Source organism: Agrobacterium sp. RAC06, from assembly GCF_001713475.1.
GTDB lineage: Bacteria > Pseudomonadota > Alphaproteobacteria > Rhizobiales > Rhizobiaceae > Allorhizobium.
Window position 1 is genome coordinate 2882501 of record NZ_CP016499.1, and the last position, 57671, is coordinate 2940171.

General features: G+C 61.2%; 53 protein-coding genes (2 of these 53 running past the window's edge). 25 read left to right on the top strand and 28 right to left on the bottom strand.

What is annotated here, in order from left to right:
* The 3 genes from hrpB to BSY240_RS13930 all read left to right on the top strand — a co-directional run.
* Positions 1-1401 carry the 3' portion of an ATP-dependent helicase HrpB gene (hrpB, locus tag BSY240_RS13920; protein WP_069043983.1) on the top strand. Its footprint begins 1011 nt before the window's first position, so 1401 of the gene's 2412 nt are visible here — the last part of the coding sequence; its start codon lies beyond the left edge, outside the window; its stop codon occupies positions 1399-1401.
* Positions 1402-1426: 25 nt separating this feature from the next.
* Complete coding sequence (locus BSY240_RS13925) at positions 1427-2728, top strand: ActS/PrrB/RegB family redox-sensitive histidine kinase (protein ID WP_069042704.1); 1302 nt, start codon at positions 1427-1429, stop codon at positions 2726-2728.
* 71 nt (positions 2729-2799) lie between these two features.
* Positions 2800-3396: an ActR/PrrA/RegA family redox response regulator transcription factor gene (locus BSY240_RS13930; RefSeq protein WP_054149970.1), complete on the top strand. Its 597-nt coding sequence runs from the start codon at positions 2800-2802 to the stop codon at positions 3394-3396.
* Here the strand turns inward: BSY240_RS13930 and BSY240_RS13935 are convergent, their stop codons facing one another.
* Positions 3397-3879 (bottom strand): MmcB family DNA repair protein, encoded by a 483-nt coding sequence (locus tag BSY240_RS13935; protein WP_054149971.1) that lies wholly within the window; start codon positions 3877-3879, stop codon positions 3397-3399.
* A 177-nt stretch (positions 3880-4056) separates the two neighbouring features.
* Here BSY240_RS13935 and BSY240_RS13940 point away from each other — a divergent pair, with 177 nt between their 5' ends.
* Positions 4057-4722, top strand: a complete 666-nt coding sequence (locus BSY240_RS13940; protein ID WP_054149972.1) for a L,D-transpeptidase — start codon at positions 4057-4059, stop codon at positions 4720-4722.
* Positions 4723-4798: 76 nt separating this feature from the next.
* Here the strand turns inward: BSY240_RS13940 and BSY240_RS13945 are convergent, their stop codons facing one another.
* The 6 genes from BSY240_RS13945 to hslV form a co-directional block, all read right to left on the bottom strand.
* Positions 4799-6967 carry a malate synthase G gene (locus tag BSY240_RS13945; protein ID WP_069042705.1) on the bottom strand — a complete coding sequence of 723 codons (2169 nt, stop codon included), beginning with the start codon at positions 6965-6967 and terminating at the stop codon, positions 4799-4801.
* A 103-nt stretch (positions 6968-7070) separates the two neighbouring features.
* Positions 7071-9074 carry a hydantoinase/oxoprolinase N-terminal domain-containing protein gene (locus tag BSY240_RS13950; RefSeq protein WP_069042706.1) on the bottom strand — a complete coding sequence of 668 codons (2004 nt, stop codon included), beginning with the start codon at positions 9072-9074 and terminating at the stop codon, positions 7071-7073.
* Positions 9075-9172: 98 nt separating this feature from the next.
* Positions 9173-10576: a cytochrome P450 gene (locus tag BSY240_RS13955; protein WP_054149975.1), complete on the bottom strand. Its 1404-nt coding sequence runs from the start codon at positions 10574-10576 to the stop codon at positions 9173-9175.
* 39 nt (positions 10577-10615) lie between these two features.
* Complete coding sequence (locus BSY240_RS13960) at positions 10616-11542, bottom strand: DUF1402 family protein (protein WP_054150076.1); 927 nt, start codon at positions 11540-11542, stop codon at positions 10616-10618.
* A 189-nt stretch (positions 11543-11731) separates the two neighbouring features.
* On the bottom strand, positions 11732-13039 hold the full coding sequence (gene hslU / locus BSY240_RS13965) for an ATP-dependent protease ATPase subunit HslU (protein ID WP_054149976.1): 1308 nt from the start codon (positions 13037-13039) through the stop codon (positions 11732-11734).
* Between the two features lie 69 nt (positions 13040-13108).
* A complete protein-coding gene (gene hslV / locus BSY240_RS13970) occupies positions 13109-13636 on the bottom strand; it encodes an ATP-dependent protease subunit HslV (RefSeq protein ID WP_069042707.1) in 528 nt (175 codons plus the stop codon).
* A 200-nt stretch (positions 13637-13836) separates the two neighbouring features.
* On the opposite strand from hslV, the gene hisB reads away from it, so the two are divergent.
* From hisB to coaA, 6 genes are all read left to right on the top strand, one after another.
* The gene (gene hisB, locus BSY240_RS13975; RefSeq protein WP_069042708.1) at positions 13837-14433 is read left to right on the top strand and encodes an imidazoleglycerol-phosphate dehydratase HisB; all 597 of its coding nucleotides are present in this window, start codon (positions 13837-13839) and stop codon (positions 14431-14433) included.
* Positions 14434-14516: 83 nt separating this feature from the next.
* Positions 14517-15167, top strand: coding sequence for an imidazole glycerol phosphate synthase subunit HisH (hisH, locus tag BSY240_RS13980; RefSeq protein ID WP_069042709.1), 651 nt, complete (start codon positions 14517-14519; stop codon positions 15165-15167).
* 17 nt (positions 15168-15184) lie between these two features.
* The gene (gene hisA, locus BSY240_RS13985) at positions 15185-15919 is read left to right on the top strand and encodes a 1-(5-phosphoribosyl)-5-[(5-phosphoribosylamino)methylideneamino]imidazole-4-carboxamide isomerase (RefSeq protein WP_069042710.1); all 735 of its coding nucleotides are present in this window, start codon (positions 15185-15187) and stop codon (positions 15917-15919) included.
* Positions 15920-15929: 10 nt separating this feature from the next.
* On the top strand, positions 15930-16706 hold the full coding sequence (gene hisF / locus BSY240_RS13990; RefSeq protein WP_069042711.1) for an imidazole glycerol phosphate synthase subunit HisF: 777 nt from the start codon (positions 15930-15932) through the stop codon (positions 16704-16706).
* 16 nt (positions 16707-16722) lie between these two features.
* A complete protein-coding gene (locus BSY240_RS13995) occupies positions 16723-17046 on the top strand; it encodes a phosphoribosyl-ATP diphosphatase (RefSeq protein ID WP_069042712.1) in 324 nt (107 codons plus the stop codon).
* A complete protein-coding gene (coaA, locus tag BSY240_RS14000; protein ID WP_054149983.1) occupies positions 17043-18038 on the top strand; it encodes a type I pantothenate kinase in 996 nt (331 codons plus the stop codon). The genes BSY240_RS13995 and coaA overlap by 4 nt, the downstream gene beginning before the upstream one ends.
* Before the next feature lie 15 nt (positions 18039-18053).
* On the opposite strand, the gene BSY240_RS14005 is transcribed toward coaA, so the two are convergent.
* From BSY240_RS14005 to BSY240_RS14015, 3 genes are all read right to left on the bottom strand, one after another.
* Entirely contained in the window at positions 18054-18683 is a 630-nt protein-coding gene (locus BSY240_RS14005; RefSeq protein WP_069042713.1) for an alpha-ketoglutarate-dependent dioxygenase AlkB family protein, read from the bottom strand.
* Positions 18684-18685: 2 nt separating this feature from the next.
* Positions 18686-19120, bottom strand: coding sequence for an alternative ribosome rescue aminoacyl-tRNA hydrolase ArfB (gene arfB / locus BSY240_RS14010; RefSeq protein WP_069042714.1), 435 nt, complete (start codon positions 19118-19120; stop codon positions 18686-18688).
* Between the two features lie 120 nt (positions 19121-19240).
* Complete coding sequence (locus BSY240_RS14015) at positions 19241-20851, bottom strand: phosphoenolpyruvate carboxykinase (protein ID WP_069042715.1); 1611 nt, start codon at positions 20849-20851, stop codon at positions 19241-19243.
* A gap of 340 nt (positions 20852-21191) precedes the next feature.
* Here BSY240_RS14015 and BSY240_RS14020 point away from each other — a divergent pair, with 340 nt between their 5' ends.
* The 12 genes from BSY240_RS14020 (at position 21192) to trxA (ending at position 38749) form a co-directional block, all read left to right on the top strand.
* Complete coding sequence (locus tag BSY240_RS14020) at positions 21192-21917, top strand: response regulator transcription factor (RefSeq protein WP_006724182.1); 726 nt, start codon at positions 21192-21194, stop codon at positions 21915-21917.
* Positions 21918-21969: 52 nt separating this feature from the next.
* The gene (locus BSY240_RS14025) at positions 21970-23751 is read left to right on the top strand and encodes a sensor histidine kinase (RefSeq protein WP_054149987.1); all 1782 of its coding nucleotides are present in this window, start codon (positions 21970-21972) and stop codon (positions 23749-23751) included.
* Positions 23748-24218 carry an HPr kinase/phosphorylase gene (locus BSY240_RS14030; protein ID WP_054149988.1) on the top strand — a complete coding sequence of 157 codons (471 nt, stop codon included), beginning with the start codon at positions 23748-23750 and terminating at the stop codon, positions 24216-24218. The genes BSY240_RS14025 and BSY240_RS14030 overlap by 4 nt, the downstream gene beginning before the upstream one ends.
* A gap of 105 nt (positions 24219-24323) precedes the next feature.
* Positions 24324-24725, top strand: a complete 402-nt coding sequence (locus tag BSY240_RS14035; RefSeq protein ID WP_006724185.1) for a PTS sugar transporter subunit IIA — start codon at positions 24324-24326, stop codon at positions 24723-24725.
* Positions 24722-25009, top strand: coding sequence for an HPr family phosphocarrier protein (locus tag BSY240_RS14040; RefSeq protein WP_054149989.1), 288 nt, complete (start codon positions 24722-24724; stop codon positions 25007-25009). The genes BSY240_RS14035 and BSY240_RS14040 overlap by 4 nt, the downstream gene beginning before the upstream one ends.
* Before the next feature lie 160 nt (positions 25010-25169).
* Entirely contained in the window at positions 25170-26567 is a 1398-nt protein-coding gene (ahcY, locus tag BSY240_RS14045; protein WP_054149990.1) for an adenosylhomocysteinase, read from the top strand.
* Positions 26568-26807: 240 nt separating this feature from the next.
* Entirely contained in the window at positions 26808-29348 is a 2541-nt protein-coding gene (locus BSY240_RS14050; RefSeq protein WP_069042716.1) for a sensor histidine kinase, read from the top strand.
* Positions 29345-30874 (top strand): tRNA (adenosine(37)-N6)-threonylcarbamoyltransferase complex ATPase subunit type 1 TsaE, encoded by a 1530-nt coding sequence (gene tsaE / locus BSY240_RS14055; protein ID WP_069042717.1) that lies wholly within the window; start codon positions 29345-29347, stop codon positions 30872-30874. The genes BSY240_RS14050 and tsaE overlap by 4 nt, the downstream gene beginning before the upstream one ends.
* A 4-nt stretch (positions 30875-30878) precedes the next feature.
* Entirely contained in the window at positions 30879-31613 is a 735-nt protein-coding gene (locus BSY240_RS14060; protein WP_069042718.1) for a nucleotidyltransferase family protein, read from the top strand.
* A 1-nt stretch (position 31614) separates the two neighbouring features.
* Positions 31615-34803, top strand: coding sequence for a double-strand break repair protein AddB (gene addB, locus BSY240_RS14065; RefSeq protein ID WP_069042719.1), 3189 nt, complete (start codon positions 31615-31617; stop codon positions 34801-34803).
* On the top strand, positions 34796-38353 hold the full coding sequence (addA, locus tag BSY240_RS14070; protein ID WP_069042720.1) for a double-strand break repair helicase AddA: 3558 nt from the start codon (positions 34796-34798) through the stop codon (positions 38351-38353). Before addB ends, addA begins: the two co-directional genes overlap by 8 nt.
* 75 nt (positions 38354-38428) lie before the next feature.
* Positions 38429-38749, top strand: a complete 321-nt coding sequence (gene trxA, locus BSY240_RS14075; protein WP_069042721.1) for a thioredoxin — start codon at positions 38429-38431, stop codon at positions 38747-38749.
* A 52-nt stretch (positions 38750-38801) separates the two neighbouring features.
* Here trxA and BSY240_RS14080 read toward each other — a convergent pair whose 3' ends face one another.
* From BSY240_RS14080 to BSY240_RS14115, 8 genes are all read right to left on the bottom strand, one after another.
* Positions 38802-40142 (bottom strand): bifunctional folylpolyglutamate synthase/dihydrofolate synthase, encoded by a 1341-nt coding sequence (locus BSY240_RS14080; RefSeq protein WP_054149996.1) that lies wholly within the window; start codon positions 40140-40142, stop codon positions 38802-38804.
* Between the two features lie 40 nt (positions 40143-40182).
* Positions 40183-41091: an acetyl-CoA carboxylase, carboxyltransferase subunit beta gene (accD, locus tag BSY240_RS14085; protein ID WP_069042722.1), complete on the bottom strand. Its 909-nt coding sequence runs from the start codon at positions 41089-41091 to the stop codon at positions 40183-40185.
* Positions 41092-41129: 38 nt separating this feature from the next.
* Positions 41130-41969 (bottom strand): tryptophan synthase subunit alpha, encoded by an 840-nt coding sequence (gene trpA, locus BSY240_RS14090; protein ID WP_069042723.1) that lies wholly within the window; start codon positions 41967-41969, stop codon positions 41130-41132.
* A gap of 2 nt (positions 41970-41971) precedes the next feature.
* A complete protein-coding gene (trpB, locus tag BSY240_RS14095) occupies positions 41972-43192 on the bottom strand; it encodes a tryptophan synthase subunit beta (protein ID WP_054149999.1) in 1221 nt (406 codons plus the stop codon).
* A complete protein-coding gene (locus BSY240_RS14100; protein WP_054150000.1) occupies positions 43189-43863 on the bottom strand; it encodes a phosphoribosylanthranilate isomerase in 675 nt (224 codons plus the stop codon). The genes trpB and BSY240_RS14100 overlap by 4 nt, the downstream gene beginning before the upstream one ends.
* Positions 43864-43936: 73 nt before the next feature.
* The gene (locus BSY240_RS14105; protein WP_069042724.1) at positions 43937-44695 is read right to left on the bottom strand and encodes a M48 family metallopeptidase; all 759 of its coding nucleotides are present in this window, start codon (positions 44693-44695) and stop codon (positions 43937-43939) included.
* Positions 44696-44788: 93 nt separating this feature from the next.
* Positions 44789-45220 (bottom strand): DUF2852 domain-containing protein, encoded by a 432-nt coding sequence (locus tag BSY240_RS14110; protein WP_069043984.1) that lies wholly within the window; start codon positions 45218-45220, stop codon positions 44789-44791.
* Positions 45221-45364: 144 nt separating this feature from the next.
* The gene (locus BSY240_RS14115) at positions 45365-46648 is read right to left on the bottom strand and encodes a polyhydroxyalkanoate depolymerase (protein WP_069042725.1); all 1284 of its coding nucleotides are present in this window, start codon (positions 46646-46648) and stop codon (positions 45365-45367) included.
* 275 nt (positions 46649-46923) lie between these two features.
* On the opposite strand from BSY240_RS14115, the gene BSY240_RS14120 reads away from it, so the two are divergent.
* Entirely contained in the window at positions 46924-47514 is a 591-nt protein-coding gene (locus BSY240_RS14120; protein WP_069042726.1) for a nitroreductase family protein, read from the top strand.
* Between the two features lie 116 nt (positions 47515-47630).
* Here the strand turns inward: BSY240_RS14120 and gyrB are convergent, their stop codons facing one another.
* The 5 genes from gyrB to BSY240_RS14145 all read right to left on the bottom strand — a co-directional run bounded on the left by gyrB (position 47631) and on the right by BSY240_RS14145 (position 52941).
* Positions 47631-50066, bottom strand: a complete 2436-nt coding sequence (gyrB, locus tag BSY240_RS14125; RefSeq protein WP_054150004.1) for a DNA topoisomerase (ATP-hydrolyzing) subunit B — start codon at positions 50064-50066, stop codon at positions 47631-47633.
* Between the two features lie 141 nt (positions 50067-50207).
* On the bottom strand, positions 50208-50573 hold the full coding sequence (locus tag BSY240_RS14130) for a helix-turn-helix domain-containing protein (protein ID WP_054150005.1): 366 nt from the start codon (positions 50571-50573) through the stop codon (positions 50208-50210).
* Positions 50573-51130, bottom strand: a complete 558-nt coding sequence (locus BSY240_RS14135) for a Smr/MutS family protein (protein WP_054150006.1) — start codon at positions 51128-51130, stop codon at positions 50573-50575. Before BSY240_RS14135 ends, BSY240_RS14130 begins: the two co-directional genes overlap by 1 nt.
* Positions 51131-52246 (bottom strand): murein transglycosylase A, encoded by a 1116-nt coding sequence (gene mltA, locus BSY240_RS14140; RefSeq protein ID WP_054150007.1) that lies wholly within the window; start codon positions 52244-52246, stop codon positions 51131-51133. It abuts the gene before it with no gap.
* Complete coding sequence (locus BSY240_RS14145) at positions 52243-52941, bottom strand: Tim44/TimA family putative adaptor protein (RefSeq protein WP_054150008.1); 699 nt, start codon at positions 52939-52941, stop codon at positions 52243-52245. The genes mltA and BSY240_RS14145 overlap by 4 nt, the downstream gene beginning before the upstream one ends.
* A 148-nt stretch (positions 52942-53089) precedes the next feature.
* Here BSY240_RS14145 and BSY240_RS14150 point away from each other — a divergent pair, with 148 nt between their 5' ends.
* The gene (locus tag BSY240_RS14150; protein ID WP_069042727.1) at positions 53090-53578 is read left to right on the top strand and encodes an FxsA family protein; all 489 of its coding nucleotides are present in this window, start codon (positions 53090-53092) and stop codon (positions 53576-53578) included.
* Positions 53579-53664: 86 nt separating this feature from the next.
* Positions 53665-54141, top strand: a complete 477-nt coding sequence (gene secB, locus BSY240_RS14155) for a protein-export chaperone SecB (protein ID WP_054150010.1) — start codon at positions 53665-53667, stop codon at positions 54139-54141.
* Between the two features lie 48 nt (positions 54142-54189).
* Here secB and dnaQ read toward each other — a convergent pair whose 3' ends face one another.
* The 5 genes in view from dnaQ to BSY240_RS14180 are tightly spaced (at most 31 nt apart) and all read right to left on the bottom strand, a layout consistent with a single transcriptional unit that may run on beyond the window.
* Positions 54190-54891 (bottom strand): DNA polymerase III subunit epsilon, encoded by a 702-nt coding sequence (gene dnaQ / locus BSY240_RS14160; RefSeq protein ID WP_069042728.1) that lies wholly within the window; start codon positions 54889-54891, stop codon positions 54190-54192.
* Positions 54884-55489, bottom strand: coding sequence for a dephospho-CoA kinase (gene coaE, locus BSY240_RS14165; protein WP_069042729.1), 606 nt, complete (start codon positions 55487-55489; stop codon positions 54884-54886). Before coaE ends, dnaQ begins: the two co-directional genes overlap by 8 nt.
* On the bottom strand, positions 55486-56346 hold the full coding sequence (locus BSY240_RS14170) for a shikimate dehydrogenase (protein WP_069042730.1): 861 nt from the start codon (positions 56344-56346) through the stop codon (positions 55486-55488). Before BSY240_RS14170 ends, coaE begins: the two co-directional genes overlap by 4 nt.
* Entirely contained in the window at positions 56339-56938 is a 600-nt protein-coding gene (locus BSY240_RS14175) for a Maf family protein (RefSeq protein ID WP_069042731.1), read from the bottom strand. Before BSY240_RS14175 ends, BSY240_RS14170 begins: the two co-directional genes overlap by 8 nt.
* Before the next feature lie 31 nt (positions 56939-56969).
* A protein-coding gene (locus BSY240_RS14180) for a pyruvate, water dikinase regulatory protein (RefSeq protein WP_069042732.1) crosses the window boundary here: on the bottom strand, positions 56970-57671 show its 3' portion. The gene runs 120 nt beyond the window's last position; only the last 702 of its 822 coding nucleotides appear in the window; its start codon lies off the right edge, out of view; it ends in the stop codon at positions 56970-56972.

The window sequence follows — 57671 nt, forward strand, 5'->3', positions numbered from 1 at the left end:
GAAATCCTGTCGAGCGACCTTTCCGGCCTTGCGCTGGATCTTGCCCATTGGGGGGTTGCGGATCCAGGCCAGCTCCTTCTCATCGACATGCCGCCTGAGGCTGCCCTCAAGGAGGCGCGCCAGTTGCTGATCGGGCTCGGGGCGATCGACGAAAAGCTGCAGTTGACCGCCAAGGGGCGACGCATGCGGGATTTCGGACTGCCACCCCGGCTGTCTGCCATGGTGCTTGGCGCGTCCGAACATGGCGAAGCTCAAGCCGCCGCAGAGTTGGCGGTTCTCCTCACCGAACAGGGACTGGGCGGCAATGATCTCGATCTCGATGAGCGGCTGAGGCAGTTCCGCAGGGATCGCGGCGAGCGGGCCCGCAATGCCCGCAATCTCGCACAGAGGCTGTCGTCCGGCCTCAATCACCGTGAGGAAGGCAATATAGCGCCTGTTTCCGCCGGCGCCCTGCTCATCCACGCCTTCCCGGACAGGATCGCGCGCCAAAGGGGTGGGCGCGGCCGGTTCGTCATGGCCAATGGCCGGGGAGCAGAGATCCCCGCATCGGAACGCCTGGCGGGTGCCGAGCTGCTTGTCATCGCCGATCTGACCGGCAAGGCGGCGCAGGGGCGTGTGCTCGCAGCAGCCGAAACCTCACACGGCGACATCGAGACACTTCTCCCCAAGGCTATCACGACGTCGGAGGAAAGCGGCTTCGATACGGCGAGCCGCCAGGTGCGGGCGAGACGGGTGACACGGTTGGGGGCGATCATCTTCGACGAACAACCCCTGCCGAAGCCAAAGGGAGACAATGCTGCCAGAGCACTTGCCGAAGGGGTCCGCCTTCTGGGTGTCGCCGCCCTGCCCTTCTCGAAGGCGGCGGCTCAGTTGCGACAGAGGCTCGGCTTTCTTTACCGAAGCCTCGGCGAGCCATGGCCGGATACCAGCGATAACGGTCTCATCGCGAGGCTGGACGACTGGTTCGTGCCCTTCCAGTCGGGCGTGACGAGCTTTCAGGAGATCGGTGCCGGCAGCCTGCATGACGGACTGATGGCGCTGGTCCCTGGAGGATCGCAGCGGGAGCTCGACCGGCTCGTCCCGACGCATTTCACCGCGCCGACCGGACAATCCCATCCGATCCGCTACGAGGGCGATGAGCCTGTCCTGCAGATCCGGGTGCAGGAGCTTTTCGGGTTGAAGACGCACCCCACGATCGGCGGCGGCAAATTGCCACTGCTTCTGGAGTTGACCTCGCCCGCCCATCGACCCATTCAGACAACACGGGATCTTCCGGGGTTCTGGACCGGATCGTGGAAGGATGTGCGCGCCGACATGCGTGGTCGCTATCCGAAGCATCCCTGGCCAGAGGACCCTGCTGCGGCAGATCCCACGACACGAGCGAAACCCCGCGGAACCTGATGGCGCGGCAGAACAGGGAATAGTGATGACCATGGATCTGGCAGCCAAATTCGGTCCGAGCAGCCGGCGCCTGCGTCTCGAAACCCTGGTGAAGCTCCGCTGGGTGGCCGTGGCGGGGCAATTGCTGACCATTCTGGTCGTGGCGCTCTGGTTCGAATTTCCCCTGCCGCTCGTGACATGTCTGGGGCTGATCGCCGCACTGGCTGCGGCCAATTCGTTGATGTCGGTGGCCTTCCCGCCCACCTACCGCCTGGAGCCGGCGGCAGCCTTTGCGGTGCTTGCGCTCGATCTCTTCCAGATGGGTGCGCTGCTCTTCATCACCGGCGGGCTCAACAACCCGTTCGCGCCGCTGATCTGCATTCCCGTCATCATCTCCTTTGCGTCGCAGCCGAGCCGCCATTCGATCGCGCTTTTTGTAACCGCGCTCGCCTTCATCACCCTGCTTGCGTTCACACCCTATCCCCTGCCCTGGTTCGAGGGTCGCACGCTCGAGGTGCACCCGCTTCTGCAGCTCGGCATGTGGAGCTCTATTGTCTCGATGACGGCCTTTGCCGCCTTTTATGCCTATCGCGTCTCCCAGGAAGCGACCCTGCTTGCCGACGCCCTGACCGCGACCGAACTCATCCTGCAGCGGGAAAAGCATTTGCATCAGCTCGATGGTCTCGCAGCAGCGGCTGCGCATGAACTGGGTACACCGCTGGCAACGATCAGCGTGGTAGCCAAGGAGATGGAGCGGGACCTTGGTCAGGACGAGCGCTACCGGGAGGATGTGCAGCTGCTGCGTAGCCAGAGCGAGCGCTGCCGCGACATCCTGCGCCGCCTGACCTCGCTCGCCACGGAAGGCGAAGCCCACATGCGCGAGCTGCCGCTCTCCTCGATGATGGAGGAGGTCATTGCGCCGCATCGGGAATTCGGGGTGAAGGTTGAGCTGATCGAGCTGTCCGACCGGGCACTCGAGCCGGTCGGGACCCGCAATCCCGCCATTCTCTATGGTCTCGGCAACCTGCTCGAGAATGCGGTCGATTATGCCAGGTCCAAAGTCATGGTCAGCGTGGAGCATACAGCCGCCGATGTAACCGTCACGATCGAAGACGACGGAGCCGGTTTCTCCGCGGGGGTCTTGCAAAGAATTGGCGAGCCCTATGTTACAAGCAGGCAGAATGAAACGCGCGCCGGGGGTCTCGGCCTTGGGCTGTTTATCGCAAAGACACTGCTCGAACGGTCCGGAGCCAGCCTTCGCTTCGAAAATCGCAGCCCGGAAGGGTCCGGGGCGCGCGTCATGGTGATTTGGCCCCGTGAATACATGGAATTGGACACGTCGTTATGACTTTACCTGTAGGGTCTTGGCACGCATAAGGTCGGCAGCGAAGTTTTTGGAACAGTCGCAGGAACGAGAAGATGGCAGACGCAGCATCACAGGTCGCAAAACCAGCCGCCGGCACGCAAGCAGCGGGCAGTCACGATCTCGGCCCTGACCCTTCGCTGCTGATCGTCGATGACGATGCGCCGTTTCTGCGTCGTCTGGCGCGCGCCATGGAAAGCCGCGGCTTCACGGTGGAGCTCGCCGGCTCCGTCGCTGAGGGCATGGCGAAAGTCAAGGAAGCAGCACCTGCCTATGCCGTGGTCGATCTGCGGTTGGGTGACGGAACCGGGCTCGACGTCATCGAGGCGATCCGGGAGCGCCGTTCCGACACACGGATCATCGTGCTGACAGGTTATGGCAATATCGCCACGGCCGTTACCGCGGTCAAACTCGGGGCGCTCGACTATCTGGCGAAGCCCGCAGACGCCGACGATGTCTATCTGGCACTGACCCAACGACCAGGCGAGAAGGCCGAGATCCCCGAAAACCCGATGTCGGCCGACCGGATCCGCTGGGAGCATATCCAGCGCGTCTATGAGAGCTGCGAGAGGAATGTCTCCGAGACAGCTCGTCGCCTCAACATGCATCGCCGGACACTGCAGCGCATACTGGCCAAACGCGCCCCGAAGTAATCAGACAGACTTGAGCTGGGCCGCCCATTCCGCGGCCATGAGCCTCTGGGCGGCAGTCCTCGAAAAATCGAGGGTAACCGACTTCCGCGTTGCAGGCGGAAGGCGGTGCTCGGGAGCGTCCCGCAACAGGTGGCCCGAATACCCATCCGATAGAAAGAGGCCGCAGTCTTCCGGGAAGATCTCGAGAGGCACACCGGCGTGGGTGGCAAAAAACAATCGGTCGCAGTAGCGACGATAATCCGGCCATTTCCGGTCGACGCGAAAGTCCTCGACCGAGGATTTGATCTCGACGATCCAGATCTCGCCCTTGTCTGAAAGGGCGATCAGGTCAGCACGACGTCCATTGGAGAGCGTCAGTTCCGGCAGGATGGCAAAACGCATCTCCGCCAGAAGGATCTGGACACCACGCCGAATCATCATGGCGCGATCCGACTGCCGCCCGTCGATTAAGGGATTGTTTACTGCGACAGAGACTAAGGTCATGGACAACTCCGCTCCGCACGCTCAAGTCTGTTGCAAAAAAGCAATGCGGAGTCATTTTGCAGCGCCGAAGACATTCGGCGGAAGTACGGCACTTGCGTCGCCGAGATTAATTCAAAATAAACCATAATCAAAGATGGTCACAAGACCGTCTCTCAGCCATCACCCACGAGCTTTATCATGCGCTTCCGCAACATCTTGACCGCGCTTGGCCTGGTTATGTCCCTAGGCCTCGCGGGCTGCACAACGACGACCGGCGACAAGGCCGAAGTGGCCGAAACCACCAAGGTCGAGATCTTCAGCGACACCTATGGTTCGGTAACGGATGCAGGTTATGCCCTGCCGGCGATTCCGATCCAGAAAGTCGACAAGAAGTTTCACCGACAAATTGTCGATTATGCGACCAAGGAAAAACCCGGCACGGTCGTTGTCAACACGCGCGAGCGCTTCCTCTATTACGTGCTGCCGCGCGGCAAAGCGGTCCGTTATGGGATCGGCGTCGGCAAGCAGGGTTTTGCTTGGCAGGGTGAGGCCTATATCGCCTGGAAGCAGGCCTGGCCGACCTGGCATCCGCCGAAGGAAATGGCGGAACGGAAGCCCGAAGTCGCCAAGTATGTCGAAAAGGGCATGGAACCCGGCCTGCGCAACCCGCTCGGCGCCCGCGCCATGTATCTCTTCAACGAGAAGGGACAGGACACGCTGTTCCGCCTGCACGGCACGCCGGAATGGGCATCGATCGGAACGGCTGCTTCATCGGGCTGCATCCGCATGATGAACCAGGACGTGATCGACCTCTACAACCGCGTCAAGCCGGGCCGGAACTCCAAGGTCGTGGTTCAGCAGTAAGCTGCACCAACGCAGAATACGAAAAGCCCCGCCGGAGCGATCCGGCGGGGCTTTTCGTTTCGCCAAAGGCCGGCTGTCAGGCCGCAGACTGTGCCTTCAGTTCGATGCGACGACGATGGAGAACCGGCTCGGTGTAGCCGTTCGGTTGCTCCCTGCCCTTCAGCACGAGGTCAAGCGCCGCCTGGAAGGCAACCGAGCCGTCGTAATCCTTCGCCATCGGCACATAGACCGGGTCAGTGGCATTCTGGTCGTCGACGACCATCGCCATGCGCTTCAGCGTCTCGACGACCTGTTCTTCCGTCACCACGCCGTGATGCAGCCAGTTTGCCATGTGCTGGGCGGAGATGCGGAGCGTGGCGCGATCCTCCATCAAACCGACATTGTTGATGTCCGGCACCTTGGAGCAGCCGACGCCCTGGTCGATCCAGCGGACGACATAGCCGAGAATACCCTGGGCATTGTTGTCGAGTTCCCGCTGGATTTCTTCCGGGGTCCAGTTCGGACGCGTCGCGACCGGAACCGACAGAATATCCGACAGCTTGGCGCGCGAGCGGGACTTCAGGCTTTCCTGAACGCCCGCGACATTGACGCTGTGATAGTGTGTGGCGTGCAGTGTTGCTGCCGTCGGCGACGGAACCCAGGCCGTGTTGGCCCCGGCCTTCGGATGGGCAATCTTCTGCTCCAGCATGGCCGCCATCAGATCCGGCATGGCCCACATGCCCTTGCCAATCTGGGCATGGCCGGACAGGCCGCATTCAAGGCCAATATCGACGTTCCAGTTTTCATAGGCTGCGATCCAGGCGGCCTGCTTCATGTCGCCCTTGCGGATCATCGGGCCCGCTTCCATCGAAGTGTGAATTTCGTCGCCCGTGCGATCGAGGAAGCCGGTGTTGATGAAGACGACGCGGTCTCGGGCCGCGCGAATGCACTCCTTGAGATTGACAGTGGTGCGGCGCTCCTCGTCCATGATCCCCATCTTGATCGTGTTGGGAGCCATGCCGACGAGTTCTTCGACGCGGGAGAAGATCTCGCAGGCGAAGGCGACCTCTTCTGGACCGTGCATCTTCGGCTTCACGACATACATCGAGCCTGCGCGGGAGTTCTTCCGGCGGCCATTCGGGCCGATGTCATGCAGCGCGACGAGAGCGGTGATCGCGGCATCCAGGATGCCTTCCGGCACCTCATGGCCGTCCCTGTCGGTGATCGCGGGATTGGTCATGAGGTGACCGACATTGCGGATGAGCATCAGGGATCGGCCCGGCAGTGTCACCTCACCGCCGTCAACGCCGGTCAGTTCGAGGTCATTGTTCAGGGAACGGGTGAAGGTCTTGCCGCCCTTCGTAACTTCCTCCGTCAGGTCACCCTTCATCAGGCCGAGCCAGTTGGAATAGACGGCGATCTTGTCCTCGGCGTCGACGGCCGCGACCGAATCCTCGCAGTCCATGATGGTGGTGAGTGCCGATTCAAGCCCGACATCGGCGATGCCGGCGGGGTCGTCCTTGCCGATCAGGCTGTCCGGATCGACGAAGACGAGGGTGTGCAGGCCATTGGTGCGGAAATAGAGGCGGTATGCCTTTTCGCTCTCACGCTTGAAGCCGACATATTGGTCGGGACTGGAAAGGCCTGTCCGGCCGCTGGCGGTCTCGACGAAGAGCGCGCCGTTTTCAAAGTCGAAGCCTGTAACGTCAGCCCAGCTGCCGCCGGCGAGCGGCAGGCTCCGGTCGAGAAAGGACTTCGCCCACGCCACGACCTTGCCACCGCGAACCGGATTGTAGCCCTTGCCCTTGTCCGCGCCATCAGCCTCGGAAATCGCATCCGTGCCGTAAAGCGCGTCGTAAAGCGAACCCCAGCGGGCATTGGCGGCGTTCAGCGCATAACGCGCGTTCATGACCGGCACGACGAGCTGCGGACCGGCGATCGACGAAATCTCCGGATCGACATTGGCCGTCTCGATCTTGAAGTCGGGGCCCTCGGGCAGGAGATAGCCGATTTCACGCAGGAAGCTTTCATAGGCGGCGAGATCGGCGGGCGCGCCGTTCTCGCGATACCAGGCGTCAATCTGGGCCTGCAGGTCATCCCGCTTGGCGAGCAAGGCGCGGTTTTTCGGCGCCAAGTCGTGAACGATCCGGGAGAAGCCGGCGAAGAAGGCATCGGCCTCGACTTGCGTTCCCGGGATCGCCTGGGTCACGATGAAATCGTAGAGGCGCTTGTCGATCGAAAGGCCGTGAGCTTCAATAGATGTCATGACGTCATTCCTCTTACTGGACTGGCTTTGGCACGCAGCATGGCTGAAACCGATTAGCAGTCAATCCGTCATAAATACGAAATATTGTTTCCAAATTCGAAAGTCAGCCGCGTGCAGTCCTGGGGCGACCCGAGGCCGTCGCCGTGATCCGCGCTTCCACGAGCTTGCGGCGTCCCTCGATCTCAGGCGCATCGAGCTCCTCCCGGAGGATCAGCACGACATCCACGGCGCCACTGGCTTCAGCCCTTGCACGCGCGAGTTCGGTCGCCCTTGTCCTCGCCCTTTCCAGAGCAACGGTCTCATCCGTCGCCCGCTCGCTGTCGCCGCCGCCGGTGATCATGAAAAGCCCCTCCTCCGGCGATCCGACAGTGACAGAAACACTGCTGCGCACCTGCCCGACGACGGCGCCGACGGCATTGGCCACATCGGCATCCGCAGGCACGGCGACATCGGAAGCCAGCATCTCGGCGATCGCCGGGTAGTAGACGCCGGCCGAGGCACCGAGGCCGATCAATGGCCGGTCGAGCGAGAGGTTGAAGCGGGCGATACCCCCCTGTCGCTTGAGCGCGCGATCGATCAGCACCGATTTCGCAGGCTCGATGTCGGCAAGGCCATCTTCGGCAAGCGCTGCGGAGAGAATGACTTCGGCCGACTGGCGCGTCAGGCGATCAACGATCAACTTGGCAAGCACTTCCGGCGATGACGCGATCGGCTGGCCAGAACCATCCTTCTGTCGGATCGCCAGCGCCATGCCGAGTTCGGCCGCCTTGCGATCCCATTGGCCCTGGCGGTTCAGGACATGCATGGCGTCGGATGGCGTGAGCCCACACAGATGCACGAGGCCACGGGCGACGAGACGGTCGAGTGTCGCCTTCTGCTGGGTGAAGCTGATCAGCTGGTCCAGGGGAAGCGGCACGCTGCCGATCTTTTGAAAGAGTGCTGCCTCCTGCGGCTGGAGACCGGCCGCCAGATGATCCGGGACGCCGGTGCGGACCGCGAAGCGCCCATCGTGACGTCCGAGATGTGGCGCGCGGAGCTGGCGCTCGAGTACGTCAGTGATGGACGCTCCATGCAGGGCTGCTGCAAGGCTCAACGGGACAAGGCGACGGGGGCCGAGGTCGATCTTCGCCGCAAGGCCGCGATCGTCGAAACGCACCTCCGAGTCACCACCGAGGCCGAAGGTGCGCATGGCGACTGCTTCCACCATAGTTCGGTAACCGCCGACGACGGCGCCATCCTGATCAAGCCGCGGCTGACCGGCCTCCATCACGGCGACGTCGGTCGTCGTGCCACCGATATCGGACACGACGGCATCATCGAGGCCGGTCAGGTGGCGTGCGCCGACGAGGCTCGCGGCGGGACCGGAGAGAATGGTCTCGATCGGTCGCAACCGAGCTTCGGCTGCCGAGATCAACGCGCCGTCACCACGCACGACCATCAGTGGCGCATGAATGCCGCGCTCCCCGAGATAGCGCTCGGCAGAGCCGATCAACCGGTCGATCATCGAGACCAGGCGGGCATTGAGAAGGGTTGTCAGTGCCCGTCTTGGCCCGCCGAGCTTGGAGGAAAGCTCGTGGCTGCAGGTGACGGGCAGGCCGGAATGCCGGCGAATGATCTCGCGCGCCCGCTGCTCGTGCGCCGGATTGCGAACCGCAAAATAACCGGCGATCGCGAAGGATGAGACATTGGCCGAAAGCTCGGGCAGTGCCGCTTCCAGCGCCGCCTGGTCGAAAAGTGTCTCGGTGCCATGAACGTCATGACCGCCGGCAATGAAGAGGACCGGATCATTGCCAAGCGCATCGGCCAGGCCATCGCGCTTCATATCGTCTGGCCCGAACCCGATCATGATCAGGCCGGCGCGGCCGCCCTGCCCTTCCACCAGCGCATTGGTCGCGAGCGTCGTCGACAGCGAGACGAGACCGATCGCCGAGGGATCAATCGCTGATTCGGCGAGCACGCTTTCGAGCGCGCCGGAAATGCCGATCGACAGGTCGTGCCGGGTGGTGAGCGACTTCGCCTTGGCGACGATCCCATGCGTCTCGCTGTAGATCACGGCGTCCGTGTAGGTGCCGCCGGTATCGATGCCCAGCATGTAATCGGATGTCACGCAGTCTTCCCCATCTTCCCCGCCACTACGGCGACGCATCCCTTATGGCACAGGGCTTAGTGCGATTTCCAGCGAGGGAGCGGCAGGAACACGCCGCATTACGGCTTGCGCGGCGTGACCCGCATCGGCAGGCCGCCAGCTGGCTGGGTGGTAAGCTTCTGAACCGGCCAGGGTTTCGTCTGCGGCGTCGTCGCGAAACGATATCGCTGCATCAGCACCGCGAGCGCGATCACGGCTTCCTGTAACGCAAAGGTGGCGCCGATGCAGACGCGTGGACCGGCGCCAAATGGCAGATACTGAAAGCGGCCGATCTTCTCGCGCTCCCCTGGCAGAAAGCGGGAGGGGTCAAAGATCCGTGGCTTGTCCCAGTAAAGCTCGTGGCGATGCAGCGTCCAGGGCATGACAAGGACAGTGGCGCCCTTCGCAATCTCGACGGTCTCGCCACTGGGCGCCGTATAGCGATCGTCGGCGATCGCATCGCGGTTGATTGAGGGCGCCGGCGGATAGAGCCGCATCGCCTCTTCGAAAGAGGCTCGCACATGCGGCATCTGCTCAAGCCAATCGACCGGATCGGCGCCGGACGCTATGACCTCATCGATTTCCCGCTCCATTGCGTCCCTGACATCCGGACAGTGGGCCACGCAATACAAGGTCCAGGCCAGGGCACGCGCCGTCGTCTCGTGCCCGGCCCCGATGAAGGTCAGGATATTGTCCTCGATCTCTTCCGAGGTCAGACCGTCAGGTCCTTCCAGCTCGAGAAGCAATGTCAAGAAATCGTCCGGTGCGTTCTCCCGATCCGTCTTGATGATGGCCCGGCGGTGATCCATCGTCCGTCGCACGAGTTCGCGGAACTTGCGCAAGACGCCGAGACCCCGGATTCGGGTCAGGCGCGGGATCCATCTCGGAGCTTTCAACAAGTCCAGCGGATCGATCCGTCCCATGCTGTGCAGGAGATCGTCGACATCCTTGGCGAAATCGCCCTGTTCGGAGACGATCCCGCCGGAGAAGAGAGTTTCGGAAAGGATCGCATAAGTCAGTTCGGTCATGTCGACGGCGATATCGCGGACGACGCCCTCGGTCCCCGCTTCGTAACGTTCAAGAAAAAGTTCGCTCTGCTCGCGCATCTGGCGGGCGAAGCCGCGGGCATGGCGAGGAGTGAAGACCGGCGCCATGGCCTTGCGCGAGCGTTTCCACACGGGACCTTCGGCCGTCAGTAGGCCATCGCGCAGAATGGGGCGCAGGACAAGCTGGCGGATCTCGGACATCTCGTAATTCGAGGCGTTGTCGACGAGCACGTGGCGGATCAGACCTGGGTCATTGGCAATGATGGTGGTCTGGCCAAAAAAGCGAGTGACGATCCAGGGCCAGGTGTAGGACGGCTGCCCCCAAAGTTCGAGCGGGTTCCTCAGCACTGTGCGGATGATTTCCAGTCGGCTGGGCGGGACCGTCCGCGGCACAGGCGCCGGCGGCTCGAAAGTCGATTTGCGCAGACTGGCGTCCATGTGATGCTCCCTCGAAGGGTTGGAGCCCCCCTAGAGGAATTAGAGCAGGGACTCCAACTCGTCCAGCCGATCATTGATCAGCCAGCCGTAATAGTTCTCTTCCGGCCAATTCGCCGCACCGCTCGCCCGCTTTGCCGCCAGAGCACGGGCCCGCTGCTGCGAGCCGCCAATGTTGAAAAGCGTCGCCGTAACACCCGGGTTCCCCGAGATATCGACATCGGCAATCTGTCTGTAGTCGTCAATCGACTTGCGGATGACCGCTGCCATGAAGGCGAGCGAGATGTCGGGATCCATGATCGCCTTGTAGACGCCCGCCGCGTCGTTCTCGTCGAGCCGGGCATAGCCGGACTTCTGATGCACGAGATCCGACAGCATGAGGGCCGTCAAAGGATTGATCTGCCCCAGACCAAAGGTCTGACCCGCATAGAAGGGCTGGAAGAACACGGCGCTGAAGCGATTGTTCGGATAGGACTTGCCGCCGACGGATTTGCCGCGGAAGCGATCCTGCCACACATCTTCGCGGCAGGTCCAGAGACGGTAGGAGTCAGAATAGCCGTTGCATTCGGCAAATTCCGGCCGGCCGACGAAGTCGGCAATGCTCTCGTCCTTGTAGCCGAATCGGAAGCTGTTGCCGGCGTAAGATGCGGCCTTCACGTAATAGCTCTGGAGGCTGTCATAGGCGTCGACATTGTAGGTGTGCTCGCCGACGATGGCACCCACCATGTGGATGGGCGCAATGCCATAGGCGGCGGCCGTCTTCTTGAGCTTGCCCACCAGCTTCGAGTCCGTCTTCAGGAGATCGCGGACCTTTTCATATTTCAGATCGAAGCTGGTCTTGCCCGCTTTGGTACGCCGCACGGAGGCGCCGGGAATGGCCGGCTGTTCGGCATTGCGATTTCCCGAGGGGACCTTGTCGTCAGCAAGCGACACTGCGGGCACAAGCCCGGCGAGCGTAATGGCGACGATGAGATTTCTGGCAATAGTAAGCACGATGCGCGGCCCCTGGACATTTGTCCTCGAACGGATTGCCGGCGCATTCGCGGGCAGCGTCCGACTGCGGCCCTCCTTACATAAGAGGCACCTGTATTGTCGATATGGGCCGCTTTCACTTTCCCGGCACGCCGGGGGCGAAAGCGACCCATAGATGCACAAAGATCACAGGATGTAGCGGCTAAGGTCCGTGTTGGCGGCGAGATCGCCGACATGCTCCTGCACATAAGCCGAGTCGATCATCACTTCCGAGCCACCGCGGTCCGGTGCATGGAAGGAAATCTCGTCGAGCACCCGCTCCATCACCGTCTGCAGGCGACGGGCACCGATGTTCTCAACCGTTTCGTTGAGCTGAACCGCGACATCGGCGAGAGCATCGATCGCATCCTCGGTGAAGTCGAGATTGAGCTCCTCGGTTGCCATCAGCGCCTTGTACTGGCGGATCAGGCTCGCTTCGGTCTCTGTCAGGATGCGGCGGAAATCTTCCTTGGTCAGTGGCTTCAGCTCGACGCGGATCGGCAGGCGGCCCTGAAGCTCCGGCAGAAGGTCGGAGGGCTTGGACACATGAAATGCGCCAGACGCGATGAAGAGGATGTGGTCGGTCTTCACCGGACCGTATTTGGTCGCGACCGTCGTCCCTTCGACCAGCGGCAGGAGGTCACGCTGCACGCCTTCGCGCGAAACACCGGCGCCCATGGCACCTTCGCGGGCGGCGATCTTGTCGATCTCGTCGAGGAAGACGATGCCGTCATTTTCGACGGAACGCAGCGCTTCCCGCTGGATGACTTCATTGTCGATGAGCTTGTCCGATTCATCACGGATCAGGTCGGCATAGGATGCCTTGACGGTGGTCCGGACCTTCTTGGTACGGTTACCCATGGCCTTGCCGAACATTTCCGACAGGTTGAGGATGCCGATGTTGGCACCGGGCATGCCGGGAACTTCGAAGCCGGGCGCGCCGGAGCCGCTGTCGGCCACTTCGATATCGATTTCCTTGTCATCGAGCTCGCCGTTGCGGAGCTTCTTGCGGAAGCTGTCCCGTGTAGCCGGAGATGCCGTGGCGCCGACAAGGGCATCGAGCACGCGCTCTTCGGCCAGCTGATGCGCCTTGGCCTGCACTTCCAGACGCTTCTTGTCGCGGATGAGTGCGATGCCGATCTCGACCAGATCGCGGATGATCTGCTCGACATCGCGGCCGACATAACCGACTTCGGTGAACTTTGTCGCCTCCACCTTGATGAAGGGCGCGCCGGCGAGCTTGGCCAGGCGGCGGGAGATTTCCGTCTTGCCGACGCCGGTCGGTCCGATCATCAGGATATTCTTCGGCATCACCTCGTCGCGCAGATCTTCCGAAAGCTGCTGGCGGCGCCAGCGGTTGCGCAAGGCGATCGCGACCGCGCGCTTGGCGTCATGCTGGCCGATGATATGGCGGTCGAGCTCGGAAACGATCTCGCGCGGGGAGAAATTGGTCATTTCGGGTTGCTCCTCACGATGCCGCGGACCCGCGCATCGTCTCTTGGTGTGGAATTCGATCGGCAGCCGTCAGTCGGCGTCGAGGGTTTCGACCACCATGTTGTTGTTGGTGTAGACGCAGATCTCGCCGGCGATGGTCAGAGCGCGCCGGGCGATGTCCTCCGCCGAGCGCTCTGTATCCATGAGGGCGCGGGCAGCAGCATAGGCGAAGTTGCCGCCGGAGCCGATGGCGATGGTGCCGTGTTCGGGTTCCAACACATCACCATTGCCGGTGATCGCGAGCGTGATCGACTTGTCGGCCACCAGCATCATGGCTTCGAGATTGCGCAGATACTTGTCAGTGCGCCAGTCCTTGGCGAGCTCGACGGCTGCGCGCATCAGCTGGCCGGGATATTGTTCGAGCTTCTTTTCGAGGCGATCGAGCAGCGTAAAGGCATCGGCTGTCGCGCCGGCAAAGCCTGCGATCACATCGCCGCCCTTGCCGATGCGGCGGACCTTGCGGGCATTGCCCTTCATCACGGTCTGGCCAAGGCTGACCTGTCCGTCACCGGCCATCACCACCTTGCCGTCCTTGCGTACGGTAACAATCGTTGTCATCAATCACCTGTCACCCGCCTCTGCGGGCCTTGTGGAACGGGCTTTGAGGCCCGGTTTGTCGGTTCCTATGTAAGTGGGCTTTCAACGATTGCAATCTGCGGCAAAAGCTCCAGCGCCGCCTTGCGGCAGCGCAATGTAACTTCTGGATATTTCACCGCCCTGCTGTTATGGGAGGGCCGAGATCCTCATGGAGCAGCCAAATGGCAGAGCGTAAAGGCGAAGTTTCCCGCAAAACCAACGAAACCTCGGTCTCGGTTTCCGTCCATATTGACGGCACCGGCACGGGCAAGATTTCGACGGGCGTGGGCTTCTTCGACCATATGCTCGACCAGCTCTGCCGCCACTCGCTGATCGACATGAACATCGATGTGAAGGGCGACCTGCATATCGACGATCACCACACCGTCGAGGATACGGGCATCGCGCTCGGCCAGGCGATTTCCAAGGCGCTTGGCGACCGCAAGGGTATCACGCGTTATGCCTCGATCGATCTTGCCATGGACGAGACGATGACCAAGGCGGCCATCGACGTCTCCGGCCGTCCGTTCCTGGTCTGGAACGTCGCTTTCAGCGCGCCAAAGATCGGCACCTTTGACACCGAACTGGTGCGCGAATTCTTCCAGGCTCTTGCCCAGAACGCCGGGATTACGCTGCATGTGCTGAACCATTACGGCGCGAACAACCATCATATCGCCGAGACCTGCTTCAAGGCGGTCGCGCGGGCGCTTCGGACGGCAACCGAAGTTGATCCGCGGCAGGCAAACCGTATCCCCTCCACCAAGGGCACCCTGGTTTAAGGGGCAGTTTCCCGAGTGAGACTGCCACCTTGCTCCGGTTCGGACGTTGAAGCCGAACCGTCGAGCAGAAAGGACTGGAAGACATGCGTGTAGCTATCATCGACTACGGCTCGGGCAATCTGCGCTCGGCCACCAAGGCCTTTGAACGGGCCGCCCGCGAGGCCGGCCTTAACGCCGAAATCGAACTCACCGACAAGGCGGACCGTGTCGCCATCGCCGACCGAATCGTGCTTCCGGGTGTCGGGGCCTATGCCGACTGCCGCAAGGGGCTCGATGCCGTTCCCGGCATGCATGACGCGATCACGGAAGTGGTTGAGACCAAGGGGCGTCCCTTTTTCGGTATCTGCGTCGGAATGCAGCTCATGTCGTCGCGTGGTCTCGAGAAGACCGTGACCGACGGCTTCGGCTGGATTGAAGGCGATGTCGTCGAAATGACGCCGTCCGATCCATCCCTCAAGATCCCCCAGATCGGCTGGAACACGCTGACGCTCAACCGACCGCATCCCTTGTTTTCGGGCATTCCGACGGGACCGGACGGGCTGCACGCCTATTTCGTCCATTCCTATCACCTCGCTGCGCGCAAGCGCGAGGATGTCATCGCTACGACTGAATATGGTGGCGCGATGACGGCCTTTGTCGGCCGCGACAACATGGTGGGTGCGCAATTCCACCCCGAGAAGAGCCAGGCACTCGGCCTGAAGCTGATCGCCAATTTTCTGACCTGGACGCCCTGAAGGGCACGGATACTCCCATGATCCTCTTTCCCGCCATCGACCTCAAGGACGGCCAGTGCGTACGCCTCAAGCTTGGTGATATGGACCAGGCGACCGTTTACAATCCCGATCCGGCCGCTCAGGCGCGCGCTTTCGAAGACCAGGGCTTCGAATGGCTGCATGTCGTCGACTTGAACGGCGCCTTTGCCGGTGAAAGCGTCAATGGCGCTGCCGTCGATGCAATCCTGAAGGCCACGAAGAACCCGGTACAGCTCGGCGGCGGCATCCGCACGCTCGACCACATCGAGAGCTGGCTGTCGCGTGGGCTGTCGAGGGTGATCCTGGGTACGGTTGCCGTGCGTGATCCGGCGCTTGTCATCGACGCCTGCAAGCGCTTCCCCGGCAAGGTCGCCGTCGGCATCGATGCCAAGGGCGGCAAGGTTGCCGTCGAGGGCTGGGCGGAAGCTTCCGAACTCGGCGTAATCGAACTCGCAGAGCGCTTCGAAGGCGCCGGTGTCGCGGCGATCATCTATACCGACATCGACCGCGACGGGATCCTGACCGGGATCAACTGGGCCTCGACGCTGGAGCTGGCCGCTGCCGTTTCGATCCCGGTGATTGCGTCGGGCGGTCTCGCCTCGATCGAAGATATCAAGCGTATGCTTGAACCTGATGCGAAGAAGCTCGAAGGTGCGATTTCCGGGCGCGCGCTTTATGATGGGCGCATCGACGCAGCAGAGGCGCTGGCGCTTATCAAGGCTGCGAGAGGCTGAGGACAAGACCATGACACTCAAGGCCCGCGTGATCCCCTGCCTCGACGTCAAGGACGGCCGCGTCGTCAAGGGCGTCAACTTCGTCGATCTGATCGATGCCGGTGATCCGGTCGAGGCGGCCAAGGCCTACGATGCAGCCGGCGCCGACGAGCTCTGCTTCCTCGACATCACCGCATCCTCGGACAATCGTGACACGATCTTCGACGTGGTCGCCCAGACGGCCGATCATTGCTTCATGCCGCTGACGGTCGGTGGTGGCGTTCGCGCCGTTGCCGATATCCGCAAGCTGCTGCTTTGCGGCGCCGACAAGGTGTCGATCAATTCGGCAGCGGTGAAGAACCCCGATTTTGTCGCGGAAGCCGCCGACAAGTTCGGCAACCAGTGCATCGTCGTGTCGATCGATGCGAAGAAGGTTTCAGCTGCGGGCGAAACGGATCGCTGGGAGATCTTCACCCATGGCGGACGCCAGCCGACCGGGATCGATGCGGTGGAATTCGCGGTGAAGATGGTCGAGCGCGGGGCCGGCGAACTTCTGGTCACGTCCATGGACCGGGATGGCACCAAGAGCGGCTACGATATCGGCCTCACCCGCACGATCGCCGACAGCGTTCGCGTCCCCGTCATCGCCTCGGGCGGCGTTGGCAATCTGGACGATCTGGTCGCGGGTATTCGCGATGGGCATGCGACCGCCGTGCTTGCCGCCTCGATCTTCCACTTCGGCACCTATTCGATTGCAGAGGCGAAGGCCCATATGGCCGCAGCCGGCATCGCCATGCGTCTCGACTGACGCGGAAGGACCCGTGATGAGCAGTTTCACCCTTGCCGATCTCGAAGTCATTGTAGATAGCCGGGCCCAGGCGGATCCAAGCCAATCCTGGACGGCAAAACTCGTGGCAGGCGGCCAGGACAAGGCTGCAAAAAAGCTCGGCGAAGAGGCGATCGAGGCTGTGATGGCCGCGGTCAGGCAAGACCGCGAGAACCTCGTCTACGAGAGCGCGGACCTCCTTTATCACCTGATGGTCGTATTGAAAATTGCGGACATCCCTTTACAAGCAGTAATGCAGGAACTTGAGCGCCGCACTGCTCAGACAGGCCTGAGCGAGAAGGCCAGTCGGCAGGATCCATGACGATAGCTATGCGGGACCCCGAAACGCCAGACGTCCTCGACCATTTCCAGGCGAACGGCTATTCCCCCTATCACTTCTTCGATTCCGAAGAATGGGCGCATTTCCGCGCCGATACGCCGCTGACCCTGACAGCTGACGAGGTTCACCGGCTCCGCTCGATCGATGATCCGATCGATCTCAATGAAGTCCGGCGGATCTATCTGTCGCTCTCGCGCCTGTTGTCTTCACATGTAGAATCCTCGCAGCTGTTGTTCGAGCAGCGCAACCGCTTCCTCAGCCTTTCCGACGTCTTCAAGACGCCGTTTGTGATCGGCATTGCCGGATCCGTTGCCGTGGGCAAATCGACGACCGCGCGTGTTCTGAAAGAACTTCTGGCGCGTTGGCCATCCAGCCCGAAGGTCGACCTCGTGACGACCGACGGCTTCCTGTATCCGAACGCGCATCTGGTGAAGAACGGCATCCTGAACCGCAAAGGCTTCCCGGAAAGCTACGACATCGGTGCGCTCCTGCGCTTCCTGTCGGCGATCAAGGCGGGACTGCCGAATGTCAAGGCGCCCAGCTATTCGCACTTGACCTATGACGTATTGCCGAACGAGCACCGGGTGATCGACCGTCCGGATATCCTGATCTTCGAGGGCATCAACGTCCTTCAGTCGCGCAACCTTCCGGCCGACGGCAAGATCGTGCCGATGGTCTCGGACTTCTTCGACTTCTCGATCTATATCGACGCCGATGAGAACGCGACCCACCGCTGGTATGTCGACCGCTTCATGAAACTGCGGCAGACCGCGTTCCGCGATCCTAACTCCTACTTCCATCGCTATGCTACCATCAGTGAGGACGAGGCCAAGGAGATCGCCGAGGGCCTCTGGACGAATATCAACCTGAAGAACCTCAGGGAAAACATCCTGCCGACCCGGCCACGCGCCGATCTCATCCTGCGCAAGGGTGACAATCACCTCGTCGAAACCGTGGCGCTGAGAAAACTGTAGGCGATCGATCGCCGGCTACGGATTGACCCGGCGCAGGGTCAGATTGATGCGCCCACCCGATTTCAGAAGGGTCGAGGTCCCGGGATAGATTCGATCGACCCCGTGGAAGCAGAGGCGCCCCTCCCCTCCCAGCAAGAAAACATCGCCGCTTTCCAGCTTCAGCGATTGGGTGCGATCGGTCCGTGCCAATCCCCCGATGCGAAACAGGCAGGTATTGCCGAGTGAGATCGAGAGCACCGGTGCGGCAAATTCCGATTCGTCGCGGTCCTGATGCAGGCCCATCTTGGCATCGTCGGCATAGAAATTGACGAGGCAGGCCTCCGGATCTTTCGGATAGCCTGAAAGCTCGCGCCAGAGATCAAGAAGAACGTCCGGAATTGCCGGCCATCGCTTGCCCGTCATCGGGTGGGTTGCCTGATAACGATAGCCGCGCTCCTTGTCCGTCACCCAGCCGAGCGGTCCGCAATTCGTCATCCGGACAGACATGGGCCTGCCGGAGCCAGGCATGACCGGCACGTAAAGCGGTGCATCGGTCACGACACCGCGAATGATCTCGACAAGGCTTTCCTGCTCCTCACGCGCCAGCCGGCCAGGCAGGTACCGAAGACCGGATGAAAGACTGATCTCGGCTTTCGCTGCGGCCATGCTCAATCTCCCGCCGGTTTGCCACGCATCTTCTTCACGTCCGAGCGACCGGATTTCGCCTTGAGGCGCCGTTCGATGGAGCCTTTAGTCGGCTTTGTCTTCTTGCGTGGGGGCGGTGGCGGCTTGGCGGCCTCGAGGAGCAATTCCTTCAACCGTTCCCGTGCATCTTCGCGATTGCGATCCTGGCTGCGGAAGCGGCTGGCCTCGATCATCAACACGCCTTCCTTGGACAGGCGTTTGCCGGCGAGCTTCGCGGCGTTCTGCTTCACGCGATCATTAAGCGCCGGAGATCCGAGCAGATTGAAGAAGAGCTGAACCGCAGTCGAAACCTTGTTGACGTTCTGACCGCCCGGGCCCCCGGCCAGCACGAACTGCTCCGTCAGCTCCCAGCCGGCTATCGTGATGCGGTTGTTGATCTCGAGTGGTTCGCTTGCCATGTCATCGGTCTCTTGGTCAGGCCTCCATATCGGCCGTGACCGCAGCAAAGGCAAGCCACAAGCAGAAAAGGCCCGGCAGCAAAGCTACCGGGCCTCCTTCATCTTCGGGAATTCAGTCGTTCATTCCGCCGCGAGGCGAATGCCCGGGGCCGCATCACGAACCTTGCCGTCGACATGAGCTTCGAACTTGGCGAAGTTGTCGATGAACATGCCGACCAGCTTCTTGGCCTGCGCGTCGTAGGCCGCACCATCGGCCCAAGTCGAACGCGGGTCGAGGATCTTGGTATCGACGCCATCAACGGCGACCGGAACCGCGAAACCGAAGTTCGCATCTGTGCGCATCTCGACCTTCTTCAATTCGCCGGTTAGTGCAGCGGTCAGCAGCGCGCGCGTCGCCTTGATCGGCATGCGATTACCGATCCCGTAGGCACCTCCGGTCCAGCCGGTGTTGACCAGCCAGCAATCGACTTGATGACGGGCGATCAGATCACGCAGCAGGTTGCCATATTCGGTCGGATGGCGCGGCATGAAGGGTGCGCCAAAGCATGTCGAGAAGGTCGCTTCCGGTTCGGTCACGCCCTTTTCAGTGCCGGCTACCTTTGCAGTATAGCCGGACAGGAAGTGGTACATGGCCTGTTCCGGCGTGAGCTTCGCGATCGGCGGCAACACGCCGAAGGCATCCGCCGTCAGCATGATGATCGTCTTCGGATGCGGCGCGATTCCGGTTTCCGACGCATTCGGGATGAAATGCAGCGGATAGGCGCAACGGGTGTTTTCCGTGAGCGAACCATCGTTGAAGTCGGGCACGCGGTTCTCGTCGAGAATAACGTTTTCCAGCACCGTGCCGAAACGCTTGGTCGTTGCGAAGATCTCCGGCTCGGCTTCGGCCGAGAGACGGATGGTCTTGGCGTAGCAGCCACCTTCGAAGTTGAAGATGCCGTTTTCGCCCCAGCCATGCTCATCGTCACCGACCAGTGTGCGCTTTGGATCGGCCGAGAGCGTCGTCTTGCCGGTACCGGACAGGCCGAAAAACACAGCCGCATCGCCATCGGGACCGACATTGGCCGAGCAATGCATCGGCATGACGCCCTTCGACGGCAGCAGGTAGTTCAGCACCGTGAAGACCGACTTCTTCATCTCGCCGGCGTAGGACGTGCCGCCGATGAGGACGATGCCATTGGTCAGGTCGCAGGCAATGACGGTTTCGGTGCGGCAGCCATGGCGGGCCGGATCGGCGCGGAAGCTCGGCAGATCGATGATGGTCAGCTTCGCCAGGAAACCTTCCAAGGCGTCACGCTCGGGACGAATCAGCAGATTGCGGATGAAGAGCGAGTGCCAGGCGAATTCGGTCACTACCCGCGTTGGCAAGGCGTTATCCGCGTCGGCGCCGCCGATCAGGTCCTGAACGAAAAGATCGCGGCCTTCCGCATGGGCCAGCATGTCCTGATGCAACACGGCGAAATGTTCCGGCGACATCGGCTTGTTGTTGTCCCACCAGATCTGGCCGTCGGTATTGCCGTCGCGGACGACGAACTTGTCCTTGGCAGAACGGCCGGTGTGCTGACCGGTCAGCGCACGAAGTGCACCATCTGCTGTCAGCTCCGCCTCGCCGCGACGGATCGCCTCTTCATAAAGAGCCGCTTCCAGGAAGTTGTAGCGAACGCTGGCAGCCTTCCCCAAGCCGATTTCCGAGATCCCCGCAGCCGGGTTCCTCACGCCGAATTCCTCCATGGTCCGCTTTCCTCTCACATGGGCCAGAACTTTGAATGAGCGAAACCTAAACGGCAGAGCAGTGAAATGCAAGGCAGCAGGGCAAAAAATATAATGATATCAATTATTTAATCGATTTAAAACGAAAAACACTCTTTTTAAATCGTTTAGTTCCGCTTCCATTCCGCCATCATCGGGGGCCGCGATGGACGGAAAACGGCGGACGAAACGAAATCCGCTGTCCCTGCCCCTTCCCCTCTGCCACAATTTGTTCCACCTTTATCCCCATATCGCACTGCCATGGAACCAGAGCTGGGCTGGACAGACCAGGAGCAGCGCAACGATGACGGAGACGTACCCTATGCAGACGATCGCCCTCGTGGATGACGACCGCAATATTCTGACTTCGGTTTCCATCGCACTCGAAGCGGAAGGTTATAAGGTCGAAACCTACACCGATGGCGCCTCGGCTCTTGACGGTCTTCTGGCCCGACCGCCACAGCTCGCCATCTTCGACATCAAGATGCCGCGCATGGATGGCATGGAGCTGCTGCGTCGCCTGCGCCAGAAGTCCGATATCCCGGTGATCTTCCTGACCTCGAAGGACGAGGAAATCGACGAGCTCTTCGGCTTGAAGATGGGCGCTGATGATTTCATCACCAAGCCCTTCTCGCAGCGCCTGCTGGTGGAGCGCGTGAAAGCGATCCTGCGACGGTCTGCAAGCCGCGAGAGCTTTGCTGCGGGTAACGGCCCTGCAAAGGGAAGCCCCGAGCAACAGGCCCGCACGCTGGAGCGCGGACAGCTGGTGATGGACCAGGAACGCCATACCTGCACCTGGAAGGGTGATCCGGTGACGCTGACCGTGACCGAATTCCTCATCCTGCAGTCGCTAGCGCAGCGCCCCGGCGTGGTCAAGAGCCGTGACGCCTTGATGGACGCGGCCTATGACGAGCAGGTCTATGTTGACGACCGCACGATCGACAGCCACATCAAGCGGCTGCGCAAGAAGTTCAAGATGGTCGATACCGACTTCGACATGATTGAAACGCTGTACGGTGTCGGCTACCGCTTCCGCGAAGCAGCGTAAGATCCCGCCGTAGCAGCCTTGAAGGCTGACAGGACGGGCGAAAGGCAAAGGTTTGACCCAGCAGGTTGACGAGGGACATCTGGAGGAGACGGATTCCGGCTCCGAGCAGCGTCGGCTGTTCAGCCATCCCTTCACGCTCATCCGCCGGATCTTCGGCCACGCGCTGTTTTCCAGCCTGACGCGCCGGATCGTCTTCTTCAATCTCGCCGCACTCATCGTGCTCGTCGGCGGCATCATGTATCTCAATCAGTTCCGCGAGGGACTGATCGATGCACGCGTCGAGAGCCTTCTGACGCAGGGCGAGATCATCGCGGCGGCCGTATCGGCATCTGCCTCTGTCGATACGAACTCGATCACGATCGATCCGGAGAAACTGCTCGAACTGCAGGCCGGACAGAGCATCACGCCGGTTCCGAACGACGAAGATCTCGAGTTTCCGATCAATCCGGAACGCGTGGCACCGGTTCTTCGGCGCTTGATCTCCCCGACGCGCATCCGCGCCCGCCTCTTCGACGCCGATGCCAACCTGCTGCTTGATTCGCGGCATCTCTATTCGCGCGGCCAGGTTCTGCGCTTCGACCTGCCGCCGGTCGACAATGATTCCACCAGCTTTACCGACTGGATCACTCGCCTCTTCAACACGATCCTGCAGCCCGGCAATCTGCCGGTCTATCGGGAAGCGCCTGGCGGTGACGGCTCGATCTATCCGGAGGTCATGAACGCGCTGACCGGGGTTCGCGGTGCGGTCGTCCGCGTGACCGACCAGGGGGAGCTCATCGTGTCTGTCGCAGTACCGGTACAGCGCTCCCGTGCCGTACTTGGTGTGCTGCTGCTTTCGACCCAGGCAGGCGACATCGACAAGATCGTCCATGCTGAACGCCTCGCGATCCTGCGGGTGTTCGGGGTTGCGACCCTCGTCAATATCGTTGTGTCGCTGCTCTTGTCCTCGACCATCGCCAATCCGCTGCGCCGCCTCTCGGCAGCCGCCATCCGTGTTCGCCGTGGCGCAAAGGAGCGTGAGGAAATCCCCGACTTCTCCATCCGACAGGACGAGATCGGCAACCTTTCCATCGCGCTTCGCGAAATGACGACAGCGCTCTACGATCGCATTGATGCGATCGAGAGTTTCGCTGCCGACGTCAGCCACGAGCTCAAGAACCCGCTGACCTCGCTGCGTTCGGCCGTCGAAACCCTGCCGCTCGCCAAGACAGACCAGTCCCGGCAGCGGCTTATGGATATCATCCAGCACGATGTCCGCCGTCTCGACCGTCTGATCAGCGACATCTCCGACGCCTCACGCCTCGACGCGGAACTGGCGCGCTCGGACGCAAAGCCTGTCGATCTCGGGGTGCTCGTTTCCAGCCTCGTCGACATCTCCAGGGAAATCCGCAGCGGCAAGAAGGCCGTTCAGATCGACTACGTGATCGATCAGAAACCCGGATCGAACCAGCATTTCGTCGTCCACGGGCACGACCTGCGTCTCGGACAAATCGTCACCAACCTGATCGAGAATGCACGGTCCTTCGTGCCAGAAGACAGCGGCCGGATCCTCGTCAAGCTGTCGCGCAATCGCACGCGGTGCCAGATCCAGGTGGAGGACAACGGGCCCGGCATTCAGGCCGAGGACATCGACCGCATCTTCGAACGTTTCTATACCGACCGACCAGAGGGCGAGAGCTTCGGCCAGAATTCCGGTCTCGGACTTTCGATCAGCCGACAGATCGCCGAGGCCCATGGCGGCACCCTGCGGGCCGAAAACGTCGTGGACCCGGCATCGGGCCGCATCACCGGCGCCCGCTTCGTCCTGTCCCTGCCCGTAGAAACTGCGGCATGACGGGCGAGACCCACAACATCCACGCGACGGCGATCAGCGTCGATGGTCTCGGCTTGGCATTTGTCGGGCCATCGGGCAGCGGCAAGTCGAGCCTTGCTTTCGATTGCCTCGCAGAAGCCAGGCTCGCCAATATCCCGGCTGCGCTAATCTCGGATGACCGTGTCATCATATCGCTGGAGAACGGCCAGGTCTTTGCCTCCTGCCCCGAACCGATCCGCGGTCTGATCGAACTCCGATACAGCGGTATCGTCTCCGTCGATCATGTGGACCGCGCCGAACTGAGCTATATTGTGCTGCCGGTCGGCGCGGATGAAAGACATCGGTTGCCGCCGGACGACGAGCAAGCCGAGCTTATCGCGGGACTTAGCCTTCCGGTCGTCAGGGTGCCGATGTGGAGCCGTTTTCCACTCAGCCTGATCTTGGCGCGTATTCGAAGCCTTGCAGCGAACCGGCAATTTACACGCTGATTTGGCTTGCACTTCCCGCTTTGATCGACAAGATGGCGTCCTACTGATGGACGAAACGCCAATCTTGAGCTATTTGGCGAGAGTTGCGCTAAGGGGCAGTAGAGAATGATCGGACTTGTGCTTGTCACGCATGGCAAGCTGGCTGAAGAGTTTCACCACGCGGTGGAGCACGTCGTAGGCCCACAAAAATGCATCGAGACCGTCTCGATCGGCCCCGAAGATGACATGGATCAGCGTCGTCAGGACATTCTTGATGCCGTGTCACGTGCCGATGATGGCCATGGCGTAATCATCCTCACCGACATGTTCGGTGGTACGCCCTCGAACCTCGCGATCTCCGTGATGAACACCGGCCGGATCGAAGTGATCGCCGGGGTCAATCTGCCGATGCTGATCAAGCTTGCCGGCGTTCGCGGCGACAACGACATGGATCGCGCCCTCGTCGAGGCCTCCGAGGCTGGGCGCAAGTACATCAATGTTGCAAGCCGCGTATTGAGTGGCAAATGACTGCGATGGCCGACCCGATCTCCCGCGATCTTTTGATCATCAACAAGCGTGGCCTGCATGCGCGCGCCTCCGCCAAATTCGTACAGACCGTCAGCGGCTTCGATGCGAGCGTCAGCGTCTCCAAGGATGGAACGACTGTCGGCGGCACCTCGATCATGGGTTTGATGATGCTGGCGGCAAGCCCGGGGTGCTCGATCTGCGTCTCGGCTTCGGGCAGTCAGGCCGAGGACGTCATGAACGCACTTGCCGCCCTGGTCGCGGACCGCTTTGGTGAAGAGATGTAAAGCATCGCGACATAAAGACATAAAGACTTCTTTATGTCAGATTGCGTTTGATGCGGTTCCCTGCTAGAAGACGACCAGCCCTGCAGCCAGATCTGCGGGAGAGCCAGTTAATCCATCCGCCATGAGATGCGGATCGGGTCGGATCCAGCCGGAGAATCCCATGAGCAAACATGACTATGTGATCGCTGATATCGGTCTTGCCGATTTCGGCCGCAAGGAAATCAGCATCGCTGAAACCGAAATGCCGGGCCTGATGGCCTGCCGCGAAGAATTCGGCGCGAGCCAGCCGCTGAAGGGTGCACGGATCACCGGTTCGCTGCATATGACGATCCAGACCGCTGTTCTGATCGAAACGCTCGTCGCGCTCGGTGCCGATGTCCGCTGGGCATCCTGCAACATCTTCTCGACCCAGGACCACGCCGCTGCAGCGATCGCCGCTGCCGGCATCCCGGTCTTTGCGATCAAGGGCGAGTCGCTCACCGATTACTGGGAATACACCGACAAGATCTTCCAGTGGACCGACGGCGGCTTCTCCAACATGATCCTCGATGATGGCGGCGATGCCACCATGTACATCCTGCTCGGCGCCCGCGCAGAAGCCGGCGAGGACGTTCTTTCCAATCCGCAGTCGGAAGAAGAAGAAATCCTGGTTGCGCAGATCAAGAAGCGTCTCGCCGCTTCGCCTGGCTGGTTCACCAAGCAGCGCGATGCGATCAAGGGTGTCACCGAAGAAACCACCACCGGCGTGCATCGCCTTTATGAACTCGCCAAGAAGGGCCTCCTCCCCTTCCCGGCCATCAACGTCAACGACTCGGTCACCAAGTCGAAGTTCGACAACAAGTATGGCTGCAAGGAATCGCTGGTCGACGGCATTCGCCGCGGTACCGACGTGATGATGGCCGGCAAGGTCGCTGTCGTCTGCGGTTACGGCGACGTCGGCAAGGGTTCGGCCGCCTCGCTGCGCGGCGCCGGCGCCCGCGTCAAGGTGACGGAAGTCGATCCGATCTGCGCCCTGCAGGCCGCCATGGACGGCTTTGAAGTGGTCACGCTGGAAGACGTGGTCTCCTCGGCCGACATCTTCATCACCACGACCGGCAACAAGGACGTCATCCGCATCGAGCATATGCGCGAGATGAAGGACATGGCGATCGTCGGCAATATCGGCCACTTCGACAACGAAATTCAGGTCGCTTCTCTGAAGAACCTGCGTTGGACGAACATCAAGCCGCAGGTCGACATGATCGAGTTCCCGAAGGGCAACCGCATGATCCTGCTGTCTGAGGGTCGTCTCTTGAACCTCGGAAATGCAACGGGTCACCCGTCCTTCGTGATGTCTGCGTCGTTCACCAACCAGGTTCTCGGCCAGATCGAACTCTTCGCCAAGACCGACGAGTACAAGCCGGGCGTCTACGTCCTGCCGAAGCACCTCGACGAAAAGGTCGCTCGCCTGCACCTCGAAAAGCTCGGCGTGAAGCTGACGACGCTCTCGGACGAACAGGCCGCCTATATCGGAGTCACGGCGCAGGGTCCGTTCAAGGCAGAGCACTACCGCTATTAAAATATAGCTGGATAATATCTACATCTAGTGGGCGGCGCCTTGACAAAGGCGCCGCCTTCTTTTTTAGGGCCCGGCCTTCCCGACCCTTCCCATCAAAGGTATTGTTTTAGAACTTGATTCGTGAACTGCACGAGCGGTCCGCGGATACGGATGTCTTGTCGACGATGCGGCACATAATAAGACGGAGACAGACCGAGAATGTCGGTAAATCAACGCGCCCCGCGTCAGCGGGATACGGCTATGACGGCCGGTTTTCCAAGCCTCTGGCGGCCAGTTTCTGAGCGAAAAAACGGGATGCTCCACGAGCTGTCCCATCGTCCCGCCTTGGCGCTGAGAAGGCGTGTTCTGGCTTGCGGAAGTGCGCTCGCGAGCCTGTTTGCTCCGGGCCTTGCGTATGCGCAGGCGACGACCGCCATGCGCGGCTTCAACAGCATCGACGTCGCCGGATATGCGGTGCTTCTCGGTTCGGTTTCGGCCGCCCTGATCTTCGCGGCTGTTCTCTTGCGTCAACGCAACAAACTCGATGGCGAAGTGCGCGAACTGCGCTCCGCCTATTCGGACAGTCAGCAGAAGATCTCACGCTATCAGACGCTGATTGCCGACAAGAATCGCCGCACGGTGATCTGGGACGGTCACAACGGCCGCGCCGAGCTTCTCGGACAGCTCCCGGCGGAGACGGGTGCTCCCCAGCAGGATCCGGACTTTCTGGCGTTCGGACGCTGGCTGAAGCCTCATTCCGCCAGTGAGGTGGAGCACGCAATCGAGGCACTCCGGCTGAACGCCAAGACTTTCGATCTCGTGGTCGAGACCCAGCGCGGAGACGTTTTGGAGGTTCAGGGCAACCTCTACGGTGGCCGCGCCTATGCGCATTTCGTGGCGCTGGACAATCTGCGTGCAGAACTCGCTGAACTCAAGATCGAACGCAACCGGTTGCGAAGCTCGATCGCGACCTTCGAATCGCTGCTCGATTCGATCGAACAGCCGGTCTGGCAGCGGGATGGCGACGGGCGTCTCGTCTGGGTGAACCAGGCCTATAGCGATGCCGTCGAATCCACGTCACCGCAACAGGCGGTGCAGGAAGGACGCGAGATCCTGGGCACTCTGACGCGTGAGAAGATCAAGGCTTCCGCAACGCCGGAATCACCGTTCCACGATACCGTTTCGACCGCCGTCCGCGGCGCACGCACCTTCTTCGACGTCGTCGATGTGCGGGGGCCTGGCGGCTCCTGCGGCATGGCAATCGACGTCTCCTCCTCCGAGACACTCAGGGAGGAACTTGCGCGGACCCTCAAGAGCCATGCCGATACGCTCGATCATCTCGCGACCCCGGTTGCGATCTTCGACGCTGATCGCCGCCTGCAGTTCTACAATCAGGCTTTCCTCCAGCTATGGGGTCTCGAGACCAAGTTCCTTGAAAGCCGACCGGATCATGCCGAACTGCTCGACCGCTTGCGCGCCGCGCACAAGCTGCCGGAGCAGCTGAGCTGGAAAGCCTGGAAGGACAATTGCCTTTCTGTCTATCGGGCGCTCGAAACCCAGACCGACCTATGGCATCTGCCCAACGGCCAGACGCTGCGCGTGATCGCCTCGGCTCACCCGCAGGGCGGCGCGACCTGGGTCTTTGAAAACCTGACCGAACAATTCAATCTGGAAACCCGCTACAATACGCTGGTCCAGGTGCAGGGCGAAACCATCGACCATCTGTCGGAGGGTGTTGCCGTTTTCGGGCCCGATGGCCGGATTCAGCTCTCCAACCCCGCCTTCCGGGCACTCTGGGGCATCACCGAGACCCAGGCGGCGGTCGGCACGCATATCCGGCTGCTCGAAGCCGCCTGTGCGCCGTCCTATGACAAGCCGGACGGCTGGAAAGCCTACGGCAAGATGATCACCAGCTTCGAGGACGAACGTCCTTCCAGCCAGGGGACGCTCGAACTCTATTCCGGCCTCGTCCTCGACTATGCCGTGACGCCACTGCCCAACGCACAGACCATGCTGACCTTCGTCAACATGACGGACAGCGTCCGGGCGGAACGGGCCTTGAAGGAGAAGAATGAAGCGCTGCGGAAGGCCGACGAGCTGAAGAACGATTTCGTCCAGCACGTCTCCTACGAACTTCGCTCGCCGCTCACCAACATCATCGGCTTCACCGATCTTCTGAAGACACCGACGATCGGTCCGCTCAACGAGCGGCAGGCCGAATACATCGATCATATTTCGACGTCGTCGTCCGTCCTCCTGACCATCGTCAACGACATCCTAGATCTCGCGACCGTGGATGCCGGGATCATGCAGCTCGACTATTCAGAGATCGATCTGAGCGACCTGCTCGACGATGTCTCCATGCAGATGACCGATCGGCTCCAGGAGAGCAGCGTGACGCTGGAGATTGCTGCCCCTGCCCAGCTCGGCCACCTGATCGCAGACCGGCAGCGGTTGAAGCAGATCCTCATCAAGATCCTGACGAACGCCGTCAATTTCGCACCCGAAGGCAGCGTGGTTTCCATGAAATGCTGGCGCGACGGCACCGACTTCTCGTTCTCGGTGACTGACAGTGGCTGCGGCATGAGCGCCGATCTCCTGTCCTCGGCCTTCGATCGATTTTCGACGAGCGCCAAGGGTGGCAAGCGCAGCGGACCGGGCCTTGGTCTGTCGATCGTCCAGAGCTTCGTCAATCTCCACAAGGGAGACGTCAAGATCGAGAGCGAGCCAGGTCAGGGTACCACGGTTCATTGCCGCATCCCCAATGCCAGCATACCGCAGATGATCGCCGCCGCAGAATGAACTCCGAGCCGTCCACGCTTGTCGTTCACCTCGCCGATGATGCCGCCACGGCACTGTTCGGCGAGGATCTGTTGCTGGCACTTCAGGTCGGCGATTGTGTCGCGCTGGACGGCGATCTCGGGGCCGGCAAATCGAGTTTGAGCCGGGCATTCATACGCGCCCTGGCCGATGATCCCGATCTCGAAGTGCCCAGCCCGACGTTCACGCTGGTTCAGAATTATGAACTCAGTATTCCCGTTGCCCACTTCGACCTGTACCGGCTCTCCGATCCGAGCGAACTGGATGAACTGGGGCTGGAAGAAGCCTTGGCCGATGGCATATGCCTCGTCGAGTGGCCGGACAAGGCAGGCCGCGCGCTTCCTAGAACCCGGATCGAGATCGAGTTTCAATTCGCGTCCGATGGCGGGCGAAACCTGGTAATCCGCGCGCCAGAGGCAAAACTGGCTCGGCTTCGGCGCGTGGATGAAATCCGCCGCTTCCTGAAGAGATGCGGATACGGAGATGCCCATCGACGGCATTTGACGGGCGACGCTTCCAACCGGGCCTATGAGCACGTCTATCCTGCCGACGGCAGTGCCCGCCTCGTCCTGATGGATGCGCCCAGGCGGCCGAACGGTCCGCCGATCCGGGACGGCAAGCCCTATTCGCAGCTCGTGCATCTGGCCGAGGATGTGCGTCCCTTCGTGGCCATCGGACAGGCGCTGCGCGAGCGCGGCTTTGCCGCTCCCGAAGTCCTGGAACAGGATCTCGACGCAGGTCTGTTGCTTCTCGAAGATCTCGGCGAAGGCGGTGTTCTCGACGAACAGGGAAAGCCGATCGCTGACCGCTACCGTGCCAGTGCGGCTTGTCTGGCCGCCATTCATGACACGCCCTTCGATCGGGAGATCGTCATTGCGGGCGGGCATAAACACGTCATTCCCGATTTCGATCGCGCGGCGATGAAGTTCGAGGTGGAGCTGCTTCTTGACTGGCACCTGCCCTGGAAACGCAAGGGGCAACAGGCGACAGCGGAAGAACGTGCCAGCTATCTCGCCATCTGGGACCAACTGATCGACGAACTGGCGGGCTCCGATACGTCCATCGTCATGCGTGACTTCCACTCGCCCAACATCATCTGGCGCGAAGACCGCGAAGGGCATGACCGGGTCGGCCTTATCGATTTCCAGGATGCGATGATTGGCTCCTCGGCCTATGATCTCGTCTCGCTGATCCAGGATGCGCGGGTGACGATCGAGCGGCCGCTGATGGATCAGCTGATGGCAGACTATCTTTCGGCACGCGCCAGGAAAGCGGATTTCAACGAAGCCGCATTCCTGAAGAGCTGGGCGATCATGTCGGCGCAGCGCGCCTGCAAGCTGAACGGGCTCTGGGTGCGCCTCAAGGACCGGGACGGCAAGCCGGGCTATATGCGCCATCTGCCGCGGACCCTTTGGCATCTCAACGTGGCTTTTGAGCATCCTGTTCTGGCCCCCTTGCGGAACTGGTGCATAGAGGCTGGAATCGAGCTTCCCGAATCACCGGCCTGAGCAAATGATCATCAAGCAAGCCATGGTGCTCGCGGCCGGACTCGGTACGCGGATGCGCCCCATTACAGAGACGACCCCGAAGCCGCTGGTTCAGATCGGCGGAAAGCCGATGATCGACTATGTGCTCGACGCGCTTGTTGAGGCGGGCGTCGAGACGGTCGTGGTCAATGTGCATCACCATGCCGATCAGATGGAGGCCCATCTCGCCGGGGAGACACGGGCCGAGATCCGGATCTCCGACGAACGGGAGCGGTTGATGGATTCGGGCGGTGGTCTGGCCAAGGGCCTCAAGCTGCTCGACCAGGACCAGCCGGCACTCGTCATGAATGCCGACCTGTTCTGGGTCGGAGAACGGGATGATGAGCCGCGCAATCTTGTCCGGCTGGCGCAACAGTTCGATCCCTCCCGGATGGACATTGCGATGCTCTGTGTCGAGCAGGAACGGACCACGGGCCATAACGGCAAGAATGATTTCTCGATGGCGGATGACGGCAAGCTCACCCGCTATGTCTCGGGCGCACCGAACCCGGTCGTCTATGCCGGGGCCTTAGCGCTGATGCCGCATCTCTTCGACGATGCGCCGGATGGCCCCTTCAACCTCAACATCTATTTCGATCGTGCGATTGCCGCCTGTCGGCTATTCGGTACGGACCTTAATGGACAGTGGCTGACCGTTGGCACACCCGACGCGATCGCGCCTGCCGAAGCCGTGGTGGCCCGCTACGGCAGGGGCCTTTGAGATGGTGAGCAAGGCGCCGCGTCTGCTGACGATCCCACCGGGCCGGCCCTTCCTCAGGACGCTGACGGAAGCGCTGCTCGACGGTCGCCTCACCGACGATTTTCGCTATGACCCCGCCGATCCGCTTTCTCTGGCAGGCGTCACTCTGCTCGTTCCGACCCGACGCGCAGCGCGCGTGCTGCGGTCTGAGTTCGTCGATCTGCTCGGTGGTCGCGCGGCGATCCTTCCCGACATTCGCACGCTCGGCGAGACGGATGACGACAGTGGCTTCTTCGATCTCGATGCGCCGCAGCTGATGGATCTTGCCCCGCCGGTGAGCGGCACCGTCATGCTTCTGGAACTCGCCCGGCTGATCCTTGCCTGGCGCAACCAGCTGCCGGAGATCGTCCGGTCAATCCATTCGGACACGCCGTTCGTGGCACCGGCGAGCCCGGCAGATGCCGTCTGGCTGGCACGGGCGCTGGTGGAGCTGATCGAAGCAGCCGAGACGGAAGGTTGCGACTGGACGGAATTGGAGAACCTTCAATCGGCCGACTTCGGCTCCTGGTGGCAGCTGACGCTGGAGTTTCTGAAAATTGCGACCCTGTTCTGGCCTGCACGGCTGCAGGAACTGGTGCGGTCGTCTCCGGCCCGCCACCGCGATGCGGTGCTGAGGGCCGAGGCCGAACGGTTCAGAAGACAGGGTGCTTCCGGTCCCGTCATCGTTGCGGGCTCCACCGGCTCGATCCCGGCAGCGGCCGAGCTCATTGCCGCGATTGCCGAGCTCGACCAGGGGGTCGTGGTGCTGCCCGGGCTTGATCTGGACATGCCGGACGAGGACTGGGCGAAGCTCAACGATCGCGAGATCTCCGTGATACGTCCAAGCCCTGCCGTGCGCGGGCATCCGCAATATGGCCTTGCCCATCTGCTGCGGCATATGAAACTTGAACGCGCCGATGTTCAGGCTCTCGAAGCCTCCGATCCGGCGCTCCGGGATCGAGCCGAATTTCTGTCGCGTGCCATGGCGCCCGCCGAGGCGACCGACACCTGGAAGGCCTGGCGGCAGGATATCGACGATTCACGCCTGCTCGCGGCATTTCGCGATGTCGCCCTGATCGAGACGGCCAATGAGCGCGAAGAAGCAACGGCGATTGCAATTGCGCTCCGGCTGGGGCTCGAAGAGGTTTCCGACAATCCCGAAAGCCGGGTGGCGCTGATCACGCCGGATCGCGCGCTGGCGCGGCGTGTCATGTCCGAACTCGCGCGGTTCGGGATCGAGGCGGATGATTCGGCGGGTACGCCGATGACCGGGACCCAGGCTGCCATGCTGACCCAGGTGGTGGCCGAGGCCTGCCTGCGTCCGGGCGATCCGGTGGCCATCGTCTCCCTGATCAAGCATCCTCTGGCACGGTTCGGTTTCACGGCCGAGGATATGCGCAAGGCTGCCGACGCGCTGGAACGCATCGCGCTGCGTGGCGGTCTGAAGAGCCTCGACCTTGCCGAGATGGAACCGTTGTTTGCGGAAGGGCTCGAAGCGCATCTGGCCGACCGTCACAAGCCGCAATGGCGCATCTCGATTGCGCCCGAGGAGATCGAGCTTGCTCGCCTGCTGGCGAGCCGGGTAACCAAGGCGGTCGACCCCCTCGTCTCGTCCGTCATCCGGTCGACTGACGGGCGCGTGCTGTCGCAGACATTGACGGTCAGTGACTGGGCCGAGCGCACGGGTCGGGTGCTGGAAGCCGTCACGGTCGACGAGCGCGGTGATCTGGCCGGTCTCTGGGGCGATGCGGCGGGCGAGGCTCTGGCGAGGCTCCTCGCCGAGGTGCTTGAGACGGACGGACAGATCGAGGCGGACGGCGCGCAATGGGTTGATATCCTGACGGCGCTGATGGCCGGCCAGGCGGTCAAGCCACGCGCCATGCGGCATCCCCGCGTCTTCATCTTCGGGACGCTCGAAGCGCGCCTGCAGAATGTCGACATGATGGTGATCGGCGGGATGAACGAGGGGAGCTGGCCGAGCCAGACCAAGAACAATCCCTTCCTGTCGCGCGTCATGAAGACCGAAGTCGGGCTTGAGCCGCCGGAACGGCAGATCGGCCAGGTGGCGCATGACTTCCAGATGGCCTGTGGCACGCGGAAACTGATCTTCTCGCGCTCGCTACGCCAAGGCTCTGCGCCGACGGTCGCCTCTCGCTGGCTGCAGCGTCTGATGGCTCTTGGCGGGCCCCTTCTGGAAGACGAGATGCGAAAGCGCGGACAGATCTATCGGCGCTACGCCGACCTGATCGACCAGGGCGAAAACCAGGCACCGGCACAGCGCCCCGCGCCACGACCGCGCGCAGAACTTCAGCCGCGTAGCTTCAGCTTTTCCGAGGTGGGGCGCTTCCGGCGGGACCCCTATTCCATCTATGCGCGGCGCATCCTGCGTCTCGATCCCGTCGATCCCTTCAACCAGGATCCGGGGGCGGCGGAACGCGGGACGCTCTATCACCGCATCGTCGAGCGTTTCATCCGCGAGGATCATGACCCGGCCCGGCTGGACGCGCTCGATATCCTGCACCGGATCACCGATGAGGAGTTCCTGACGGAGGCTCTGCCGCTGCACATCGATATCGTCTGGCGTCAGCGCTTCTACAGTGTCGCCTCTGCCTTTCTCAGCTGGGAGCGGCAGCGGAGACCGGAAATCAAGCGCTCGATGACGGAAGTCAGAGGCAATGTGCTGCTTCGCCCTGTTGATATCACCATTAGCGGAATAGCGGACCGGATCGATATCCGAGGCGGCGGCTTTGCCGATATCATCGACTACAAGACGGGCCTCAACCCGAGCGCCAATCAGGCGCGCAGCCTGCTTGACCCACAATTGGCGCTGGAGGCGGCGGCCCTTCTCCAAGGCGCCTTCAAGCCTGCCGGTGACGTGAAACCTCTCAATCTTGTCTATGTACGCCTGAGACCTGGCGATCGCTTTTCGGCAGACCAGGTGAACAACGAAATGGCAACGCGGGGCGACAACAAGAAGTCTGCGCTTGAGCTTGCGACGCAATCCGTTGACGAACTTGGCCGCTTCGTCCAGGCGCTGCAGAGCGGCGAGCGGGGTTATGTCTCCCGCCTCATCCCGGCGGAACAGAACGCCTATGGCGGCGAATACGACCATCTGGCGCGAGTCGCGGAGTGGTCGACGGCGGAAGCCGAGGAAGGAGCCGGCGATGAGTGATCAGCGCTTTGCCCTGGACGAGCTACCGACCGGCAGCGATCCCGCCGCCTGGCTCGGCTGGACGACGCTTGCCCAGTCGCGCGCTTCGCATCCCGGCCAGTCGGCCTGGGTGTCGGCGAATGCCGGCTCCGGCAAGACGCATGTGCTGACGCAGCGGGTGATCCGGCTGCTGCTCGCCGGCGCCCGCCCCTCATCCATTCTCTGCCTGACCTACACCAAGGCTGCGGCGTCCGAAATGTCGAACCGCGTCTTCGAGCGGCTGGCGGAATGGGCGACGCTCGATGACCGGGAACTGTCCAAGCGGATTGCGGCCATCGAGCAGAGGGAGCCGGATCGGGCGACGCTTGCGGCTGCACGGCGGCTCTTTGCCAAGGCGCTGGAAACGCCGGGTGGTCTTAAGATCCAGACGATTCACGCCTTCTGCGAAGCGTTGCTGCACCAGTTTCCCTTGGAAGCGAATGTCGCCGGGCATTTCAACGTCCTCGATGATCGCGTCGCGGTCACCGTTCTGGCCGAAGCGCGGCGATCGCTGCTGACGGCCACGTCGACGGAGAATGATGCAGCACTCGCCGAAGCTTTCTCGCAGGTCTTGAGCATTGCCGATGAAAGCGGGCTCGAAGGCTTGATTGCCGATACCGTGGCCAACCGCCATGCTGTCAGAGACTTCCGGCAGCGGGCGGAACGGACGGGAGGCCTTGATGCGACCCTGCGGAAGGGCCTCGGCATCGGGCCGCTGGAGAGCGAGACCAGCCGCGCGGAGGACTACTGGCCGCTTGCCGGTTTGTCCGGTGGCAATTTTGCCCGGTACATCCAGCTTGCCCTCGAAAAGGGCGGCGAGAAGGTGCGGGCCGTCGCGGAAGTGCTGGAACGGGCGCTGGTGGAAGCCGATCCGCTGGAGCGAGCGAAGCTTCTGGACCAGGCTTTCCTGACGGCACAGGAAGCGCCAAAGGCCGACAGCTCGCTGATTGCCGCCGCCATGACCAAGGTGGCGCCGGATCTCAAGGATGCCGTGATTGCGGCCCGGGATCATGTGGTCGCGATGCGGGACGGGCTGCGGATCTTCCGCATGTATGAGGCGACGCGGTCTGCACTGACGCTGGCCGTGCGTCTCGACACCGACTACGAGGAACTGAAGAAGCGACGGTCTCAGCTCGATTTCGAGGATCTGATCGTGCGCACCGCCCGGCTTCTGACGCGCGGCGATGTCGGCGCCTGGGTGCATTACAAGCTGGACCAGGGTATCGACCATATCCTCGTCGACGAAGCGCAGGATACGAGCCCAGTGCAATGGGATGTCATCCGGTCGCTGCGCGAAGACTTTTTCACCGGATTGAGCGCCCGGCCCGGGATCCGCACCTTCTTCGCCGTGGGCGACGAGAAGCAGTCGATCTATTCCTTCCAGGGCGCGCGCCCGGAGCAGTTCTCGCAAGAGGCGCGCCAGACCGCGCAGGCCGTGACTGAAAGCGGACAGGACTTCAACACGGTGCGTCTGCCGCTCTCCTTCCGCTCGACGCAATCGGTCCTTGCGGCCGTCGACCAGGTCTTCAGCCTGCCGGAAAACAGCCGGGGCCTCAGTGCCGGCGGCGAACCCGTCATCCACCAGTCGAGCCGCATCGGACATCCGGGGACCGTCGATGTCTGGGATATGATCGCCGCCGAAAAGCAGGAGAAGGACGAGAACTGGACCGCCCCCTTCGACGCGACGCCGGAAAGCGCCCCGTCGGCAATTCTCGCACGACGCGTGGCGCATCAGATCAGCCAGATCGTCGGACGGGAAACGATCATCGAGAAGGGCAACAAGCGGCTGATCCGCCCGGGCGATATCCTCGTGCTCGTGCGCAAGCGCGACGGCTTCGTCAATGCGCTGACCCGCGCGCTGAAACGCCCGCATAACGTACCGGTCGCTGGTGCAGACCGCCTGAAGCTGACAAGCCATATTGCCGTGCAGGACATGCTGGCGCTCGGACGTTTCCTGCTGCTGCCGGGAGACGATCTGTCTCTCGCTTCGCTGTTGAAGAGCCCACTGTTCAATCACGGCGAAGATGATTTGATGCAGCTCGCTGCCGAGCGACCGGAAGGACAGAGCCTCTGGGCGAGACTGACGGAGCAGGCTGAAACTGATGGCGCGTGGAAGAAGACCTACGACCGGCTCACCCTGTTTCTCGAACAGGCGCGGGAGTACTCCGTTCATGATTTCTATGCCCGGGTGCTCAGCGTTCATGGTGGTCGGAGGGCCTATCTCGGTCGCCTCGGCTCCGAGGTCAGCGACATCATCGACGAGTTCCTGACCTTTGCCCTCTCCTTCGAGACCAGCGGATTGCCCGGCTTGCAATCCTTCGTTTCGACGCTCGAGATGGAAGCGCCTGAGGTCAAGCGCGAACAGGACAAGGAGCGCAACGAAGTCCGGATCATGACGGTTCATGCCTCGAAGGGACTTGAGGCGCCAATCGTCTTCCTGATCGATGGCGGCTCGAAGCCCTTCAATTCGAACCATGTGGCAAAGCTGCGAATCATTGGGACGGCTGAAGGCATGCCCTTCCCGATCTGGGTGCCGTCGAAGTCGCTCGGCAATTCGATCTCCGCTGCCGACATGGATCGGCGCAAGGATCAGGCCGAGGAGGAATATCGCCGGCTGCTCTATGTCGCGATGACCCGCGCTGCCGACCGTCTGATCGTCGGTGGTTATCGCGGCGTGCAGGACACGGGCGAGATCTGGCACAAGATGATCGCGCGGGCGCTGAGCGCCGACGAAACGCGCTGCAAACAGGTCGAATTCACCGGGCCGGATGGCAGCTGGGCCGGATTGCGCTGGTCTCTCGGCGAGGCAGAGCATGATCTGCCGGTGACCGAAGAGGGCGCCGAAAGCGAGGAGAGCCACAGCCTTCCCTCGACGCTCTGGAAGCCGCTGCCGCCACCGATCAGCCTACCGAGACCGCTCAGCCCCTCCGGTGCCGGCAGCATCGTCATCGACGAAGACGAGGATGCGTTGACCGCCTCTGCGCTGTTCTCGACGACGGAAAAGGCGGATCTCGCTCTGCAGCGCGGGCGGCTCATCCATCGGATGCTGCAGAATTTGCCGAGCTTTCCGGAGGGTGACCGCCGCGAGGCAGCTGAGCGTTATGCAGAACGTGCTGCCCGGTTCTGGCCGGCAGAGCAGCGACAGAGACTGGTCTCCACCGTGATCACCGTTCTCGAAGACGAGGCGCTTCGCCCGCTGTTCGATGCCGGCAGTCGCGCGGAAGTTTCGGTCATGGGCACGATGCGGCTGAAGGGAGAATTGCGTGCGGTCTCCGGCCGGATCGACCGCATGACCGTGCTTGCCGACCGGGTGATCATCGCCGACTACAAGACCAACCGGAATCCACCACTGGAGGCGGCCCAATGCCCCCTCTCGCATCGGGTGCAGCTCGCCATCTATCGCGAGATCCTGCAGCCGCTCTATCCCGGCAAACAAGTCGAATGCTGGCTGATCTACACCGAAAACGGCAGCCTCATTCCCCTTGATGAAAGCCTTCTTCAGCGGTCCCTTGCCGACCTCGAAACATCGTGAGATACCGCATATTGAAATTGCTGCCGCGCGGCATCACATATCTAGTCAATTCCGTATTTATGAAGGGAGAGCCCCATGGCTACCGTTAAAGTCGACAAGTCCAATTTCCAGGCCGAGGTTCTCGACGCTTCCGAACCGGTCGTCGTGGATTTCTGGGCCGAATGGTGCGGCCCGTGCAAGATGATTGCACCGAGCCTCGAAGAAATCTCCAACGAACTCGCCGGCAAGGTGAAGATCGCCAAGCTCAACATCGATGAAAACCCGGAACTGGCTGCCCAGTTCGGTGTTCGCTCGATCCCGACGCTGGCCGTCTTCAAGGGTGGTGAAGTGGCCGATATCAAGGTGGGTGCGGCTCCGAAGACTGCGCTTTCCAGCTGGATCGCCGGCGCGGCATAAGCCTCACGTCATTGATGAATAAAGAAAAAGCCCGGTTACAGCCGGGCTTTTTTCATTTGGGGATGGTGCCGTTTTCGGCGAGTACATTGCCCGCCAGATAAAGCGAGCCGCCGATCATGATGCGGGGCGGAACGCCATCTTCACTGCGTTCGCGGATTGCGTCCAGCGCCTGGCCAAGCGACTCCATCGGAAGGGCCTTCAAACCAGCCTCAGCTGCCGACTGGGCAAGTGCCACCGGGTCGAGGCCAACGTCAGAGCCCGTTATCGGGACAGTGTAGACGTTATGGGCGATATCCACGAAAGCGCGGAAGAAGCCGATCGGATCCTTGGTGTTGATCATGCCGATGACCAGATGCAGCGGTCGCGCCTGGCGTTCTTCCATGGATGCCATGGCCTCCGCGATGACTTCGCCTGCGCCGGGATTGTGGCCTCCGTCGAGCCAGATTTCAGCGCCGGCCGGCGCACGCTCCACCAGCCGACCCTCGGTGAGCTTCTGCAGGCGGCCCGGCCATTCGACCGACAGCATGGCCTTTTCGGCAATCTCTTCGGTGACGGAGTAGCCGGCTGCCTTGACCGCACGGATGGCGGTTGCGGCATTGCCGATCTGGTGCCGACCCGGCAGACGCGGCAGCGGCAGGTCCATCAGACCGAATTCGTCCTGGTAGACGAGCCGTCCGAATTCTTCGTACGCCAGGAAATCCTGGGCGAAGACGGTGAGAGGACAGCCGAGGCGTTCGGCCGTGCTGATCAGCACATCCTTGGCGCCGTCGAACTCCTGGTGTCCAATCACGACGGGGACGCCGCGCTTCATGATTCCGGCCTTTTCGGCGGCGATCAGTTCGACGCGATCGCCGAGATAGGCCTGATGATCGAGCGAGATCGGCTGGATGATGCAGACAGCCGGCTTTTCGACGACATTGGTGGCGTCGAAGCGGCCGCCAAGACCGACCTCCAGCACGACGACGTCGGCAGGCTGTTCGGAAAAGAGAATGAATGTCACCGCCGTCAGGATCTCGAAGACGGTGATCGGTTTGCCGCCGTTTGCCTCGGCAACGCGGCGCAGAGCATCGGCAAACAGTTCATCGTCGACGATCTGACCGGGGCCACCCTTTACGCCGATGCGATAGCGCTCATGCCAGCGCACCAGATGCGGTGAGGTGTGGACGTGGACGGACAGGCCCTGGGCCTCCAGAAGCGCCCGGCAAAAGGCCGAGGCCGACCCCTTGCCGTTTGTGCCGGCCACATGAATGACCGGCGGCAGCTTCAGATGCGGGTTACCCAGAACCTCAAGGAGGCGGCGGATACGGTCGAGCGACAGATCGTAGCCCTTGGGGTGCAGCCCCATGAGTTTTTCGATCTCGGCATCGGCCTGGCTGACGATGGGGGCTGTCATCACTTTCGTTCCGCGACCGCGGCCTCACAGAAAACGCGGCTCAGGCCGAGGCCTTCTCGACCGGCTCTGCCACCTTCGCAGGGACCGCCGTGTCGTTGGCAGGGCGCTTGGTCATGATCTTCAGGACGCGCGCGAGCGTGTCAGGAATGTCGTGACGCTTGACGACCATGTCGACCATGCCGTGTTCCAGTAGGTATTCAGAGGTCTGGAAGCCTTCCGGCAACTTCTCGCGGATCGTCTGCTCGATAACGCGCTTGCCGGCAAAGCAGATCTCGGCACCTGGCTCTGCAATGTGGAGGTCGCCCAGCATGGCGTAAGAGGCCGTTACGCCGCCCGTAGTCGGGTTGGTGAGGACGACGATGTAGGGCTGGCCGGCTTCCTTCAGCATGTCGACGGCAACCGTGGTGCGCGGCAGCTGCATCAGCGAGAGGATACCCTCCTGCATGCGGGCGCCACCCGAAGCCGGGAACATGACCAGCGGGCACTTTTCCTTGATGGCGCGTTCGAAGGCCTTCACGATCGCTTCGCCAGCGGCAATGCCGAGCGAACCGCCCATGAAGTTGAACTCGTGGACGACGGCAACGAGCTTCAGGCCCTGCACCGTGCCGACGCCGGCAACGATCGTGTCTTCCTGATCCGTCTTCACGCGGCTGTCACGAAGACGGTCGGTGTATTTCTTGGAATCGCGGAACTTCAGCGGATCCTGCGCAACTTTCGGCTGCGGCAGGGCTTCGAAATGGCCACCGTCGAAGAGATCGATCAGGCGCGACTTTGCCGGCATCTTCATGTGATAGCCGGAAGCCGGGATCACCCACTTGTTCTCTTCCAAGTCCTTGTGGAAGACCATCTCGCCCGTTTCCGGGCACTTGATCCAGAGGTTTTCCGGAACTTCGCGGCGGCCCAGCATGGAATTGATGCGCGGGCGCACATAGTTGGTGATCCAGTTCACGCGGCTTACTCCTGATATTTAAAGCCCATATGGGGTGCTTATTCGGCAGCAGCAAGGCGTGCAGACCGCACGCCGGTTGCCAGTCCGCGCACCAGCGTGGCGACGGCCTGAACCGTATCCGCCGTCGCTTTGCCATCGGCTGTGAGATTTGTAGCAACCTGATTGACGATCGCGGTCCCAACCACGACGCCATCGGCATTGGCGCCGATCAGGCGGGCATGCTCGGCAGTCTTGACGCCGAAGCCGACGCAGATAGGCAGGTCCGTATGCGCCTTGATGCGCTGGACGGCACCGGCAACACGGGAGGGATCCGGCAGTGCCGAACCGGTGATGCCGTTCATCGAGACGTAATAGACGAAGCCCGAGGTGTTCTTGAGAACAGTGGGCAAACGCTTGTCGTCGGTTGTCGGGGTTGCCAGACGGATGAAGTTGATGTCACGGCTGCGGGCCGGGATGCAGAGTTCGTCATCCATTTCCGGCGGCAGATCGACAACGATCAGGCCATCGATGCCGGCAGCCAATGCGTCGTCAAGGAAACGCTCGACGCCATAGACGTAGATCGGGTTGTAGTAACCCATCATGACGATCGGCGTTTCATTGTCCGTCTTGCGGAATTCACGCGCCAGATCGAGCGTGCGAACGAGGGTTTGGCCGGCTTTGAGGGCCCGCTGGCCGGCAAGCTGGATCGCCGGGCCATCGGCCATGGGATCCGAGAAGGGCATGCCGAGCTCGATAACGTCGGCGCCGGCTTCCGGCAGAGCCTTCATGATCGCGAGCGACGTGTCGTAGTCCGGATCGCCACCCATGAAATAGGTGACGAGAGCCGGGCGGCCTTCTGCTTTCAGTGCAGCGAAACGTTGGTCCATACGCGCAGTCATGATCAGAGCCCCATACCGAGAATCTTGCCGACAGTGAAGATATCCTTGTCGCCGCGGCCGCAGAGGTTCATCACAATGATCTGGTCCTTGTCCATCTTCGGGGCGCGCTTGACGACTTCGGCGAGCGCATGGCTCGGCTCGAGCGCCGGGATGATGCCTTCGGTGCGCGTCAGCAGCTGGAAGGCGGCGAGCGCCTCGTCGTCCCTGATCGGAACGTATTCGACGCGGCCCATATCCTTCAGCCAGGAATGCTCCGGGCCAATACCCGGATAATCGAGGCCGGCGGAGATCGAGTGACCTTCCTTGATCTGGCCGTCGCCGTCCTGCAGCAGATAGGTGCGGTTGCCATGCAGGACGCCGGGCGTACCTGCGGTCAGCGAAGCGCAGTGCTCCTCGCCTTCGAGACCCTTGCCACCGGCTTCGACGCCAACGATGCGGACACTCTCGTCATCCAGGAAGGGATGGAAGAGGCCGATCGCGTTCGAACCACCACCGACGGCAGCAATCAGCATGTCCGGCAGGCGGCCTTCCGCAGCCAGCATCTGCTCGCGCGTTTCGCGGCCGATGACCGACTGGAAGTCGCGGACCATTTCCGGATAGGGATGAGGGCCGGCGGCTGTGCCGATCATATAATAGGTATCGTCGACATTGGTGACCCAGTCGCGCAACGCCTCGTTCATCGCGTCCTTGAGGGTGCCATGGCCAGAGGTAACCGGCTTCACCTCGGCACCGAGCAGCTTCATGCGGAAAACGTTCGGCGCCTGGCGCTCGACGTCGGTCGCGCCCATGTAGACGACGCAAGGGATGCCGAAGCGAGCGGCGACCGTGGCAGAGGCCACACCATGCTGGCCGGCGCCGGTTTCAGCGATGATACGGGTCTTGCCCATGCGCTTGGCGAGCAGGATCTGGCCGAGGCAGTTGTTGATCTTGTGCGAACCGGTGTGGTTCAGCTCATCGCGCTTGAAGTAGATCTTTGCGCCACCGAGTTCTTCGGTCAGACGCTCGGCGAAATAGAGCGGGCTTGGGCGACCGGTATAATGGGTGTTGAGATGCGCCAGTTCGGCCTGGAATTCCGGATCCGTTTTCGCCTTTTCCCATTCCGCCTGCAGGTCCAGGATCAGCGGCATCAGCGTCTCGGCGACGAAACGGCCACCGAAGATGCCGAAGCGGCCGTCTTCGTCTGGACCTTCACGGAAGGAATTGGGTTTCGGTGACTGGTTCACTTGACACTCCCTGAAACCGGCTGTGCACGACTTGCCTCGGCAACGGCCGCAAAAAACTCATCCATTATCTGCAGATCCTTGACGCCCGGCGCAGATTCCACGCCAGAGGATACGTCGATTGCCCGTGCTCCGGTTTCCCGCAGGGCCTCTGCGATATTGGCCTTGTTGAGGCCTCCGGAAAGCATGTAATCGACGCTGTCGTCAAGCGAACGCAAGAGACGCCAATCGAAGGTGACGCCATTGCCGCCGGGCAAATCGGAGCCCACAGGCGGTTTGGCATCGAAGAGAAAACGATCGGCAATCCCGATATAGGGCTCGATACGCCTCAGGTCATCGGCATCGCGAATGGAAAATGCCTTCATAATCGGAAGACCGGTGACCGCCTTGACTGTCAGCAGCCGTTCCGGGCTTTCGTGGCCATGGAACTGCAGGATATCAGGACGCATAAGCGCAATAATCTCGTCGAGATCGTCATTATCTGCATCGACTGTCACCGCGACGCTTTTCACCCGGCCGCGAACGCGGTCTGCGAGCACACCTGCGATATCAGGCTCGATGTTGCGCGGGCTCTTTTCAAAGAAGATGAAGCCGATATGGCTCGCGCCGCGGTCGGCCGCACGATCGACCGCCTCCGGCGTCTTCAGTCCGCAGATCTTGATATCGGGTCTCATGGCAGCGAAGTCGCACGAAATCAAAAAAGAGTCGAGCCAATTTGCGACAGAGGCTGAAAGGTCGCGGGGTCAATCAGTCGAAGTCTATGGCATGAAGGGCCGAGCCATGACGCTTCAGCCAGGACTTCGCTTCGTCCATGGGTGGGCAGAGCTCCTTGCAAAGTGCCCAGAAGGCCGGACCGTGGTTCATCTCCCGCAAATGCGCAACCTCGTGGGCAGCGAGATAGTCGATGACCAGAGGCGGCGCCATGACAATGCGCCAGGAGAAGCTCAGCTTGCCGTCCCAGGAACAGGATCCCCATCTGCTGCGGGTATCCTTCAGCGTCATGCTTTTGACTGGCTTGCCGACATTTCTGGCATGCAGAGCCACGAGGCGCTCGAGGTCATGGCGTGCTTCCTTCTTGAGGAAATCGGCGACGCGCCTCGGCAAATGGTCCTCAAGGCCGCTGACGCTGAGGACATGGCCAATCTCGCTGTCGATCGATTGGGTCAGGCCGCGCAACTGACCTGTATGGACGATACGATGGGGAATGCCTCGGAGTAGAATGTCTCCGCCATCCTCAATGGCGCCGACCGTTTTCTGGCGCTTGAGCTTGGTGCTGAGCCAGCCCTGGTGGCGATCGAGAAAGTCATCGATGTCCCGTTCGCGCAGCCCTGGCGGAATTGTCATCTTCAAAGCGCGCCCGCCGGGCTCGATCCTGAGCGTGATGCGGGTCGCGCGGCTGTTCTTTCTGATGGTCAGCGGAATGGACCGTCCATCCACGGCAATCGCCCGCTCCAGCTGGATCGCCGGGGCTCTCTGCGGTGTCAGCTTTTTAAGCAGGGGAAACATGCGTGTGTTCTAGCCGATTCGGGAGCTCTTCTTGCAATAAAAAAGGCCGGCGCAAGTGCGCCGACCCCGGTTGCGACAGGATGGCTCGACCGGTCAGTTGCCGGTGAAACCCTGGGCGGGACCGCCCTCGCCTGAAGTCTTCATCTGCTGACGGTCGCGCATGAAGCGGTCGAACTCTTCCTGGTCCTTCGCCCGGCGCAGTTCGCGGGCGTAGTTGTCGAATTCGGCGCGCATTTCATCGAGACGGCGACGTTCTGCGTCGAGACGCTCGAGTTCTGTCTTGCGCCAGTCGTCGAAAGCGACGTTGCCGGTGGAGGCAGGCGCAGTGTAGCTGTTGGAGCGGCACCAGGCGAAGGCACTATCCGCCTTCTGGTTGGCTTCCCGCTTGAAGCTCTGGAACTTCTCGCCGAACAGGATGTAGGCAAGCATGGCCAGACCGAGCGGCCAGAAGACCATGAAGCCGAGCACCATCAAGGCGACGGTTGCCGGAGTCCAATCCGGCCGAAGCAGTGCTGACTGGTTCATCATCGATAACCTCGTTTTGCGCGGACAGCGGAATGCCGTCCGATGGTTTCGATGTGGGAAATGCCGCCCTGCCCTTCAAGAAAGAAGCGGACCCAATCGGAGAACCGACTGAATCCGCTTCTTAAATTCGGAATGACGAAAATGTCAGAGAGCCTTGCCGCCCTTGATGACGCGCTTGACCGGAGTGGTGGTCTTGGCCTTCTTGCCGTGTGTGCGGGCGAATTCGACAATGCGCGGCGCGATTTCGCGACGGAAACGCGAGCCATTGAAGACGCCGTAGTGGCCAACGTCCGGCTGCATGTAATGCAGGCGCATATCATCGGGAATGTTGGTGCAGATTGTCTGCGCCGCCTTGGTCTGACCGAGACCCGAGATGTCGTCGTTTTCGCCTTCGACTGTCAAAAGCGCGACGTTGCGGATCGCTGTCGTGTCGACGCGCTTGTTGCGATGCATCATCTCACCCTTGGGCAGGGAGTGCTTGATGAACACCGTCTCGACGGTCTGAAGATAGAATTCCGCCGTGAGGTCCATGACCGCCAGATATTCATCGTAGAAGTCGCGGTGCTTCTCGGCCGGTTCCCCGTCGTTCTTGACGAGGTGCATGTAAAACTCCTTGTGCGCAATCATGTGCCGATCAAGGTTCATCGACATAAATCCCGAGAGCTGCAGGAAGCCCGGATAGACCTGACGCATGAAGCCGGGCTGCGGCCACGGCACCTGCATGATGACGTTGTCGCGGAACCATTCGAGCGGCTTGTCCTGGGCCAGTTGATTGACGGCCGTCGGGTTGATGCGCGTGTCGATGGGGCCACCCATGAGTGTCATCGAGGACGGTGCGCAGACGTCCCCCTCACCTTCCATGACGGCGACGGCGGCCAGCACGGGAACGGAGGGCTGACAGACTGCGACCACATGGGTGTCAGGACCGAGGTGATGAAGGATGTCGATGACGTAGTCGATATAGTCGTCGAGATCGAAATCGCCTTCGGTCACCGGCACCATACGGGCATCGATCCAGTCGGTGATGTAAAGGTCCGCACTCGGCAGCAGTGCCTCGACCGTCCCACGGAGCAAGGTCGCGTAGTGGCCCGACATGGGTGCGACGATGAGGATGCGCGGACCCTTTTCGGTGCCGGCTGGAAGATGGCGCTTGAAATGGATCAGGTCGCAGAAAGGCTTGCGCCAGACGATTTCTTCCTCGACCGTGACGCTTTCATCCCCGATCCTGGTTGTCGGGAGGCCGAAGGCGGGCTTGCCATAGCGGCGCGTCACACGTTCGAAAACTTCAAAGCCCGCTGAGAATGAACGCCCGACGACCGTATGGGACCAAGGGTTGAGCGGGTTTCTCCATGCCAGGTTCATCGCGTCCGCTGTTGCCCGGAATGGCGCCATGAATGCATGGTTCAGTTCATAGAGCTGATAGAACATGGGTTCTGTACCTTTTTGTCGGACCAGAGGGTCCTCGTTCATTCGCTACACTAACAGACTTTGTGCATCGCAAAAGCCCGGATTATCCCTCCTTTCGCAGCACATAAAGTCTCATGACTTCGGATGATGTTGGAAAAGCCTTAAGGTTCCCTCCCCTCGATGGGGTTAATCAACGATCACAGTGTTCACCCGAATTTGCAGCCGCGACCCTTTCCGAGGCTTGCGAATTGATGTTTGTTCCATCCGTCATCCCAAGACATGTGTGAAGGAACACCATGACCAGCAGCAATCACCGCCAGTCCGAATACAATGTCGATCCGATCTTTCTCGATCGATGGTCGCCGCGTGCCTTTGATGGCAGCACGATGCCGAAGGAAGATCTCCTGACCATCCTCGATGCTGCGCATTGGGCGCCGTCAGCGTTCAACTACCAGCCCTGGCGCTTCATCTACGCCCTGAAGGGAACACCTGAGTTCGACAAGTTTCTCGATATCTTGATCGAGTTCAACCAGGGTTGGGCCAAGAATGCCGCGGCCCTCGTCTTCATCTTTTCCGACACGCTGAGCCGTCCGGCTGATGGTTCGGAGCCGAAGTCCTATCGCAGCCACAGTTTCGACGCGGGTGCTGCCTGGGGTCTGCTCTCTGTTCAGGCCATGAAGTCGGGCTATTTCGCCCACGCGATGACCGGCTTCGACTTCGATCGGGCCGTCTCCGAGCTGGGCGCGCCTGATGGTTTCCACATCAACGCAGCGGTGGCCATCGGCAAGCTGGGTGACAAGGAAGCGCTGCCGGAAGGTCTGCGTTCGAAGGAAACGCCGAATGGTCGCAAGGCTCTGGCTGAAGTGGCATTCGAGGGACGTTTCTGAGCCCGCGCATTCATGGTTTCACGTGAATCACGTTAACCATCTCAACAACGAAACCTGTTGATCAAGAAAAAGGGCCGCTCCCGAGGAGCGGCCCTTTTGATTTGCATCTGCAGATCTCAGATGTCGAGGTTGGCGACGCTGAGCGCGTTGTCCTGAATGAACTCGCGGCGAGGTTCGACCTCGTCGCCCATGAGGCGCGAGAACAGGCCGTCGGCGTCGGTCGCGTCGTTGACCCGGACCTGAAGTAGAGAGCGTACGTTCGGATCGAGCGTGGTTTCCCAGAGCTGCTCGGCATTCATTTCGCCCAAGCCCTTGTATCGCTGCATGGAAAGGCCCTTGCGGCCGGTCGCAAAGATCGAATCAAGAAGGGCGCGCGGGCCGGACATGTCGCTACGGCCGTCCTTACGGGTGAGAACCGGCGGTTCGGAGTAGATCTCGCGCAGGCGGGCGGACATCTGATCCATGTGGCGAGCGTCCGCCGAACCGATGAGGGCGACATCGACTGAGGCCACTTCCTTGACGCCGCGGACCATACGCTCGAAGCGAAGGCCGCCTTCGTCGGTGACGAAGCCCTGCCAGCCACGTTCGGTGTCTTCGGCGATCATGTCGAGACGGCTCGCGACCAGCGCTGCGGTCGCCTCGGCCTGCTGGCGGTTGCCTGTCAGTTCCGGGTTCAGCGCGCCGGCGATGGCAGCCTGCTCGATGACATTCCGGTTGTAGCGGGAATGCAGACCGTCGATCAGTGACCGCAGACGCAACGCGTCCTGGATCACGTCGCGCAGGTCCTGGCCGGCGCGGACTTCACCATTGGCGAGCGTCAGCGTTGCCTCTTCGAGACCCATGGTGATCAGATAGTCTTCCAGCGCCTTCTCGTCCTTCAGGTACTGGACGGACTTGCCGCGCGAGACCTTATAGAGCGGCGGCTGGGCGATGTAGAGATGGCCACGCTCGATGAGCTCCGGCATCTGACGGAAGAAGAATGTCAGCAGAAGCGTTCTGATATGTGCGCCGTCGACGTCAGCATCGGTCATGATGATGATCTTGTGGTAGCGCAGCTTGTCGGCGTTGAACTCGTCCTTGCCGATGGATGTGCCGAGCGCTGTGATCAGCGTGCCGATTTCCTGGCTCGAGAGCATCTTGTCGAAGCGGGCGCGCTCGACGTTGAGGATCTTACCACGCAGCGGCAGGATCGCCTGGTTTTCGCGCGAACGGCCCTGCTTCGCGGAGCCACCTGCCGAGTCACCCTCGACGAGGAAGAGTTCGGATTTGGCCGGATCGCGCTCGGAGCAGTCGGCGAGCTTGCCGGGCAGAGAAGCGATATCGAGTGCGCCCTTGCGGCGGGTGAGTTCACGCGCCTTGCGGGCGGCTTCGCGGGCAACAGCGGCCTCGACCACCTTGCCGACAAGGATCTTGGCTTCCGTCGGGTGTTCCTCGAACCAGGTGCTGAGCGCTTCGTTGACGAGGTTTTCGACGACCGGGCGTACCTCGGACGAAACGAGCTTGTCTTTCGTCTGGGACGAGAACTTCGGATCCGGTACCTTTACCGAGAGGACGGCCGAAAGACCTTCGCGGCAGTCTTCACCCTGCAGCGACACCTTCTCCTTCTTGGTGATCCCCGAGCTATCCGCATAGGACGTCACCTGACGGGTCAGAGCGGCGCGGAAGCCGGCCATATGGGTGCCGCCGTCGCGTTGGGGAATATTGTTGGTGAAGCAGAGCACATTCTCGTGGTAGCTGTCATTCCACCACATGGCGACTTCGACGGTGATCCCATCCTTCTCACCCTTGATGGCGACAGGCTTGTCGACGAGCGGCTTCTTGGAGCGATCGAGATAGCGGACAAAGGCTTCCAGACCGCCGTCATAGAGCATCTCTTCCTGGCGGATGTCGGACTTGCGCTTGTCGGTCAGAAGAATGCGGACACCGGAATTCAGGAAGGCGAGCTCGCGAAGGCGATGCTCGAGCGTTCCATAGTCGAAATCGACCTTGGTGAAGGTCTCGGTGCTCGGCAGGAAGGTGACTTCCGTTCCCGAACGGCCCTCATATTCACCGATCACCTTCAGTGGACCGTCGGCTACGCCATGGGTAAAAGTGATTTCATGCAGCTTGTTGTTGCGGCGGATCTTCAGGGTGAGTTTGACCGATAGCGCATTGACGACGGATACGCCGACGCCGTGCAGACCGCCTGATACCTTGTAGGAATTCTGGTCGAACTTACCGCCAGCATGCAGCTGGGTCATGATGACCTCGGCAGCCGAAACGCCTTCGCCGGTATGGATATCCGTTGGAATGCCACGACCGTTGTCGGTTACCGTGACCGAACCATCCGCGTTCAAGGTGACCGTGACGATGTCAGCGTGACCAGCCAAGGCCTCATCGATCGCGTTGTCGACGACTTCATAGACCATGTGGTGAAGGCCCGAGCCGTCGTCGGTATCACCGATATACATGCCGGGGCGCTTGCGGACGGCGTCCAGTCCCTTCAGAACCTTGATCGAGTCAGCGCCATATTCGGCCGGTGCATCATTTTCCGCGATCGGCAAGTCGGTCATTCAGCAATCTTTCCAGTCAATTCTCAAAGGCCCGGCTGATTCGAATCAGCAGCTTCAAGTGGCCCGACTATAGGGGTTTTGGCCTGAGTTCCAAAGGCGAGGGCGTTGTTTCTGGTGGATAGAGAGGGCTTTTCAACCCCATCACGGCCGTTTTTTGGCGCCATCCAGAATATCCTGCATGTCTCGTATCACATCCGGGGAGAGCTGGCGAATCAGCTTCGAAAGATCGTTGGCGAAAGCCGTGTATTCCGGCTTCATGCCTGATGTGTCCACCACCACTCGGGGATCGGAACGGCCGGCCGTCGAGAAGAGCTCCTCGGCCTCGTCCCAGATGATGTTGAAATAGCCTGCAACGCGCTGGAGAAAGTCGAAATTTGGTAAGCCGCGCCGGCCGTGTTCGAGTGCCGAGAGATAGGCTGGAGAGACCCCGATCGCTGCGGCCATCTCCTTCTGAGAGACACCCTTGCGTTCCCGCAACTGCCGTAACGCGTCACCGAAAGGCGTCATCAGCGCTCCTGTCCGCGGCGGGCGAGCCGCACATAGAGAGCCCCCTCCCCGCCATGCTGACGTGCGGCAGGCTCGTAGGAGGAAATCAGGAAACGGAATTCCGGCAGGGAAAACCAGAGCGGCACCGCGCGCTTCAAGGCGCCTTCACTCCCCAGCGAGCTTCCCTTGCCAGTAATCACGAGGACATGGCGCAAACCCCGATCATGCGCCCGGATGAGGAAATCGAGCAGCATTCCATGCGCCTCACTCTGGATCAGTCCGTGCAGATCGATCCGAGCTTCAAGCGCCAGGTGACCGCGAGAGAGCTTGCGCTTGACCGGTTTTTCGAGGGGGTGGTGGATTCGGGGTGCGGATTTGCGATCAGGATCGGTGCTCGCACTCAACGATGAGATGGCAGTCCGATTGAGAGCGGGCACGTCCTTCTCTTCTACCGGAGTCTCGAACTGCTCTTCGAAACTCAGCAGGTCTTCCATACGTCCGGGCATCGGGCGGGTCGAACGCGCGACCTTGCCCCAGAGGATGCGATCTTCCGGATTGAGCTTTGGTCCACCCGACACTCAGACAAACCTCTCTGCCGCCTGCTTCGGGATGAGTATATAGAAGTCGGCCGTGTTGCGCACGGCCCCTGCCAACTCGCCCGCCTCGTCTCCGGAGCCCGTAAAGATATCCCCGCGTGCAGGTCCGACGATTGCAGAACCGGTATCGAGCGCCAGCATGGTCCGCGCGAAATCGCGTCCGCCATCCATATGCGTCAATCCCTTGGCATGGATGAAGAAAGGAAATCCGAAAGTATGGATCTGGCGATCGACCGCGAGAGATCGGCCCGCAATCAGCGGTACCTTGGCGGCCGCAATCGGACCACGGGTGAGATCGTCAACCTCCGCCTCCCGGAAGAAGATGTAGGATCGGTTGTGCCAGAGGATCTCGTCCACGCGATCCGGATGTGCAGCGAGCCAGGCCCGAATCGACTGCATGGAGATATTGACCTCCGGGATCTCCCCCCCATCGATCAGCAGGCGCCCGATGCCGGAGAAAGGATGACCAGCCTTGGCCGCATAGGTTATCCGACGCAGGCGTCCATCGGGATATCGCAACCGTGCAGCACCCTGGACATGGGCGAAGAACACATCGACCTTCGAGCGAGCCCAGGCGATTTCGAGCCCCCTGCCCTCGAGCCAGCCCCGATCAATGTCGCGGCGATCCGGATACGGCTTGAGGCCATCGTCTGTGCGTAGAGCGAATGCGTAACCGGCGTCGAGGTCGGCGGTTCGGTTGGCGTCATCCACGTCTACGAGATCCAGAGGACGACGATAGAAGGGATGGCGGTATTCGTCATCGGGCTGATCGCTGACAGCGACTTCAGGCTCGTAGAATGCCGTGACCAGACCTGCGTTTTGGCCGCTGGGCTCGACCAGGAAGGGTCGCGTTCGCTGTTCGAAGAAAAGCCGCGCCTGAGCTGCGTTGTCCGGACTGTGCGTCGATGCAGCGTCCAGCAGAGGCATCAGATCTTCGGCGGTCAGTCCCAAGGCACCTGGCTTATATGGTTTGACCGACTGCAGGTATCTCCTACAGTCGGTCAAGGCAGGCCAAAGCGATGACGGATCGTCGGATGACCAGCCGGGCAGATCATCGAAGGATGCCGGCCTCAGACGACAGGCGCTGAGATCGGTCATTGTTCTGCTTCGGTCGCGATCAGCTTCCAGTTCGGATCGCGCGAGCGCACATCGCGGGCGAAGGTCCACACGTCGTTCACCTCCGACACCGCCTCGGCATCGCCATCAATGATGACGCCTGCCTTGTCGTAGGTGGCCGTGATCAACTGGCTGACGATGCGAACGGTCACCTGCTCCTCGTTTTCACGAGCGGATGCCTGGATTATGTCCGCCTTCTCGATGCCGACAAAAGTCGACTTCACGATCTCGCCGCGGCTCTCGCGATCGGCGATTGCGCTTTCGAAACCGTCGAAGACCTCGCGGGAGAGCAGTCCTTTCAAAGCCTTCCGGTCGCCATCGGCATAGGCCATGACGATCATCTCGTAAGCGATCTTGGCACCGTTCAGGAATTCCTTCGGGTTGAAGCTCGCGTCGTGGCGCAGAAGTTCGCGCAACTGATCGTTCAGGGCTGTGCCGGCAGGCGCGTAGGCGTCCACGGCCACATAGCGATCTTCAGCGTTGCCATCCTCACGGCGCGGAAGGGTGACAACCTTGCCATCGTCTCGCGCTGCACCCTTGGCCAGATCGCGCTGTGCGAACGGATCGAACGGCGGCTTTTCATGGCCCGTGCGTCGTCCAAGCACGCTACGGAGCTGAAAGAAGATCAGAACCGCCGCGACCAGGAAGAACAATGTAACGAAATCACTAGACCCCATGAATACCGCCAGGCTTGATTGAATTTAATTTTTCCTTCTCCCATATAGTCCGCAGCGCCGCATCATTCAAATGGCGCAATGCATTCTTTGCATCGAGTAAGCGCCGACTCTTGCGATATCCGGATCACAAAGGCGTTTGGAGCAGCCCATGCGCCTTCCCCTGGTGCTTTTTCTCATCGCACCGCTCATTGAAATCGCCAGCTTTATCCTGGTCGGGCAAGCCATCGGCGTGTTGCCGACCCTGGCGCTGATCATTCTGTCGGCATTCGCAGGTGTCATACTGCTTCGCTATCAGGGGGCGGGTATCCTGCGCCGATTGCAGAGCGAGGCGCAGCGAGGCATGGATCCCGGACGGGAACTGGTTCACGGTGCCCTTCTGGTGGTGGCTGCCTTTCTTCTGATCGTGCCCGGCTTCTTTGGCGATATCATCGGAATTCTGCTCTTCCTGCCCTTCGTTCGTGATCTCGCCTGGCGTTTGATCAAGCCGCGGCTCGTTGTCCGCAGCAGTTTTTCCGAAGCCGGTTTCAGGACGAGCCGCCCAAAAGACGAGAATGTGGTCGACCTCGGCGACGACGAGTATCAGCGTGAACCCGACCCGAACTCGCCCTGGCGCGATCCGCGGATCGGCCGCGACTGACGCTCCGCGGCACTGGCCGGCAGGGTTGTAAGCGCCAGTTTCAAATGTTAGATGGCCTTAGCAATTCATCTTCAAGGACACGCCCTATGGCCGACAACAATCAGGGAACGGCTTCTCCGTCCCTCAATATTCTCGCCCAGTACATCAAGGATTTTTCGTTTGAAAATCCGGGTGCACCCCGCTCGCTTCAAGCGCGCGACAAGGCGCCGGCCATCAACATAAACGTCAATGTCAATGCAAACCCGCTTTCCGACAACGACTTCGACGTCGTCCTGGCGCTGAATGCGGAAGCCAAGGATGGCGACAAGGTCGTGTTCGTGACCGAACTGATCTATGGCGGCGTCTTCCGCATCTCAGGCTTCCCGCAGGAACACATGCTGCCGGTTCTCTTCATCGAGTGCCCGCGCCTGCTCTTCCCGTTTGCCCGTCAGATCATCGCCGACGCGACCCGCAACGGTGGCTTCCCGCCGCTGATGATCGATCCGATCGACTTCGCCCAGATGTTCGCTCAGCGTGTTGCCGAAGAGCAGTCCCGCGCGAAGACGCAGTCAGTGCCGAACTGAGACCCATTCTCTGTTTGCCAAAGCAAAGGGCCCTTTTGGGCCCTTTTTTCATGCGTCGTATTTTGACCAGATCGCTTTGCCGCCAAGACGCCCGACGAGTTTGGCATGGCCTTCCACCTCGGCCGCGGAGAGACGTGGTGCAAGAGCACGCGGACGGTCGTAGCTGATCTCGATCACGTCATCGACTTCGCTCGTCTGGCTCCGGCGCGTGTCGATGGTCGTCAGACCCAGTGCTGCCTGCCGCCCGCCGAGCATCTCGATATAGACTTCGGCCAGCAGTTCGGAGTCGAGCAGAGCGCCGTGCTTCGTACGATGCGAGTTGTCGATGCCGTATCGACGGCAGAGGGCGTCCAGCGAGTTCGGCCCCATCGGATGCTTGCGGCGTGCGAGCGCCAGCGTGTCGATCACCATATCGGACGGGACCGGTGCGAGGCTCAGGCGCTCGAACTCAGCGTTGATGAAACCCATGTCGAATGAGGCGTTGTGCGCGATCCACTTGGCGCCTTCAAAAAATTCCTGGAGCTCGGAAACGATCTCTGCGAAGACCGGCTTGTCCTTCAGGAACTCATCGGTGATGCCGTGCACCGCCAACGCATCGGGATGTACCTTCCGGTCGGCGGGGTTGATGTAGACATGAAAGGTGCGACCGGTCGGAAAATGATTGAGCAATTCGATGCCACCGATTTCGATGATCCGGTCAGCCTTGTTGTCGAGCCCGGTCGTTTCCGTATCGAAGATGATCTCACGCATTGTCTGTCCGCTCCGCCTCTTCGCGTAGTTCTTTGACGATCGTTTTGACCTGCGCCCGCGCGCTGTCAATCCCGTGACCGGTATCAATGACGTAATCGGCCCTCGCACGCTTCTGTGCGTCCGGAACCTGCCTGGAGAGGATCAACTGGAACTTCTCTTCGGTCATCCCAGGCCGTGCCAGCACCCGCGCTCTCTGCATCTCGGGTTCGCAACTCACGACAACGATCCGGTCAACACGCTTTTCACCGCCGGTCTCGAACAACAAGGGAATGTCGAGCACGACGAAAGCTTGGCCGAGTGCGCGTTGCTGCTCGAGAAAAGTCAATTCCCTGTTCCGCACCAGAGGATGCACGATGGCTTCGAGCTCTTTAAATTTAGCCGGATTCTTTGCCAGATTCGCCGACAGTTTGGCACGATCAACAATGCCGTCGACAATGGTATCGGGGAAGATGCGTGCGACGGGCTCGACGGCTTCCGAGCGGTAGAGTTCGTGAACCACGCGATCCGCATCATTGACGGGCACACCTTCGTCGGCAAAGAGCGCAGCCGTTGTGGACTTGCCCATGCCGATCGAGCCTGTGAGCCCCACGATGATCATGCATGCGCCTCGATGTCGTCGAGCACGAGTTGGCGCAACTCAGCAGTCACTTCGGGCTTTTGTCCGAACCATCGTTCAAATCCAGGCACGGCCTGGTGCAGAAGCATGCCGAGACCATCGACCGTCGGCAGACCAATCTGCTCTGCCTGCTGAAGGAAGGGTGTCTTCAAAGGGACGTAGACGATATCGGTGACAAGGGCGTCATTCTTCATCCTGTCAAAGGGAAGAAGGGGCGCAGCCGTGCCATCCATGCCCAAAGATGTCGTGTTCACGAACAGCCCGGCACCGTCCAGAAGGGAATTGAGGGCGTCCATGCCGTGCGCATGGAGCGGTGCCCCAAACCGATCTGCGAGTTCCTGCGCGCGCTCTATCGTCCGGTTGACCACATGGATTTCAGAGATGCCCCGATCACGAAGAGCTTGGAGAATGGCACGGCTGGCCCCCCCTGCTCCCAGAACCACGGCGCGATCGACCTTATCCCATCCCGGGTGCTGTGCATCGAGATTTGCAACAAAGCCGATGCCGTCGGTGTTCGTCGCGTGCAGCAAACCGTCTTCACGCCAGAGCGTATTGGCTGCTCCGAGCTCTTCTGCCACCGGGTCAATCCGATCGACAAGTCTGCTCGCCGCCTCCTTGTGCGGGATCGTGATGTTGCCGCCCCGATAGGGGCTGTCTGCGTCTTTGAGACGAAGCATGAAATCGCCAAAGTCCTCCGGGGCCACCGCAATCTTCTCATAGGTACCCGGCAGACCGTAGGCTTGAAGCCAGTGCCCATGGATCACAGGCGAGCGAGAATGCTTAATTGGATAGCCGGCGACAAAAGCACGAGCAAAAGATGTTTCACGTGAATCACGCATGGTTAATCTCGTGCTGACGAAGGGCTGCGAGGAGAGGCAAAAGCGGTAGGCCGAGAATGGTGAAATAGTCGCCAGCGATGGCATCAAAGAGCTGAATGCCCTCCCCTTCGAGCTGATAGCAGCCGACGCTGGACAAGATCGACTTGCCATTGCGCTCGATGTAGCCGTCCAGGAACTCATCTGAAAAGTCACGAACCTGCATGCAGGCTTTCGTCACGTCGCTCCAGATCAGCTCGCCATCCCGAACCAGACAGACTGCGCTATTCAGGAAGTGTGCCTTGCCGCGCAGGCTGACCAAGGTCTGCCGGGCCTCATCCAGAGAAGCGGCCTTGTGAAAGATCTGGATTCCGAGAGACATGGTCTGGTCGCAGCCGATGACGAAGGCGCCTGGAGCGCGGTCCGACACATCCATGGCCTTGGCCAGCGCCAGGTGCCGGGCAACCGATACCGGGTCTCGTCCTGCGAGCGGCAGATTTTCCTCGATCGCTCTTTCATCCACCGTCGCCGGGATCGCGATAAAGTCGAGGCCGGCATTTTTCAAAAGCATCTGGCGCGCCGTGCTGCCCGACGCGAGAATCAAGGGTGAGCCCATGCTGAGACCTTCGTGATGGTAGTGTCCTGAATTAGCGCGGCTTGGGACGCAGAGCAACAATCGCCGCCGCCGTCTCCTCGATCGACCGGCGCGTCACGTCGATCAGAGGCCAGTTGTTGCGCGCACACAGCGAGCGGGCATATTTCAGCTCCTCCGTGATTGAGGCCCGGTCGACATACTCGCTGCGGTCATAGCCTGTTGTCGCGCCAAGGACCCGGTTCTCGCGAACCTGGGAAATCCGATCCGACGTGGCGATGAGACCAACGATCAGAGGCCGCGTTGCTTTCAGCAATCCTTCGGGCAGTGGAACGCCCGCGACGATCGGCAGGTTCGCGGTCTTGATGCCGCGGTTGGCGAGATAGATGCTCGTCGGGGTCTTGGAGGTGCGGCTGATGCCGATGATCACGACATCGGCCTGATCATAATCCTCCGGCGCCTGGCCATCGTCATGGTCCATGGTGAAATTCAACGCTTCAATGCGTGCGAAATATTCGGCGTTCAGAACATGCTGAGCACCGACGCGGCCGCGGGACGGCGCGCCCAGATAGTCCTGAAACTTCTCGATGATCGGGGCCAGCACGTTGACGCAGGGCAAGCCCAGTTCATGACATCCCGTTTCGACAAGTGCTGCGAGATCCTGGTCGACGATCGTGTAGAGCACGATACCGGGTTCGCGATCGAGCGCATCGATCAACGCCTTGATCTGTTTCTTGCTGCGGATCAGGGGATAAAC

Excerpts from the sequence above, each read along its gene's own strand:
- BSY240_RS13925 (WP_069042704.1), top strand. The coding sequence starts at position 1,427 with ATGACCATGGATCTGGCAGCCAAATTCGGTCCGAGCAGCCGGCGCCTG.
- BSY240_RS13930 (WP_054149970.1), top strand. The coding sequence starts at position 2,800 with ATGGCAGACGCAGCATCACAGGTCGCAAAACCAGCCGCCGGCACGCAA.
- BSY240_RS13935 (WP_054149971.1), bottom strand. The coding sequence starts at position 3,879 with ATGACCTTAGTCTCTGTCGCAGTAAACAATCCCTTAATCGACGGGCGG.
- BSY240_RS13940 (WP_054149972.1), top strand. The coding sequence starts at position 4,057 with ATGCGCTTCCGCAACATCTTGACCGCGCTTGGCCTGGTTATGTCCCTA.
- BSY240_RS13945 (WP_069042705.1), bottom strand. The coding sequence starts at position 6,967 with ATGACATCTATTGAAGCTCACGGCCTTTCGATCGACAAGCGCCTCTAC.
- BSY240_RS13955 (WP_054149975.1), bottom strand. The coding sequence starts at position 10,576 with ATGGACGCCAGTCTGCGCAAATCGACTTTCGAGCCGCCGGCGCCTGTG.
- hslU (WP_054149976.1), bottom strand. The coding sequence starts at position 13,039 with ATGACCAATTTCTCCCCGCGCGAGATCGTTTCCGAGCTCGACCGCCAT.
- hslV (WP_069042707.1), bottom strand. The coding sequence starts at position 13,636 with ATGACAACGATTGTTACCGTACGCAAGGACGGCAAGGTGGTGATGGCC.
- hisB (WP_069042708.1), top strand. The coding sequence starts at position 13,837 with ATGGCAGAGCGTAAAGGCGAAGTTTCCCGCAAAACCAACGAAACCTCG.
- hisH (WP_069042709.1), top strand. The coding sequence starts at position 14,517 with ATGCGTGTAGCTATCATCGACTACGGCTCGGGCAATCTGCGCTCGGCC.
- hisA (WP_069042710.1), top strand. The coding sequence starts at position 15,185 with ATGATCCTCTTTCCCGCCATCGACCTCAAGGACGGCCAGTGCGTACGC.
- hisF (WP_069042711.1), top strand. The coding sequence starts at position 15,930 with ATGACACTCAAGGCCCGCGTGATCCCCTGCCTCGACGTCAAGGACGGC.
- BSY240_RS13995 (WP_069042712.1), top strand. The coding sequence starts at position 16,723 with ATGAGCAGTTTCACCCTTGCCGATCTCGAAGTCATTGTAGATAGCCGG.
- coaA (WP_054149983.1), top strand. The coding sequence starts at position 17,043 with ATGACGATAGCTATGCGGGACCCCGAAACGCCAGACGTCCTCGACCAT.
- BSY240_RS14005 (WP_069042713.1), bottom strand. The coding sequence starts at position 18,683 with ATGGCCGCAGCGAAAGCCGAGATCAGTCTTTCATCCGGTCTTCGGTAC.
- arfB (WP_069042714.1), bottom strand. The coding sequence starts at position 19,120 with ATGGCAAGCGAACCACTCGAGATCAACAACCGCATCACGATAGCCGGC.
- BSY240_RS14015 (WP_069042715.1), bottom strand. The coding sequence starts at position 20,851 with ATGGAGGAATTCGGCGTGAGGAACCCGGCTGCGGGGATCTCGGAAATC.
- BSY240_RS14020 (WP_006724182.1), top strand. The coding sequence starts at position 21,192 with ATGCAGACGATCGCCCTCGTGGATGACGACCGCAATATTCTGACTTCG.
- BSY240_RS14030 (WP_054149988.1), top strand. The coding sequence starts at position 23,748 with ATGACGGGCGAGACCCACAACATCCACGCGACGGCGATCAGCGTCGAT.
- BSY240_RS14035 (WP_006724185.1), top strand. The coding sequence starts at position 24,324 with ATGATCGGACTTGTGCTTGTCACGCATGGCAAGCTGGCTGAAGAGTTT.
- BSY240_RS14040 (WP_054149989.1), top strand. The coding sequence starts at position 24,722 with ATGACTGCGATGGCCGACCCGATCTCCCGCGATCTTTTGATCATCAAC.
- ahcY (WP_054149990.1), top strand. The coding sequence starts at position 25,170 with ATGAGCAAACATGACTATGTGATCGCTGATATCGGTCTTGCCGATTTC.
- BSY240_RS14050 (WP_069042716.1), top strand. The coding sequence starts at position 26,808 with ATGACGGCCGGTTTTCCAAGCCTCTGGCGGCCAGTTTCTGAGCGAAAA.
- tsaE (WP_069042717.1), top strand. The coding sequence starts at position 29,345 with ATGAACTCCGAGCCGTCCACGCTTGTCGTTCACCTCGCCGATGATGCC.
- BSY240_RS14060 (WP_069042718.1), top strand. The coding sequence starts at position 30,879 with ATGATCATCAAGCAAGCCATGGTGCTCGCGGCCGGACTCGGTACGCGG.
- addB (WP_069042719.1), top strand. The coding sequence starts at position 31,615 with ATGGTGAGCAAGGCGCCGCGTCTGCTGACGATCCCACCGGGCCGGCCC.
- addA (WP_069042720.1), top strand. The coding sequence starts at position 34,796 with ATGAGTGATCAGCGCTTTGCCCTGGACGAGCTACCGACCGGCAGCGAT.
- trxA (WP_069042721.1), top strand. The coding sequence starts at position 38,429 with ATGGCTACCGTTAAAGTCGACAAGTCCAATTTCCAGGCCGAGGTTCTC.
- BSY240_RS14080 (WP_054149996.1), bottom strand. The coding sequence starts at position 40,142 with ATGACAGCCCCCATCGTCAGCCAGGCCGATGCCGAGATCGAAAAACTC.
- trpA (WP_069042723.1), bottom strand. The coding sequence starts at position 41,969 with ATGACTGCGCGTATGGACCAACGTTTCGCTGCACTGAAAGCAGAAGGC.
- BSY240_RS14100 (WP_054150000.1), bottom strand. The coding sequence starts at position 43,863 with ATGAGACCCGATATCAAGATCTGCGGACTGAAGACGCCGGAGGCGGTC.
- BSY240_RS14105 (WP_069042724.1), bottom strand. The coding sequence starts at position 44,695 with ATGTTTCCCCTGCTTAAAAAGCTGACACCGCAGAGAGCCCCGGCGATC.
- BSY240_RS14110 (WP_069043984.1), bottom strand. The coding sequence starts at position 45,220 with ATGAACCAGTCAGCACTGCTTCGGCCGGATTGGACTCCGGCAACCGTC.
- BSY240_RS14115 (WP_069042725.1), bottom strand. The coding sequence starts at position 46,648 with ATGTTCTATCAGCTCTATGAACTGAACCATGCATTCATGGCGCCATTC.
- BSY240_RS14120 (WP_069042726.1), top strand. The coding sequence starts at position 46,924 with ATGACCAGCAGCAATCACCGCCAGTCCGAATACAATGTCGATCCGATC.
- gyrB (WP_054150004.1), bottom strand. The coding sequence starts at position 50,066 with ATGACCGACTTGCCGATCGCGGAAAATGATGCACCGGCCGAATATGGC.
- BSY240_RS14130 (WP_054150005.1), bottom strand. The coding sequence starts at position 50,573 with ATGACGCCTTTCGGTGACGCGTTACGGCAGTTGCGGGAACGCAAGGGT.
- mltA (WP_054150007.1), bottom strand. The coding sequence starts at position 52,246 with ATGACCGATCTCAGCGCCTGTCGTCTGAGGCCGGCATCCTTCGATGAT.
- BSY240_RS14145 (WP_054150008.1), bottom strand. The coding sequence starts at position 52,941 with ATGGGGTCTAGTGATTTCGTTACATTGTTCTTCCTGGTCGCGGCGGTT.
- BSY240_RS14150 (WP_069042727.1), top strand. The coding sequence starts at position 53,090 with ATGCGCCTTCCCCTGGTGCTTTTTCTCATCGCACCGCTCATTGAAATC.
- secB (WP_054150010.1), top strand. The coding sequence starts at position 53,665 with ATGGCCGACAACAATCAGGGAACGGCTTCTCCGTCCCTCAATATTCTC.
- dnaQ (WP_069042728.1), bottom strand. The coding sequence starts at position 54,891 with ATGCGTGAGATCATCTTCGATACGGAAACGACCGGGCTCGACAACAAG.
- coaE (WP_069042729.1), bottom strand. The coding sequence starts at position 55,489 with ATGATCATCGTGGGGCTCACAGGCTCGATCGGCATGGGCAAGTCCACA.
- BSY240_RS14170 (WP_069042730.1), bottom strand. The coding sequence starts at position 56,346 with ATGCGTGATTCACGTGAAACATCTTTTGCTCGTGCTTTTGTCGCCGGC.
- BSY240_RS14175 (WP_069042731.1), bottom strand. The coding sequence starts at position 56,938 with ATGGGCTCACCCTTGATTCTCGCGTCGGGCAGCACGGCGCGCCAGATG.